Here is a 57,671-nt window from a genome sequence, read left to right on the forward strand (position 1 = left end):
TCACCCGGTCCGGCACCACCACCGAGGTACTGGAACTGCTCGGTCGGCTGCACGGCACCACCCGTACCGTCGTGGTCACGGCCGTGCCCAGCGCCGAGGTGCGGGCGGTCGCCGACGACATCGTCGAACTCGCCTTCGCCGACGAGCAGTCCGTCGTGCAGACACGGTTCGCCACCACCGCGCTCACCCTGTTCCGCGCGCATCTGGGGCTGCACACCGACGCCGTGGTGACCGACGCCGGGACCGCCCTCGCCGAACCGCTGCCCGAGGGCCTGGTCGACGCCACCCAGCTCTCCTTCCTCGGCCGCGGCTGGACGGTGGGCCTCGCCAACGAGGCCGCGCTGAAGATGAAGGAAGCCGCACTGGCCTGGACCGAGTCCTACCCGGCCATGGAGTACCGCCACGGTCCGATCAGCATCGCCACGGAGACCACGGCGACCTGGATGTTCGGCCCCGCCCCCGCCGGTCTCCCCGAGCAGCTGCGCGCCACGGGCGCGCAGTGGGTGGAGAGCGGCCTGGACCCGCTGGCCGACCTGATCCGCGTCCAGCGGCTCGCCGTCGCCCGCGCGGTCGCCGCGGGCCTCGACCCGGACCGGCCGCGTCACCTGACGCGCTCGGTGGTCCTCCAGGAAGCCTGACGCGACTCCCCTCCGCCGTGCCGGCCGTGTACCGCCGCTGCCGCCGCGCACCGCTGTGTACCGCCGCTCCCGCCGTACTCCCCGCCTCCGACGTCATGGAGACACGTACATGCCCCTCGCAGCCACCGGCGACCTGGTCGCCACCGCAGCCGCCGAGCACCGAGCCGTCGCGGCCTTCAACGTCATCACCCTGGAACACGCCGAGGCGATCATCGAGGGCGCCGAGCGGGCGGGATCGCCGGTCATCCTCCAGATCAGCGAGAACGCGGTGAAGTTCCACCACGGCCGTCCGGGACCACTGGCCCGCGCCGCGGCCGAGGCGGCCGGGCAGGCGGGGGTGGGCGTGGCGCTCCATCTCGACCACGTACACAGCACCTCGCTGCTCCACCAGGCCGCCGACTGCGGGTTCGGCTCGGTGATGTTCGACGCCTCCCGGCTGCCGTACGAGGAGAACGTGGCCGCCACCCGCTCCGCCGTGCTCTGGGCCCACCGGCACGGGCTGTGGGTGGAGGCGGAACTCGGCCGGGTGGGGGGAAAGGACGGCGAGGAGCCGCTGGGCGCCCACGCCCCGGGCGCACGGACGGACCCGGACGAGGCGCGTGCGTACGTGGCGGCCACCGGTGTCGACGCCCTCGCGGTGGCGGTCGGCAGCTCCCACGCCATGACCGCCCGCACGGCACGCCTCGACCACGGACTGCTGGGACGGCTGAGCGGGGCGCTGGACCTCCCGCTGGTGCTCCACGGCTCCTCGGGCGTACCCGACGCGGAGTTGCGGCGGGCCGTCACCGGCGGCATTTCGAAGATCAACATCGGTACGGCCCTGAACACCGCGATGACCACCGCCGTGCGGGCCCACCTCGCCGACGACCCCGGGGCCGTGGACCCGCGCGGCTATCTCGGTCGCGGGCGCACGGCGATGAGCCGCACGGTCGCGGCCTTCATCGGCGTCCTCGACGGCGCGTCCGACAGCGCCCTCGAAGGTGGTGTGGCCCCGGTCGTCGCGCAGGCCCCCGCGCGCTGATCCCGCCGCGCTGATCCCGCCGCGCTGATCCCGCCGCGCCGAGCCGGCGCGGCGGGGTGACGGCCGGCGGCGGGGTCACAGTGCGTCCGGGCCCCGTTCGCCGGTGCGGACGCGTACGACGGTCTCGACCGGGACCGCCCACACCTTGCCGTCGCCGACCTTGCCGGTCCGGGCCGCGCGCACGATCCCGTCGATGACCGCGTCCGCGTCGGCGTCCTCCACCACGACCTCGATGCGGATCTTGGGCACCAGGTCCACGCGGTACTCGGCGCCCCGGTACACCTCGGTGTGGCCGCGCTGACGTCCGTAACCGCTGGCCTCGGTGACGGTCAGGCCGCGCACACCGAGCTCCTGGAGCACGGTCTTCACCTCGTCGAGGCGGTGCGGCTTCACGACCGCGGTGATGAGCTTCATGAGGGCGGCATCCTGTCCTTGTGGTGAGGAGTGGAGAGAGCGGCCGAGTGGTGCACCTGCGGTGAGGCGGCCCCCTGGACGCCGTGATCGTAGGCGCTCTCCGCGTGCACCGTCCGGTCCAGGCCGGTGAGTTCGTCGTCGCTGGAGGCGCGCAGCCCCATCAGACGGTCGATCGCCCTGCCGATCCCGTACGTCACCAGGAAGGTGTACGCGGCCACCACCAGCGCCGCCACCGCCTGCTTCAGGAGCAGGGCCGGCCCCCCGCCGTAGAACAGACCCTGCGGGCCTCCGGTCATCGTGGACGTGGCGAAGAGCCCGATGAGCAGGGTGCCGACGATGCCCCCGACGAAGTGGACGCCCACCACGTCCAGGGAGTCGTCGAAGTCGAACCGGAACTTCCAGGCCACCGCGTACGAACACACCACGCCCGCCGCCAGGCCGATTCCCGCGCCCCCCAGCACTCCGACCGTGCCGCACGCGGGCGTGATCGCCACCAGCCCGGCTACCGCCCCCGACGCCGCGCCGAAGGTGGTCGGGTGACCGTCACGCTTCTGCTCGACGAAGACCCAGCCGAGCAGACCGGTGGACCCCGCGATCAGGGTGTTGAGGACCGAGGCCGCCGCCAGGCCGTCCGCGTGCAGGGCCGAACCGCCATTGAAGCCCAGCCACCCGAACCAGAGGAGACCGGCACCGAGCATCACCATCGGCAGGTTGTGCGGCCGCATGGCCTCCTTCTTGAAGCCGATGCGCGGCCCCAGTACCAGCGCGAGGGCCAGGCCCGAGGCCCCGCAGGCGATCTCCACCACGAGCCCACCGGCGAAGTCCAGCGCGCCGAGGGACCGCGTGATCCACCCGCCCGGCCCCCAGACCCAGTGGGCGACCGGAACGTATACGAGGAGGGCCCAGACCGGTACGAACGCCACCCACGCCGCGAACCGCATGCGGTCCGCGACCGCCCCGCTGATCAGCGACGCCGCGAGGATCGCGAAGGTGAGGTGGAAGGTGCCGAAGAGCAGGGTGGGGATGCCGCCGGTCAGGGCGCCGGGACCGATGTCCGCGAGACCCAGGTGGTCGGCGTTGCCGATGAGTCCCGCGAAGGAGTCGTCGCCGAAGACGAGCGAGTAGCCGGCGACCAGCCACACGACGGTGACCAGAGCGATCGCCACGAAGCTCATCATCAGCATGTTGAGGACGCTCTTGGCGCGGACCATGCCGCCGTAGAACAGGGCGAGCCCCGGAGTCATCAGCAGGACGAGCGCGGTGGCGGCGAGCATCCAGGCGGTGTCGCCGGTGTCGAGTCCTGCCGCGGCAAGGGGAGCGGGGGTCACAGGGGGGTCCCTCCTCGGGGCGGCGTGGGGTCCGGCGAAGGAGAGGGTCGCGGGCGCGCGTTACGTACGGAGCACGCGCGGGTTTCCGGCACATTTCATTGCCCGAGGGTGACCGAACGAACAACGCCCGGTGGCGGACTCGCGCCCGGCTCCTGCCCGACGCCCGGCTCCTGCCCGACTCCTGCCCGGACGACGACGAGGACGACGAGGGGCGGGGCCCGACCGGCTCACCCGGCCGCGCACCCCGCCCCCTCCCGTTCGACGGTCTCCGTCAGCGCTGTCCGTCAGCGCTGTCCGTCAATGCGGTTCGTCTGCGCGGTTCGTCAGCGCAGCGACTTCAGCATCTCCGCCTCGAACGGCGCGATGTCCTGCGTCCGCCCCGCCAGCGTCTTCGCCGCCCACTCGGGGTCGGCGATCAGCGCGCGGCCGACGGCCACCAGGTCGAACTCGTCGCGCTCGATCCGCTCCAGCAGCTGCTCGATACCGGTGACCGGCGAGCCCTGGCCCTGGAACGCCTGGAAGAACTCGCCGTCCAGGCCGACCGAGCCGACGGTGATCGTCGGTCGGCCGCTGATCTTCTTCACCCAGCCGGCGAGGTTCAGGTCAAAACCCTCGAACTCCGGCAGCCAGTAGCGGCGGGTGGACGCGTGGAAGACGTCGACGCCGGCCTCGGCGAGCGGCGTGATCAGGGCGTCCAGCTCCTCGGGCGACTCCGCGACCTTCGCGTCGTAGGCGCCCATCTTCCACTGCGACAGGCGGAAGAAGAGGGGGAAGGAGTCGGACACGGCCGCTCGGCAGGCCGCCACGATCTCCGCCGCGAAGCGGGTACGCGCCGCGAGGTCACCGCCGTAGGCGTCCGTCCGCCGGTTGCTGCCCGACCAGAGGAACTGGTCGATGAGGTAGCCGTGGGCCCCGTGCAGTTCGACACCGTCGAAGCCGAGCCGCTCGGCCGCCGCGGCGGCGTCGGCGAAGGCCGCGACCACGTCGTCGAGATCCTGCTGCGTCATGGCACGCCCCTTGGGCTCGCCCGTGAGCGACAGCCCGGACGGGCCGACCGGCTCCGCGTCGGCGACCGGCGGGGCGCCTTCGGCGCGGGTCACGCCCACGTGCCACAGCTGGGGAATGATCGTGCCGCCCTCGCGGTGGACGGCGTCGACGACACCGGCCCAGCCGGCGAACGCGTCCTCGCCGTGGAAGCGCGGCACCCGGTCGCTGGTCCCGGCGGAGGCATGATCGATGTAGGTGCCCTCGGTGATGAGGAGACCCACCCCGCCGGCGGCCCGCCGGGCGTAGTACTCCGCCACGTCCTGGCCGGGAACGCCGCCGGGGGAGAACTCGCGCGTCATGGGCGCCATGGCTATCCGGTTGCGGGTGGTCAGCCCGCGCACCGAGAACGGACGCGAGAGGGCCTCCGTCGCGCGCCGGGCAGCTGCGGTGGTGTTCGTGTCGGTCACATCGGCCACATCGGCCACATCGGTCGCATGGGTCACATCGGTCACGTCGGTGTCCTGTTCCTCGGCTGGTCGGATCCTCCCGTCCCCAACGCACGGCCCCCGCTGCGGCTTCCCCGGTCCGGCGCCGCTGTGGCCAAGGTCTCCTGCCCCTACCGAGCCCGCCCGCCCACGCTGTCCTGCGGGGGCGGGCGGGCGGGGTCCGGTACGGGCGGGTTCGGTACGCCTCGGTTACGGCGTGACCCGTTTGCCGCCGAACGTCACCACCAGGCTGCCGTCCGAGGCGAAGGACCAGCCCAGGGCGCCGCTGTACGCGGAGCACCGGGAGCCGTTCGTACCCGACCAGAACTGGTTCGAGGCGTCCGCGTCACCCACGGTCTTGTCGTTCGACCCGTCGCCGCTGCGGCACGAGGTGTTGCTGCGGAACACCGAGGTGCCTCCGTCGAAGGAGAAGTTGCGCTCGGCGTTGTCGATGCCGACGTTGTTGGAGAGCGCGATCGTGCCGAGATTCCTGTTGTAGGTGAAGCCGTGGTGGCCGTTGTCGTACGCGATGTCGCGCCGGACGACGTGGTTGACGGAGATGCCGTCGCCGCCGAGCTTGTACCCGTTCCGGTCGCCGTTGGAGTTCACGGTGCCGTTGCTGAGGGTGCCGTTGCCGTACGAGAGCGAGTCCTCGATGGTCACCGGACCGATGGGGCCGGTGTCGGTCTTGGTGAAGAGGTCCCAGCCGTCGTCGATGTTGTTGTGGGAGACGTCGTACCGGAAGACGTTCCCGGTGCCGACGGTCAGCTTGGCCGCGAAGCCGTCGGCGTCCTCTCCGTCGGAATCGGCGTTGTCGTGCGATTCCGCGCTCAGGATCAGGTTGTCGGACGGCCACTGGGCCTTGGGGGTGTCGGAGGCGATGCGCGACAGCTGGAGCCCCGAGTCGCGGTTGAAGCGCGTCACCGTGCGTTCGATGACGTTGTGGCTGCCGCCGACGAAGATGCCGTTGTCACCCGCGTGCTCGACCGTGATGCCGTTGACGTGCCAGTACGAGGCGTTCAGCGCGAGGCCCCGGTTGGTGGAGTCCTCGGTCTGCGCGGAGAAGTTCAGCACCGGGGACTCGCCCGGATAGGCGGCGAGCGTGGTGCGGGCGCTCGACGTGCCGTTGTTGCCCGCCGGGATGGTGATCGTCTGGGCGGACGCGTAGGTCCCGCCGCGCAGATAGATGGTCCCGCCGGGGGCCACGCGGGAGATGGCCGAGGTCAGGGTCGTGGGGGCCGACTGGGTGCCCGCCGCCCCGGCAGTACCGCCCGGTGCCACGTAGAGCGCGCCGGCCGCGAGGGTGACGGTGCCGCTCGCTCCTGCGGGGATCGGTAAGGCCGTGGGGAAGGAGGCGCCTTGTGCGGAGGTGCCGGACAGTACGACCACTGTCCCGGCGAGCACGCCGACGCTTGCGATCAGGGGCTTCCATTGCATGGTTTCGTCTCCGGACTGACCGGCCCGCCGCTCTGGGGCGCGGCAAGGGCCGTGGGGGGAGGAACTGGGAGGAACCGGTTCAGCTTGCGTGCGGGTCCCTTTCCACAGGTCCTTTCGGTCGGAGCCACCGTGTGGCAGCGTGGGTTCGAGTCCGTGAACGGACCACGCGGCCGGGAGTCGCTCCAAGCGGAGTTATCGCTTCCTTCGGACAGTAAGTGGGTGCCATGTACACGTCAATAGACGCGTACATGATTACTGTCTATGAATGTGAACAGCTGGACGGCCGTGAACGGCTCCGTCGGGATCAGCCCTCGGGCGACGTGGTGTTCCCTGTTCGGGCGGCGCGAGGCCCGGCGCTCAGGCGACGCGCGCGACCCGCTCCGCCCTCTCGCTCTTCCAGAAACCCGAGAAGGTGATCCGGTCCTTCGCGAGGCCCGCGCGGACGAGGTGGCGGCGACCTTCGGTGGCGAGGGTGGATTCGCCGACGACGAGGGCGTATCCGCCCGCGTCCACGGTGTCGTGGCGGAGGAGTTCCTCCAGCGCGGCAGCGCCGGGCACGGCCGAGGGGTCGTCACGGACGACCCAGGTGACGGAGACGCCGGCCGGTGCGTCGAGCGGTCGACGGTCCCCGGCGAGCGGGACCTCCTGGATGACCCGTCCCACGGTGTCGCGCGGGAGCGAGCGCAGGATGCCGGCGGTGGACGGCAGGCCGCTCTCGTCGGCGACCACCAGCACCTCGGTGGCGCCGTCCGGGCGGTCGAAGAGGCGCCCCTGGTCCAGCAGTGCGACCGGTTCGCCGGGGCGGGCCGCGCACGCCCAGATCGCCGCCCTGCCCTCGGGCTCGCCCTCGGGGCCGGAGTGCACCACGAAGTCGATGTCCATCTCGGCCACCCCGGGGCGGAATCCGGCGACCGTGTAGTTCGCGCAGTGCGGCCGTACGTCCTCGGGGAGGGCGAAGTACGGGTCCCACCAGCGCTTCGCGCCGGCGAGCTCCGGCATGACGAACTCCGCCTGGTGCGGCCGGCGCAGGAAGAGGCGGAACCAGTGGTCGTATCCCAGCCAGGGGAAATCCCCGAGGTTGGCACCGGTGATCGTCACCCGCCGCACCGACGGGGAGAGGTGCGCGCTGCGCACCACTTCACCGCGGAAGAGGACGGGGTGCGTCGGCATGAGCCGGGGAGTTTTCGCCACGAAGGAAGGTTAGCCTAACTTAACTCGCCGTCAACAGGGTGGGCGGCTCGTTCCGTCGTGTCGGCGCCGCCCGCGCCGACGCCCCTCCCTCGATCTGCGACCTGGGATCTGCGGCCTGCGATCTGGGGCCTGCAATGAACGACCGAGCTGCTGCAAAAAACCCATAGAGGTCCGCTTGTTTGGCGAGAACGGAGGGGAAACCTCTCGCACGAGCCTTGTGGTCGCCGGTGCGGGGTCCTTACTGTCGCCTCACCTCACGACGCCCGCTCCGCCTCGAACGTCCAGGGCGGTTCGCGCCCGACACGAGAATCGAGCTGGGGATGGCACGGTTGGCACGGAGCAGCAAGGGGAGCGGTCCGGGGACGGCGGGGCGGAGGACCCTCGCGGCCGTCGTCGCCGCAGCGGGGATCTGCATCGGGCTCGGCGGCGGTACGGCAGCCCACGCGGACACGGCCGCCGCCACCCGTACGAGCGCGGCCCAGCCGGGTACGACCCGGTCCGGCACGACCCCGGCAGGTCCCGGCGGCGCGGTGGCGCCCGTGGTGACCCGGGCCGGGCTCGACCCGGCGCTGGTCGAGGGGGCGGGTGCCGACCTCGGCTTCGTCGAGCAGGAGGCGGAGAACGCCGTCACCGACGGGACGGTCATCGGGCCCGACCGGCGCGCATACACCCTCCCGAGCGAGGCGTCCGGGCGGCGAGCGGTGACCCTGGAGCCGGGCCAGTACGTCGAGTTCACCCTGCCGAGCGCCGCCAACGCGATCACCGTGCGGTACAGCGTCCCGGACGCGCCGAACGGCGGCGGCATCACCGCGCCGCTCGACGTGACGGCGACCGCGACCGGCCGAGGGCGTCCGGCGGGTCCTCCGACGACGAGGAAGACGCTCACGCTGACGTCCCAGTACTCCTGGCTGTACAACCAGTATCCGTTCTCCAACGACCCGAACGCCGGTCTGCTGCACGACGATTGGTGGATCACCGAGTGCGGTTGCGTACCCGCCGCCACCACCCCGGCGCCGGTGATCGACAAGCCGTTCCGGCCCAGCCACTTCTACGACGAGCAGCGCCTCGCACTGGGCCGGACCTACCGGGCGGGCGACACCGTCCGGCTGTCCGTACCCGCGCGCGCCGGGGCAGTGCCGACGACCGTCGACGTCTTCGACTCGCAGCTGGTGGCGCCGCCCCGGGTCCTGGCGCTCGCGGCGAACGTGCTCGCCTTTGGAGCCGACCCGACCGGCCGGAGGGACTCGGCGGCCGCGATCGACCGCGCCATCGGCTTCGCCCGGCGCGCACACCTCACCGTCTACATCCCGCCGGGTACGTACCAGGTCAACCGGCACATCGTCGTGGACGACATCGCGATCGAGGGCGCCGGAAGCTGGTACACGACCATCAAGGGGCGCCAAGTGGCCCTGGACGCACCGGCCGACGACGGCTCCGTGCACACCGGGGTCGGCTTCTACGGCAAGGACGCGTCCGTCGGCGGCAGCCACCACGTCCGCCTCTCGGGCTTCGCCATCGAGGGCGACGTGCGCGAGCGCATCGACACCGACCAGGTCAACGGTGTCGGCGGGGCGCTCAGCGACTCCGTGATCGAAGGGCTCTACGTCCACCACACCAAGGTCGGCATGTGGTTCGACGGCCCCATGTCCCGCCTGGAGATCACCGGCAACTTCATCACCGACCAGATCGCCGACGGCCTCAACTTCCATACCGGCGTGATCGATTCGGTCGTACGGAACAACTTCGTGCGCAACTCCGGTGACGACGCCCTCGCCCTGTGGTCGGAGAAGAGCGGCGACGCCCGCAACACCGTCGACCGGAACACCGTGCAGTCCCCGGTTCTCGCCAACGGCATCGCGATCTACGGCGGTACGGACACCACCGTCTCCCACAACCTGGTCGCCGACCCCGTACGCGAGGGCAGCGCCCTGCACGTGGGCTCCCGCTTCGGCGCGGAGCCGTTCACCGGGTACCTCAGGATCACCGGCAACACCACCGTGCGCGCGGGCACGTACGAGCTGAACTGGAACATCGGGCTCGGAGCCCTCTGGTTCTACGCCCTGGAGGGGAACATCGACGCGGGCATCAGGGTCACCGGCGACAGCTATCTCGACAGCACCTACAACGCCATCATGCTGGTCGCCGACTGGCCGGTGAAGGACACGTACCGGATCAGTGACGTGCACTTCAAGGACGTACGGGTCGACGGCACCGGCACCTCCGTGGTCAGTGCCCGCGCCGCCGGTTCGGCGTCCTTCGAGAACGTGGACGCCCGCAACGTCGGCGCGGTCGGCATCAACAACTGCGGTTCCTTCAACTTCCCCGCCACCGGTTCGGAGTTCGCCCTCGACGACCTCGGCGGCAACGACGGCGGCGGCACCACCGGGCCGTGGTTCGGCGCCTGGCAACTCCCGAACACCCTCACCTGCGACGACCGCCCGCCGGTCGTCGCACCCCCGGCTCCGTCGGCCTGGTGAGCGACCTGGGGCGAGCGACGTGCGGTGAGCGACCTGGGGCGAGCGACCTGGGGCGAGCGACCTGCGGTGAGCGACGTGCGGTGAACGACGTGCGGTGACCGGCGCGGGGCGACCGGAGCGGGGTGATCCTTGACGGCCCGACACGTCCGGTCCGGCTCCGCCGGAACCGGCCCCGGGACAGCAACCCCTTGGATCTCGCCTCCCTCCGTTCCTTCCGCGGGAGTTCGGGTACGCGAAGGGGACGACAGATTCCGACAGAGGCATGGAGAGTGTCATGGCGAAGACGAAGGCATCCGGCACCACGCACCCCAAGGCGGCCTCGGCGGCGGGACGGGCCGCCAAGGGTGGCAAGTCGAAGAGCAGCAGGACGGCCGCCGCGAGCGCCCTGTCACAGACCTCCGGCAAGGCGTCGGCCGGCGCCAAGAAGACCACGTCCGGTTCCGCCTCGGCCGCCGGCAAGACCGTACGCGCAAAGAAGGCGGCGAAGTCCGAGAAGCGGGCCGCGGCCAGTGCCCTCTCCCAGACTCCCGCCGCGTCGGCCCGCAGGCCCGGCAAGAAGGTGCTCACCGCTGCCGCCAAGGTGCTGGCGGACAAGAAGTCGACCAAGGCGGCGCGTTCCGAAGCGGCGAGCACCCTCGCCCAGGCCGCGGCCCACGCCCTGAAGTAGCGGGCGGAGCACGAGGAGAACCGTCGCCCCCGAGACGAGGGGGCCGACGTCGGGAAAGGCCCAGGTCGTCGACCTGGGCCTTTCCCGTGCGCCGGTGACAGACGGGGGCCCGGCCCGTTTCCTGTCGCGGAATCCCTTCGTTTGTCGCCGGCCACCTGCAGCTTTGTCCTCGGTCGGTAACCGGCCTATCTCGTCCGGGTGTGCGCGTGACTTGATGGGCGCACGGCATCGGAGACGGCACCGGTGGACACGGCAAAAGGGGCGGGCGGACATGGCGAAGCACAAGGGAAGGGGCTGGCACGGCAAGCTTCTCGCCGCGGCACTCGGCGTCACGGCGGGAGCCCTCGCCATGTCGATGTGGACCGCCCAGGCCGACACCACCGAGGAGCGACAGCCGCAGGCCCACGCCTCGGCACCGGCCATCCACCCCGTGGCGGTGGGCATCGTGCACGCCTCGGATCAGGGCGCCCGGGGTGTCAACATCACCATCGACGACGGACCGGACCCGGTCTGGACGCCGAAGGTGCTGCAACTCCTCAAGGAGAACGGCGTGAAGGCGACGTTCTGCATGGTGGGCACGCAGGCGAAGGCGTACCCGGACCTGGTCAAGGCGGTCGTGGCGGACGGCCACCGGCTGTGCGACCACACGGTCTCGCACGACACCACCATGGACAAGAAGTCCGAGGCCTACCAGTCCCAGCAGATCCTGGACGCCGAACGCATGATCACCGAGGCGTCCGGAGGCGTCCGGCCGATGTACTACCGGGCCCCCGGTGGTGCCTTCACCCCGTACAGCCGGCAACTGGCTGCCTCCCGGGGGATGCGTCCGCTGGGCTGGAACGTCGACACCAAGGACTTCGAGCACCCCGGTGTGGACGCCATCGTCGCGACCGTCAAGAGCGAGATCAGCAGCGGGCCGACCGTCCTCTTCCACGACGCGGGCGGCGACCGCGCCCAGACCCTCGACGCCCTGCGCGAGGTGCTGCCTTGGCTGAAGGAGCAGGGGTACTCCTTCGGCTTCCCGGTGCGGTGAACGGAGGAGCGGCGGTCGCCGGGTGCTTTCCACGTTCGACCGGGGATACCGGGCCGGGGATACCGGGCCGGGATACCGAATCGGGATACCGAATCGGGATACCGAATCGGGGAAGCGGCCATTTGATCAGGGCCCGGTGGTACCTGCCCGGGATCCTGGCTCACGTCGGTCATCACCATTGATCGACCATTGATCGAAGTCGTCCTGAAGAACAAACCGGCCGGTGTCGTGTGCGGCGTGAAGTCCCCTTTTGTGAAAGTAAGTTGACTGTCTCCGTGATAGAATTCTCATGAATTCGCAGGACGGCACGATCAAAAGGGGAATGGCGTGAACACCGAGAAGGTCACTGCTCGACGTCTTACGGCCGAGGAGATCACGGCCCTGGGGCCCCAGGACGCCATCTTTGTCGCGGCAGGAGTGGAAGGCCTTTCTCTCGACAGCTACGCCCCGGCTTTCCTCACGGCGCCGGGCAAAAGCTTCGAGGGAGGTTCCTTCGTCGCGCGGACGGTATTCGGTGAGGAAGTCCACGTCCTCCCCGAGAACACCGAAGAGGCTGGGATCTGGGTCGCCGACAAGGAGGGGGAGGTCATCGAGGTCCTACAGAGCGCCGGTGTTCTCCTCAACCTCGCTCTCTTCGTTCCCCAGGGGAGCAAGGAATCCCTGGATTCGCTCTACGCCGCCGCCCGGGAGGCGTTCGGCGCGGGAGTGGTCCAGCGCTGGAGCGAGGAAACCGTAGCGGTGCCGGACGTCAAGGTCGACCTGTACGAGGAGCCGGCCCGGGCACGGAAGAACGCGAACGGCCAGAACCGCGACCGCCGCGCTCTGGACATCTACCCGACCCGCGTGCGGTTCCTGGAGCCCAGTGAGGGCTGGAAGTTCGTCGTCGAACCGCACCAGGAGATCGTCGACGACACGCCGACGATCTGACCTGAGGACCGGCCCCGGAGCCGCCTCCGGCGCCGGCTCCGGGGTGACCGCCGAGGGGGTCGTGCCCGCAAGCGCACGACTCTCTCCGGGTCCGCACCCCGCCTCGCGCTTCGCGTCCCGTCGCGGCGGGGCCAGGTGACCGCGCTTCGCAAAAGGGGACTGACAGATCCTCATGTCCCTGCCTATGATCCCCGGGATGAAGAACTTCGCCTCGTACGGATCGGGGGAATCGTTCGCGCAAGGTGATGCCTGATGGCACACCGCTTCGCGTTCGAGATTCCTTCCCACCTCTTGATGTGGCAGCGCGTGCGCGAGTACGCCGTGCCACCGTCCATGATCGAGACCGCGACCGCGCGACGCGCGGTCGGCGACTGGGCCGGGGCATGCGCCGCCGCCCGGGTCGACGTCGATCTCGATCTGCGCGCCGTGCGTGAACGCCACGGCACCGAATTCCTCACCCACCTTCGAGCAGATCTGCGCCGCCTGGCTCCGGATCTGCTCCGCTGGCACATGCCCCGGACCGCTCCCGACGGACGACTCCGCGCCGGCCTCACCCTCTCCCTCGCCCGGTACGGGCGTCCAGGAGCCTCCACACCCTTGCATCTGGTGGCGCGAACGCCGCCGGCTTGGGCGGACGCCGGGCAGAGGATCTCGCTGGCCCTGTGGGAGGAGTCCGAGAACAGCGCCACAGGGCACGGGTCTCCCCACCCGATCGTCCCTCCGCACCCGCACCCACACCCGCATCCGCATCCGGACCGGCGTTTCCGGCTCGATCTGCACCGGCATCTGTGGGACGCCGGGCGGAGCGGTGACCTGGCGTGGCGCTGCGGCGCGGCCGGGCCGTCATCGTCAGTGGTGCCGCCCCACGGGTCTTCCGTATCCACCCGGCTGGACGCGCCATACCCGCACGAGGGCACGCTTGGCAGTAACTCGACGTGGGAAGTGGCGCGTTGGGCTGCCGAGGCGCAGTTGCTGTTGCGGGCCGAGAACCGTCCGCACGGTGCTTTCACCGTGCGGCTCGGTACGCGGAATCACGCCGTGTTCGAACTCGTCGCCCCCGACGACAGCCATGTCCCCACGTTCCGGCCGCTGCGGGAGAAGCCGGCGCGACAGGAGGTCGCGGCGCTTCCGGTGCTGCCGGAAGCAGCGGCCCGGGCCCTTCCGGACCTGGAGCTGCTGCGGGCCGGGTTGATCGAGGTCGATCGCCTGCATCCGCTCGTCACGGCCGCGTTGGCGGCGTACGGCCCGGTGACGACGACCGGTTCTGCCTCCCTGTCGGGCTGTACGGCTCCGTCCGGCTCGGGGGCGAGGGGTCAGGGTCTCGCCTCCTCGCCCGGTGATCCGCACCGGGTGGAGTGCCGCGGGGAGGTCCACCGGATCGCTCTGCGGGGCGGGAGGCTGGTGGCGATCGATCACGACCCGGCCCAACTGCGGCGGGAAGAGCTGCTGGTGGCACTGGGCGGGCCGGCCCTGCCCTGTCTGCGTGCCATCGACGAGGTGCACCGTGCCCCGGACGCGCTGCCCGCGGTCCGGGAACGGTTGGGCCATGGCGATGTCGTCGGGGCCCTGGCCGTGGTCGAGGGGCTCCTCGGGCCCGGCGCGGTCCTGCGCGACGGGCCGCTCCGGGACGAACTGGAGTCGGCCGCGGCCCGCCGTGTCGATCACGGGCTCTTCCGGGCAGGACTGGTCGCCACGCACCCCGGTGCGGGTGGGGCGGCGGGGGGCCAGGCCGAGGACCCACGGCATCCGGAGGCGGGTCACCGCCCCCGGCCCGACCGCCGCACACCCTTCGCGATCAGCGTGAAGCGGAGGAGCCGGACCCGGCCCCGTACCGGCCTCTTCCCCGGTGTCCGCTGACCCGCCCGAACCCGCGCCCGCGCCGCGCACTCCCCGTCACACGTGGCACACCCGGCACACGCGCCGTACGCCACGCCCGCCACTCCGCGCCCCACCGCCCCGCCCCTGCCGCATGCCCCCTGGCCCGTGCCCATGCCCCGCGCCCCATGCCCCGCGCCATCTGCCCCAAGCCGCGTGCCATCTGCCCCATGCCCCGGGCCATCCGGTCCAGGAGCGTCCCCCGCTGCGTCGTCCTCCCCTTCACGGCCCCTTCTCCGGCCCTCCCCGCAACCCAAGGTGATGCCCATGACCTCCCGTACCCTGCTCCCCGCCCCGACCACGAACCCCGGCGCTCCCGTACCCCCGCGCGTCGGCGCCTGCTCCCCCACCGGCTCCCGGCTCGCCGTCGCCGGCGACCTGCTGACCCTGCTGCGCACGACCACCACCGAACCCCGCCCCGACGAGCAACTCGAAGCCCTCACCCTGGCCGTCGCGGCCGACCTGCCCGTACTGCTCTGGGGCGAGCCCGGCATCGGCAAGACGGCGGCACTGACGCAGCTCGCCACCTCCCTCGACCTGCCGCTGACCACCGTCATCGCCAGCGTCCACGAACCGACCGACTTCTCCGGGCTGCCGATCGTCGGCGATGACCCGGCGGTCCAGGGGGTGCCGATGGCGCCGCCGCAGTGGGCCGTGGAACTTGTACGGGCCGGGCGGGGACTGCTCTTCCTCGACGAACTCTCCACCGCCACACCGGCCGTCCAGGCCGCACTGCTCCGGGTCGTCCTCGAACGGAGGGTCGGGGCGCTGCAACTGCCGCCGGACGTAAGGATCGTGGCCGCTGCCAACCCGCGCGCGTCGGCGGCGGACGGGTGGGAGTTGAGCCCGCCCCTGGCCAACCGGTTCGTGCACCTGTACTGGGTGCACGACCGGGAAGTGGTGGTGCGCGGGCTCGGCGGGGTCTGGCCCCGGGCGGAGCTGCCCCGGCTGGAGCCCGAACGGCTCGCGGAGGCAGTCACCTTCGCCCGGCACGCGGTCTGCGGATTCCTGGATGCCCGGCCCACGCTGATCCACCGGTTGCCCAGCACGGAGACCCGGCGGGGCGGCGCCTGGCCCTCACCCCGGAGCTGGGAAGCGGCGCTGACCCTGCTCGCCTTCGGCACCGCGGCCTCGGTCTCCCGCGAGGTGCTGGCCCTGCTGGTGCGGGGTGCGGTCGGCGACGGACCGGGCCTCGAACTCCTCGCCCATCTGGACCGGATGGACCTGCCCGACCCGGAGTCGCTGCTCGCCGACCCGGCCTCCGCCGACCTGCCGGAACGCGGCGATCTGCGCCAGGCCGCCCTGGAGGGGGTGGTGGCCGCCGTCGGGGCGCGGCCCGAGCGGGCGAGGTGGGAGGCGGGCTGGGCCGTGCTGGTCCGGGCGCTGGAGACCGGCGCCCCGGACCTGCTGGTCGCCCCGGCCACGGTGCTGGCGTCGCTGCGGCGCGACGACTGGGAGGTCCCGCCGGCTGTGGAACGGCTGGCCGCGGTGATCGGCCTCTCCCAGCGGGCCGACCGGTCGGTGGAACGCGTCACGGCGGCAGCCGGCGCCCGGCGCGCGACGGGGGTACGCCGATGACGGGCCGCGCCAAGCCCCCGCCGGCAAGCCCGCGGCCACGCCCGCTGCCACGCCCCATGGCCCGCCCCGCGCCCCCGCGTCCGGTACGGGCCACCCTGCCGGTACCACCGGCCGGCGCGGGAACCCCGTACGGCGAGGCCGGCCCCGCGCTGGAGCTGGACATGGAGAAGCTGATGGCCGCACGGCTGCACGCCGTGAAGGTCCGTCCGTACCTCGCCGCGGCGCTCTTCGCGCTGCACGTGGTGGAGGACCGGTCGGTGCCGACGATGGCGGTGGACGCGTACTGGCGCTGCTACGTCTCACCCGGCTTCGTGGCACGTACCCCGCTGGAGGAGCTGGCCGGAGTCTGGGTGCACGAGGTCTCCCACCTGCTCCGGGACCACCACGGGCGGTCCGAGCGGTACGCGCGCGAACACGAGAAGTACGGCCCCGGCGAGCGGCTGCGGCGGAACATCGCCGCCGACTTCGAAATCAACGACGACATCTACGGCGACGGCCTGCCGATGCCCACCGGAGCGGTACTGCCGTCGCTGCTGCGCCTCTCCCACGGGCTGCTCATGGAGGAGTACCTGCGCCAGTCGTCGATGTCCGGCCTCGCCGCGGACCTGGCCTGGCTCGACTGCGGCAGCGGTGCGGACGGCCACGACCGGCCCTGGGAGCTCGGCGCCGACGGAGCCCGCAAGCTGAGCAACCACCAACGCGACGCGATCCGCTTCCGGGTCGCCGAAGGGATCAAGGGCCGACCGGGAAATGCCCCGGAGGGGTGGCGCCGCTGGGCCGACGACGCCTTCCACCCGCCCCAGCCCTGGCGGCGGTTGCTGGGCGCCGCAGTCCGTTCCGCCGCGGGCGCGCCGGGGCCGGGCGAGGACCACAGCTACCGGCGTCCCTCCCGGCGCTCGGCAGCCCTTCCCGGGGTGCTGCTCCCGAGCCTGCGCCGCATGCCGCCCCGGGTCTGCGTGGTGATCGACACGTCCGGGTCGGTGAGCGATGCCGAACTGGGCAGCGCCCTGCTGGAGGTGGCGGCGATCGCGCGGGCGGTGGGCGGCCGGCGCGACGCGGTCTCGGTGATCAGCTGCGACGCGGCGGCCGGGGTCGCCGTTCCGCTCTGCCGCGCCGAGAAGATCGAGCTGGTGGGCGGCGGGGGGACGGACCTGCGCTCCGGTTTCGCCCGCGCGCTCCGCTCCCGGCCCCGCCCGGACGTGATCGTCGCCCTGACGGACGGGCAGACCCCGTGGCCCTCCGCCCCGCCGCCCTGCCGCACCGTCGTCGGCCTCTTCCCGCGGTTCGCCGGCCCTGCCCGTTCCATGGACGAGGAGACCGCCGACTACGTCCCGGACCAACCGCCGCCGTGGGCCCGCGTCGTCACCATCGGCTGAGAGCCGGGGCCGGGGCCCCTCATTGGGGCGGGGCCGGGGCGATGCGGGGCAGGGCAGATGCTGGGTGGGGGAGTCAGCGCAGTCCGGCGAAGAGGTCGTTCTCCGGCAGGGCCGCGCCGGTGGTGTCCTTGACCCGCACGAAGGTCTCCACGCCCATGAAGTCGGCGAACCGCTCCTTGCCCATCTTGAGGAAGAAGATGTTCTCGCCCTGGCTGGCGTGCGCGGCCAGTGAGTCGAACTTCTGGTCGCTGAACGCCGTGGCGTCCACCCACGTGGTGATCTCGTCGTCGGGGAGACCGATGTCGGCCAGCGCGGCGGCCTCGGCGGGATCGGGCTCCGGCATGTCCTCCTGGAACTCGCGCATGGTCTCCCCGAACCGCTGCATCATCGAGCGGGGCATGGTCGTCCAGTACACCTTCGGTGTCAGCGCCGTCGGGTCCTGCGCGATCATCTCCAGCGCCGCCATGGTGATGCGGTTGGCCTGGATGTGGTCGGGGTGACCGTAGAAGCCGTTCTCGTCGTACGTGACGACCACATCGGGTCGGTACTGCCGCATGAGATCCGCAAGCCGGGCGGCGCTCTCCGACACCGGGGTCTGCCAGAAGGATCCGGGGGCGTCGTTGCTCGGCCACCCGACCATCCCGGAGTCGGCGTAGTCCAGCATCTCCAGATCGCTGATCTTGAGAACCTCGCAGCTCGCTTCGAGCTCCTGGCGGCGCATCGAGGCGACGGCCGCCGGATCGTGCCCGGGGTCGCCCGGCTTGACGCCTCCCGGTCCGTCACCGCAACCGCCGTCGGTACACGTCACGAGAACGGTGCGGATTCCCTCCGCCGCGTACCGCGCGAGGACACCTCCGGTGCTGGTGGCCTCGTCGTCGGGGTGGGCGTGCACTGCCATGAGCGTCAAGGGGCGGTCGTTCATGAGAAACAGTCCTCCTGCAGAACTACGTGGTGGTCCGAATGGGCGGCCGACGCCCCGCGATCCCGGGGGGCCGAATCCTGGCAGAGCACACGCCCCGGAGGGCCCCGGCTCCGTGAACCCAGCCCGAACGGAGTCGGCCTTCCCCCCGGTGCAACCGTGTCGGCCGGTCCACCTGTTCCCGGCCCGACTGCCCGACTGCCCGACTGCCGGTCTCGTGGGCGGCGGGCGCCGGTATGTCCGTGCGAACGACGTAGCGACGCGCCCACCGGACCGACTCCGCCCGCACGACGTGCGACGTGCGAGGTGCGGTGGGAACGGCAACGGGAGCGGCAAAGCCGACGGCGACACCCCGGCACCGAAGCTCGGAGCCCTTCCGCTCGGCGTCCGACCCGGGCGTCTCCCGACGCGGACGAAAGGGGCCGGACCGGACGGTCAGTGATGGCCTTTTGCCCCTGTTGCCCCTGTTGCCCCTGCCGGCCCCCTGGGAGACGCCGCGTCCGGTTCTGCGCCGTCTGTTGCGTCGTTTCCGTGCGACGCGTCGCCTACTTCTCGCCGCCCACCGGGGCCAGGTCGTCCAACGGCTTCAGGAAACGGCGCTCGTAGCGCTTGATGCAGCGGGTCTCACGAGCCAGCGCGAGCGTCTCCTGGCACTCCGGGTCGGAGAAGCTGTCCGTGCGGTACTGCTCGTACAGGGCCAGACTAGGGAAGGAGAACAGGGCGTAGGCGATGTCGCTGTCGCCCTCGCTCGGCAAGAAGTAGCCGTGGTGCGTCCCACCGAACCGGTTGACGAGCCGGACCCAACGACGTCCGTACTCCTCGAAACTCTCCAGCTTGTCGGCGTCGATCCAGTACTTCAGATGAATGGTGACCATGCCTGCATGATGCCGCCTCACGGAGGGGCACCGGTACGGGCCGAGCCCGGTGGCCGGGCAGGACCGTCGTCCTCCGGGTCCAGGACAGCGGTCTCCCTGCGTTCGCGCACCCGGCGTCCGCGTTCTTGGCGCGCTGCTTCCCGCCTGCCAGGCTCGTGGCCCCGGTTCGCATCGATGCCGCCGCCGTGCCGAGGGTGGGAGAGGTGCACCGCGCTGGATCAGGCACTCGCCGCGGTGACCGCTCCGGCCGCCCTCGCCCGACTCCGTCGGGTGATCCACGTCTCCGCGCGAGAAACTCCCCCCTTGTTTGTCACTTTCATGTCATACGCTGCCGGATAGCAGCCGCGCCCCGCGCGTCACCGCGCTCCGCGGTCACGACCGGGTGCTGCGCGGCGCTATCAGCTCCCGGTCGTTCACCGGTCATCTCGTGGGGGAAAACACTGTGCGTACGCGCAGCATCTCGACGGCGACAGCGCTCGCGGTCCTCTTCAGCTCGATGGTACTGAGTGTCACCGCGGCCGGTCCCGCGTCGGCGGTCACCGCGACGATCGGCTCGCCCGCGGGCATCGTCGTCGACGGTGTCGGACGACGGGTCTTCGTCGGCGACGACACCAATGACAGGATCATCGCCGCCGACTACAGCGGCAAGGTGGTCGACTCGGTGAGCGGCATCGACGGGATCTTCGACCTGGCTCTCTCCGACGACGGCACCACCCTCTACGCGGCGGCGCGGGTCAGCCACGAGATCGTGGCCCTCGACGCCGCCACCCTCGACATCAAGGCCCGGTACCCCGTGGCCACCAGCATCGGCCCGCTGTACGTCGAATTCACGGGGGGCAAAGCCTGGTTCACCTATGAAGGCCAGTTGGACGGCCACGGCAACCTGGGCTCGGTCGACCCGGCGGTGGACCCGGCCGGCGGGACGAATCCGGTGACGCTCGGACAGCTCTCCCGGGACTCCGGAGTCGGGGGCGGGCCGTTCCTCGACTCCGACCCGTCCGCACCCGGACTGCTGGCCGTCGGCGCGACCGACTTCTTCGACATGACCAAGGACCTGATGGCCGTCCTCGACGTCTCCGGCGCCACGCCCCAGGTGACCGCCTGGCACAACGGCGACTACTCGCTCAACTACGTCAGCGACATCGACCTCGTGCCCGGTACCCCGCAGGTACTGGTCGACGGCACGGACCGGCACGGATACGCGGACGGGAAGTTCACCGCAGCCGGCGCTTACCCGGCCGGACAGCACGCGGACATCGCTCCGAACGGTCTGATCGCCCAGATCAGCGACGCGAACGTGTCGGTCTACCGGCCCGGCCAGACCAAGCCGATCCGCACATACGCCGCCGACACCTCCGCCCTCGCCTGGGCCCCGGACGCCTCCCGGATCTTCGCGCTCGTGACCTCGCCCGGCGGCTACACCCTCAAGGCGCTCACCGATCCCACGCTGAACGTCCCGAGCCTGACGGTGAACGCACCGTCGACCGTCACGCGCGGCAAACAGCTCACCGTGACCGGGAAGCTGTCGGCGACGGTGCCGCTGCCGAGCGGCGTCAAACTCCAGGTCACCCGCACCGACCTGGAGAGCCCCCAGGGCAAGGCGCTGCCCGCCGTGACACCGAAGGCAGACGGTTCGTACACCTTCACGGACACGCCGCAGGCCGGCGGCACGGTCACGTACAAGGTCGCCTACGCGGGCGACGCCGCGCACATGGCGGTCAGCGCGTCCGACAAGGTCACGGTTCCGCACACGAACACGACGCTGACCCTGAACAAGAACGGCAGCGTCTACAACTACGGCGCCGATGTCTCCTTCACCGCGCACCTCGGCTCGACGTACAAGAACCGCACGGTCGAGATCTGGGCGAACCCTTACGGCGGCGACAAGCCCAACAAGCTGCTGAAGACCGGGACGGTCAACTCCAGCGGCAACATCTCCGCGACGGTGGACATGACGCGGGACACGGAAGTCACCGCGGTCTTCAAGGGGGACACCCGCATCGCGCCCAGGACGGTGAAGTCCACGGCATACGCCCGGGTCAAGGTTTCCACCGCCGTCTCCAAGCACTACAGGACGGCCAAGATCGGCTCGACGTCGTACTACTGGTTCCACAGGACCACCGCTCCGCTGCTCACGACGACCATGTCCTACTACAAGGGGCGTAAGCAACGTTTCGACCTTCAGGTCTACTCGGGCGGAAAGTGGCATTCCGCCGACTCGGAGTACTTCCCGCTCGGCACGAGTGGAAAGTCGGCCGTACGCCTGGGGGCGCCGGGGAAGTCCGGGATCAAGGCGCGAATGCGGTCGGTGTACGTCAATGGGTCGTCCGGCGACACCGTGAACTCCACGACGTACGGCTCCTGGAAGTACCTGTACTTCTCCAACTGAGCCGTTCCGTCCGGTTCACTCCACGGATCCGATGCCTTGTGAAGGGCTTCACCGCTCGCGGTGGGGCCCTTCGAGGTTCGCTGCACGGTGACGGGGGCGTGCCCGGTCGCCGAGGGGCTTCACCATGTCATCGACACCCGAGCTGGGCATGGCGGCCGGCAGTCCGGCGTACCGGGTTGCAGCGGTTGCAGCCCCTCAGCGCCTCGTAGGAGTTGCGCGCAGGCACTCCAGCGGTCGTCGGTCCCATCGTCGATGCCGGCCATCAACGGCCGGGCCGCCCTCACAGCCCCTGTTCCTGTTCGCAGTGGTCACGGAGCGGGAGAAGGCAAAACTGGAAATCGGACGGGCCCCTGCGTAGAGCTGGCCGAAACTGGTCGCCCGCCCCCTCTCCCACGTCACCCGAACCGCGAAGCGCGGAGCCTCCGGGGTGTCCCCGAACCCGACGGATGTTCTATGTTGCACAGGCGAACCATTGGGGGAGGGCGGCGGACGACACATGGCACGGGACTACGACAACCAACTGCTGGAGTCGGTGGCGGTACGCCGTCGCAGAATGCGCGACGCATTGCTTTTCGGGGCGGGGCGGGCGCGACGTACTGCGGACGAACGGCTCGGCAAAGTGTTTGCGGGGATCGCAATCGCGGCCGTCCTTTGCGCGGGGTGCGTCGGATGGTCCTTCATCCAGGCCACGCTGGCGAAACAGAAGGCCGAACAGCAACAAGAGAAGCAGCAACAGGGGCTTGTGCAGCCGTATGCGCAGCCGTAGGCGATGAAATCGCCCAAGCCGACTTATTCGTAGAAATCTTGACGCTGAAGGGTCGCGCCGGCGCAATGATAGGTTCCTGCAAGTGGTGAGTACAGCATTGACTTCCCGAGCGCAGCTGTCCCGGGTGACCCTGATCGGCGAGCGGCGCCGGGCTGACGTGGTCCTTCCCTCGGACATACCCATAGGGCAACTGCTGCCGGACATCCTGCAATTGCTCGACGACCGTGCCGCCTCCCGCCCCATGACACGCCAGTTGGTGACGTCGGGCGGCTCGGCGCTTCCGCAGGACAGCACGCTGGCCGACGTCGGCGTCCCCGACGGCGCGGTCCTGCGGCTGGTCAGGACCCACTCTGCGCCGCCCGCACCCGTTGTTCACGACGTTGTCGACCTGGTGGCCGACGATCTTGACCTTCAGGCCTGGCGCTGGCGGCCTGCCGCCCGCAGAACTACCGCAGGGGCGGCGACCGTCGCCTTCGCGGTGATCGCCGCACTGTTCGCCCGCCGCGAGTTCGCACCTGACGCTCTGGCCGGCGCCCTGCTCGTTGTCACCGTCCTCCTGCTCGCCGCCGGCGCCTTGGGCGCCCGCGTGGGGAAAGGAAACCAGGGCCTGGCTACGGCTCTCCTCTTCGCCTCGGGAGGACTCGGCATCCTCACGGCGTGGACGGCCGCCGATGCTTACCAGTGGGAGGGGATCGCACGGCTGGCCGCAGTTGCGGCCGCGCTCGTGCTGACCCTTGTCATGCTCGGCTGGTTCTCCCCTCTTGGTCGTGGCGGATTCGTGGGTGCCGCCGCCATCGCCACCATCACCGCCGTGTGGGAGGCGGTCGCCTCCCTTCAGGACGACCCGTCCCGGCTCGGTGCCGTCATGGCCGTGTTCTCCATCGTCTTGCTCGGCCTGCTGCCTCGCCTCGCGCTGATGTTTTCGGGGCTGACAGCACTCGACGACCGGCGCTCCGGCGGCATATCCGTGAGCCGGCACCAAGTGGGCAACGCGCTTGCCGCCACACACCGGGGACTCGCCCTCGCCACGATCGCGACGGCCGTCTCCGCCGCGGCGGGCGGCTGGTTGCTCACGCTGGCCGGCGAACCGAGCGCATGGACCGTGGCGCTACCGACGCTCGTCGTTATGGTTCTTCTGTCAAGGTCGCGGGCCTTTCCGCTGATCGCGGAGGTCGTGGCGTTGATCGCCGCGGCAGGGTTGCTCCTGGTACGCCTCGTGGTGGTGTGGATCGGACACGGCGGCGGGGCTGGAGCCCTCGCCGTGTTGTGCGTGGCAGCGCTGTTGCCGCTGCTCGGACTCGCGGTGCAGCCACCGGACCATGTGCGAGTACGGCTGCAGCGCACGGCCGACCTCGTCGAGTCCGTCGGCGTGGTGGGCCTGTTTCCTCTGGCCGTCGGAGTGTTCGGCATCTACGGGCAGTTGCTCGACAAATTCTGAGGTGTACGCGCAGGCGCTCCGCGCGGGGCAGTAAATCGGAAGAAGAGGGCAGCGGCACATGTCAAACGCAGACAACTGGCAGGGTGACGTCCTGCGGGACCTTGGGGGCGGCGGACAGCCCGTTTCTCGGGGCGGGCCCGGGCCGGTAGGGCAGGGCGCTACCCCACCCGTGCCATCCGGCCCGGCTCAAGATCCCGCGCTGGCTGTCGCCTCGCCCGCCCCGACTTCGCACGCCATCCCGCATTCCGCCTCCCAGGTCCAACCCGCCGCCCGGCAGCTGCAGAAACACGCCCCGGCACCCGGCCCGGCCCACGCAGGCGCGACCCGTACCCCCGATTCCCGCCCTGCGGTCGATCCGAGTCTTGCCGGAGCGAGCCGCAGGCCCCGCAATGGCGAACCCTTCACGACCCGGGCCGCCCGCGCGATCTGGCGAACCGTTTCCTCGTCCGTGGCCCGCGAGGTCGCCGAGGTCTCCCGCATTGCCGAGTCGCTGCAGCAGCCGGTGACCACCGGCCGCCAGATCGCTGTCACCTCCATCCGCGGCGGTGCGGGCAAGTCCACCGTCGCGGCCCTGCTGGGCACTACCTACGCCCACTACCGCCAGGACCCCGTCCTCTTCGTCGAGGCCGACCCCGCCCTCGGCTCGCTGCCCCTCCGCCTCGGTGCCGAGTCACTGCGCTGGACCACCGGGGACGTCGCAAACATCGTCCAACCGCAGATGTCGCTGCTCGACATCACCGGCTACCTCGTCCAGCTGCGTGACAACGCCTGGCTGCTGCCCGGCAGCCAGGGGCAGATCGGCGCCATGCTGGACTTCCGCTCCTACGAACGCGTCATGGTCGCTCTGCGCCGCTACTTCGGCGTCACAGTCGTCGACTGCGAGACGCTCCCCGCGGAAGTGGCCCGCGTCGCACTGACCGCATCCCAGGCCTGCGTGCTGACTACCCCCGCGACTCTCGACGGGATCGCCAGCACACACGCGGTGCTCCAGTGGATGCAAGGCCTGCCCCCGCACGTGATCAGTGGCACCGTCGTGGTCCTCACCGATCAGGCTCCCCACTCGGGCATCAACATCGGCGAGGCCGTGCGCACCCTCCGGTCCATCGGGACGAGCGTTCACGTCCTTCCCTATGACCGCCACCTCGCGGACGGTGGCGCGATCCGTACCGACCTGCTCGCCCAGGCGACCAAAATGGCCGTCACCCGCATCGCGGCGGACGCGTTCCAGCTTTCCCAGAAGCGCCACTGACGGACGACGACGGACGACGAAGATGAGCACCCGACTGATTCACCGCCCGGCACGGACGGTCAGCCCACCCGCCGCATCCGAGGCACGTGTCATAGAAGCACCGCCCAATCTGCCCGAGGGTAAGGCGGGCAACATAGCGATGTCACTGCTGCCCGTGGCCGGTGTCATGTCCTCCGTCGTGATGATGACAGTCGTCCGCAACAGCCAGTTCGCCTCCCTCGGCGCGCTCATCCTCGTTGTCACCGTCATCGGGTCCGTCGGACTCGTCTTCTCCCAGCGCGGTAAGGCCCAACGCACCCGCCGGACCCAGCGTGAGGCGTACCTCGCCTACCTGGAGGACCTCCGAGAGGAACTCGCCGCCGAGGAACGCGAGCGGGGCGAGCGCGCCGACGTGCTCAACCCGCCGCCCCACGCGCTCTACGACATCGTGCGTGACCCTGCCCGGCTGTGGGAGCGCCGCCGCGTCGACGCCGACTTCCTCCGAGTGCGCGTCGGGACCGGCGAGATGCCCGTACGCGACCTGCGGATCGCGGACCAGGGATCCACTGTTCTCACCCCGCCCGACCTCTTCATGCTGAACGAGGCCTCGGCCCTGACCGCCCGGTTCCGCATCGGCACCGAACTCCCTCTCACCGTGCCCCTCGACCGGGTCGGCAACGTCAGCGTCATCGGTTCCCGCGACGACTGCCTGCGCGTCGCCCGCGCCCTGATGGTGCAGACCGCCGCCGCCCACGCACCCGACGACGTCTCCATCGCGCTGGCGGTGCCCGGCGACCAGCTCGACGAGTGGGAATGGGCCAAGTGGATGCCGCACCTGCTCGATTCCGAGCAGCTCGACGGTCCTGTCGCCGCCCGCCGGATCGCTCCTTCGACGGCGCAGCTCGCCCGCCGGCTCGGCTCCGAACTGCGCCGCCGTGCTTCCTACGCCGCCGAAGTCCGTCGTGGCCTGGCCGGCAAGGACGCCCTGTCGATGACTTCCCGGCTGCTCGTCGTTGCCGACGGACACGGTGAGGACGCCGTCGAGCTGCCGCTCCCGGACGAGGCCGTCAGCCTGCGCGAGATGGGCGTCACCGTCGTGCACCTGCTCGACCAGCGGGTCCAGGAGCCCGGTCAGGTCGGCGTACGGCTCACCGTCGAGGGAGACCAGATCCTCATCGAGGACCTGCGCCAAGTGGAGCCGATCACCGCCCGGGGCACCGTGGACGAGGTCGGTATCCCCTTTGCCGAGGGCCTGGCCCGGATGCTCGCACCGCTGCGGATGTCGGCCGAATCGCGGATCGACGCCCCGCTGTCCGGGCCCGTCGACTTCGCCGACTTGCTCGGCATCGACGACGTGGCACGCCTCGACCTCGACCGGCTGTGGGCGCCGCGAGGCGAGCGCGCCTTCCTGCGCGTGCCCATCGGCGTCAGCGACTCCCGTGAGCCGATCCTGCTCGACCTCAAGGAATCCTCCGAGTTGGGCATGGGCCCACACGGGCTGTGCGTCGGCGCCACCGGCTCCGGCAAGTCTGAACTGCTGCGCACTCTCGTGCTCGCGCTGGTCGCGACGCATCCCCCGGAGGACCTCGCGCTCGTCCTCGTCGACTACAAGGGCGGCGCGACTTTCGCCCCGTTCGCCGACCTGCCGCACGTCGCCGGTGTCATCACGAACCTCGAGAACCAGGCCGGTCTCGTCGAGCGCGTCCACGCCTCCCTCGCAGGCGAGGTCAAGCGCCGCCAGCAGGTTCTCAAAGACGCGGGCAACGTCGCCGACATCGGCGATTACGCCGCACTCCGGGCCGACCTGCGGCCCGACCTGGAACCACTTCCACACCTGTTCGTCGTCATCGACGAGTTCGGCGAACTGCTAACCGCAAAGCCCGATTTCATCGACCTCTTCCTCTCCATCGGCCGGATCGGTCGTTCCATCGGGGTGCACCTGCTGCTGTCCAGCCAGCGAATCGAGGGAGGCAAGCTCAGGGGGCTGGAGACCTATCTCTCCTATCGGCTGGGCCTTCGGACCTTCTCCGCCGACGAGTCCCGCACGGTCCTGGACACCACTGACGCCTTCCACCTCCCCCCGCTGCCCGGCTTCGGCTATCTCAAGGTCGACACCAGCCACTACGAGCGGTTCAAGGCGAGCTACGTATCCGGTGCATACCGGGGCTCCGTACAGGGTGCGGAAGACGAAGACACCGGATCTCTCGCCCTGGAGTACGAGGCGTACAACTCCCTCGCCGACCTGGAGAACCAGGGGCCGCAGGAGCCCTCAGCCCGACGCCGCGAGACCGGCCCCACCGAGATGGGTGTCGTCATCGGACAACTGGAGCGCGCCGCCGCCCCCGTACGCCGAATCTGGCTGCCGCCGCTGCCCACCTCGATCACGCTGGACACGGTCGCGGGCCCACTGGACGCAGGCCCACGCGGACTGCAGTTCGCCAATCGACGCGGCCGGCTCACCGTGCCGCTCGGCCTGCTCGACGACCCTACGAAGCAGTGGCAGGGCGAGTGGTACCTCGACCTGACCGTCGCGGGCGGCCATGCGGCCGTCATCGGCGGACCCCAGTCCGGCAAGACCACCCTGCTGCGCACACTCGTCCTCTCCCTCGCACTGACCCACACCCCGCGTGAGGTCGGCGTCTACGGCATCGACCTGGTGGGCGGCGGACTCCAAGCCCTGTCCGGTCTGCCGCATGTCGGCGGCATCGCCGGCCGCACCGACCGCGAGCGCGCGGCCCGTACCGTCGAAGAGGTACGGAACATGCTCGCCATCCGCGAGAACCTCTTCCGTGACCACGGCATCGACTCCGTCGAGCAGTTGCGCTCCCTGCACGCGGCGGGCCGGTTGCCGCAGCTGGCATCCGCCGAGATCGTCCTCGTCATCGACGGCTTCGGCGCACTGCGCGACGACTTCGAGGCACTCGACGACGCCGTCGTGGACATACTCAAGCGCGGCGGGGGCTACGGCATACACGTCGTCGCGGGCATGCTCCGCTGGAACGACGTCCGCATCGCCACCCAGTCGAACTTCGGCACCCGCGTGGAGCTGCGCCTCAACGACCCCGGCGAGTCCAGTATCGAGCGCAAACTCGCCGAGACCCTCTCGCCCGACGAGCCCGGTCGCGTCCTCACCGACGGCAAGCTGTTCGCCCAGGTCGCGCTGCCCCGCACGGACGGCCTTGCCGACCAGGCGGAGCTGGGCGCCGTACTGGAGCGCACGGCCCTTCAGGTACGCGCCACTTGGAGCGGAGAGGCCGCCCAGCCCGTACGGGTGCTGCCGCACGTTCTGGAGCCACACCTGCTGCCAGGACCGGCGGCCGAACCACGCAAGGTGCCGATCGGCCTCGACCAGAAGGCACTTGCTCCGGTACTGCTGGACCTCTTCGCCCATGACCAGCACCTGTTGATCATGGGCGACAGCGAATGCGGCAAGACGAACCTGCTGAAGACCATCGCGGCCGGACTCATCGAGCGGTACGGCGAGGATGAGCTGGTCTTCGCGATAATGGACCCACGCCGCTCCCTCCGTGGAGCTGTACCCGAGGAGTTCAACGGGGGCTACGCGTACAACACCAAGATGTGCACGGGGCTGGCCACGGGCATCGCCACCGAACTGGAACGGCGGATGCCCAGCGACAGCGCCCTCCTGGACGACCTCGAACCCGGCAGTTGGGGCGGCGGGCCCCGGATCGTGGTCCTCGTGGACGACTACGACGTGCTCACCACCGCCGGGCAATCGCCGCTGGCCCCCTTCCTTCCGTACATCCCGTCGGCGGTGGACATCGGTCTGCACTTCGTGCTGACCCGCCGCGTCGCCGGCGCGTCGCGCGGAATGTACGAGCCGCTGGTGCAGGGGCTGCGGGAATCGGGGGCCTCGGCCGTGGTGATGACGGGCGACCGCAGCGAAGGCCAACTCTTCCCCGGTGTGTACGCCTCACAGCAACCCACGGGACGCGGCGTGCTCGTCCGACGGGGCCAGACCCACCGCCTGATCCAGACCGTGTACACCCCCGGGTGACGAAACCGCCGGACGACTAAGGACCGTACGACCCCATGACCAAAGACGTCATAGCCCTCACACCGCGGATGCCCGACGCCTGGAGCGTGCTCGCGGGACTGCTCTCCGGTGGACCCGACAAACTGGTGGACACCACGGGCGAGGGCGCCGTCGTACAGCTCTGCGACTCGCAGGGCCGGCCGCTGGTGGCCGTTGAGGCGCCGATACTCATACAGGTCCCCGGCGAGGCCGCGCGGCTGTTCGGGGCCGTGGAGCCCCCCGTGCCGTTCTGGTGGACCGAGGCCCGCGCCACCACCGGCGTCGCGGAGGCCGAGAGGCTGGCGGGCACCTTCGCGGCCCGGGTCGCCGCGCTGACCGGCGGCACGGTCTGGCCGCCGGAGGCCGCGCTCTCCGTGGCCGTGGTCCCTTCCGAGGGCGTAGGCGTCGCTCCTGCACCGGCCGCCGCGCAGCCCGCCGTGGATGTTCTGACCGACAAGGTCGGCGTTGTCATCATGGACCGGCCCGCAGTCGCGATGACGACCTGGCTGGCGGACGCCTTCCGCGCCGCCGCAGCCTCGGAGCGGGGCCTCCAGATCGTCAGCCCAGCGGGCAGCACCCTCACCCCGGCCGTGCGAGACGCTCTACCCGGCTGGCCCTCACGCTGGGTCGTGCAGGACGAACGGGACGGCTATTACGACGGCCGCTCGGGCGCCGTGCTGCGCTGGCAGGAGGGAATGTTCGCGCCGGTCGCGCAACCGAACGCGACCGAGGACGATCCACGCACCCCAGTCGCGGCCTCGTTCCGGGAGTTTGCGAACACCGGTGAACGCCAACTGGCCGTCTCCTTCCGGACAGTGCACCCGGCCGACGACCGGCTGGTGCTCGGCGGTGCCCTGGAGACGGTCTGGCGTGAGCTCACCGGCGAGGCTCCGGCCGGTTGGTCGACCGCAGAGCCCGCCAATCTGCCGTGGTCCCCCGCACGCTTGACCGACGTCGCCCACGGCCGGTCGCCCAAGCCGAGTTGGTTCGTGGTCATCGGCAGCCCGGAGAGGCCGGGCGTCGCCGGCATCCGGGTGACCCGTACGAAGGCAGGTGTGGAGGAGGACGTCACGCTCGCGCTCGGCTACGGCGCCCACGAGGAGCCACCGCTGGACGTGCTGCCGCGGCTCGCGGAGGCGCTCACCACCCGCCACCCCCTGCGCTCCATGCTCGTACAGCTCCGCAAAGCACGCCGTGACCTGGCGGTGCCGGCCCGGTTCGAGGGCCCCGGTGTGCCGCTGGCATTCGTCCTAGGGTCGGAGGAGGTCCGGGCGATGCCGGGCGATCGCGCACGACGCACGCCGCTTCCGATGCCTCCGGCAGCGCTGGGACCGAAGGCCCGACCAGCGCTGTATTACCCGTTTCCGGGGAATCCTTCGGACCTCTCGGGGTGGAGCGACTTTGAACGGTTGGTGCGACACCTGAAGGGTGGCGAGTGACGTGGCTGAGCGAATGTCAGGTCTTCGCCACAGCGCACTCGGCTCGGTTGCTGATACTCCCGACGATGTGAGTTGATGAGCGTGAACATACTTACGAACATTCGAGTGTGTGGGGGAGTGGAATGAAGTTCGACATGGGAACCCAGGTTCTGACGAGCCTGATGTCGGGTTCGCGGAACTCGAGTACCGACCTGGGAACGCTGATTCAGCAGTTGATCAACGCTGCGCAGCCCCTTGAGGGCAAGTTCAACGGTCAGGGCAAGGTTGCGTTCGATTCGTTCAAGCTGAGGTCGGACGGGATCACGAAGGAGCTGAACGCTTCACTTTCGGCCATTCTCGGCGGTCAGTCCGGCATGGAGCGGGCGTTCGGCACGGGTGACCAGGAGCACGGCGACAACGCGCGCACACAGATGGGCGCGGGCAACTTCGACGCGGCGCGGTTCTCCGGCCGCTGACCCTCTTCAGGGTCTCTCAACCACACGGGGAGTGTGATGTGTGATGGCCGGTGACACGGACCGTCGGTCCTACGACACGGGAGCGTCCACCGAGGCGCAGGGCAACCTCCAAGTGGTCATTGGCCAGTTGGAGCAGGTGATCGCGGCGCGTGAGGCACAGGTGAGCGCCGCGATGTCGGACTTCGCGGCGGACGGAGTGGCGGACGACTACCACGCCAAGGAACTGCGTTGGAGGAACGCCTCGCAAGAGGTGAAGAACATCATCCGGCTGCTCAAGACGACGCTGGAGAAGAACGACGCGACGGCCCAGCAGACGCTGGCGCGGGCCAAGGCCGCGGTCGACAACATCGGCTGAGTGGGGTTGCTGGAGCTTCGGGGGAGTCATGACGTCGTGGGACATCAAGCCGCAGGGTGTGCAGGGCCAACTCAAGCTCACCGGTGAGCGGGCGGCTGATCTGGAGACGGCACTGAGCAAGCTGATGTCGGACATGTCGGAGGCCGCTTACGCGGCGGGTACGGCGATTCCGGGCTCGGCGGCCAAGGTGCCCTCGGCCGCTGCGCAGGGTCCGGTGGCGGTGGGGCAGGTGCCCTTGTCGCACCGGGGCAGCACGGGACCGGTGGGTGCCGCGCTCAGTCAGTATCTGGAAAAGCGTCAGACGGACCTCAAGGCGATGGTGGACCGCATCCAGGCCGCGGTCCTGGGTGCAGCGAAGGCGACGAACGAGTACGTCCAGGGTGACCTGGAAGCGGCCAAGGAAGCTCAGGACGCGGCGAAGAACGTGCGCCTGGACCTGCTGAGGGACACCCCAGGAGGGGCCAAGTGAGCAATGCCCCGGTAGATCCCGCCAACGTGCCCGTATTCACAGGTCAGTTGTCGGTGCTGGACGAGAAGGTCAGGGCGCTTTCGGCGGACGGCGGAGCCTTGGCGAACGCCGGCTCCTCGATCCATACGACCTTCGGTGGGATGTCGGCGTATTACCAGGCACCCGAGGCGGAGCAGTTGTTCGCGGTGACGAAGCCGGTCGTGGACATCACTTCGTCGTTCAGCGGCGACATGTGCACGATAGCGGGGGCTCTGGGCACCTATGCGCAGGAGATCCGTCCTCTGGTGCAGAAGTTGGAGGAGTTGAAGGCGGAAGCGACGTCGTTCAAGTCGAGGGTCTCGCACGACCACGACTGGATCGAGGACGGGGATCTCATTGAGGAGAACCTTGATCGTCGGAACGAGATCGCTGAGGTGTGGACGCAGTTCCAGGCGGCGGAGCGGCACGCGCACGACAAGATTGTGGCTTTAGTCTGTGGCATACCGCTGAAGGTGAACGACGGCTCCAACGGCGAGGGCATGTACGGCTATGACGCCGAGGCTCTCAAGCACGCGAAGTCCCTGCCGTGGGGTGACGCGGTGGAGGAGTCGGTACCCGCGTGGCAGGTGTGGGAGCACGCCTATGACTTCGGCAAGGGCCTGATTGTCGACGGCGTGTGGGGCACGATCAAGGGTCTTGGAACGCTGGTCGGTTTCGACGGCTGGGACGCGGCGGGGCAGGCGTGGACGGGTCTGGCGAAGTTGGCGACGGGCCTCGTGATCACCGCGACGCCGGCGGCGGCAGTGTTCTGGACGGCGGACGACAAGGACCTGCCGTCGTGGCTCCGTGATTCGCGCACGGCCATGAAGGAGACCGGCAAGGCTCTTCTCGCGTGGGATCAGTGGAGTTCGAACCCTTCCCGCGCGGCGGGTGCGGTGACGTTCAACGTGTTGACGACGGTGTTCACCGGTGGTACAGGTGGCGCTGCGGCGGGTGCGGGCAAGGCGGGGCTCGCGGCCAAGGCGATTTCCTTGGCCGGCAAGGCGGGTCGTGCGATAGATCCGATGACGTACGTGTTTAAGGGTGTCGGGGCCGGTGTCTCGAAGATCGGCGATGTGATGGCCGGTCTGAAGGGCATGGGGAAGATCGAAATTCCCCGGATCGACGAGGGCGCGTTCAGCCTGCCCGAGGGCGCCTTGGAGCTGCCTGACGGAACGATTCAGCTACCCAAGGACATCCCGATACCCGAGGGGGCCATCAGGGTCTCCGACGACACGATCAAGCTGCCTGACGGCACCACCACGTTGCCGCCGGGAACAGTGAAGTGGCCCTTCGACGGACCGGCCAAGTACGCCGACGAGGCGGGCAACCTCTACAAGGAGGACGGCAGCCTCTACCAGAAGGCCGACGAGGCCAGGCCGGAGCCATCCCCGAAGCTGGACACGGACGCGAACGCCCCCCGGACGGAGGTCCCGGTCCGCCAAGAAGCGCCGGTTTTGGCAGGAGTCGGCGCCCGGGGCGGCGACGACGTCGTCCGCGTCGGCAGCGACATGTCCGAACCGGTGCGTGCTGGGGACAACGGTGCCCATGGTGGTGCCCACGGCCCCGACAACAGCCCCACGGGCCGCGTGGGCGATCACCCTCCCGGCGGCCACGCCCCGGAGGGCATGCCGCGCAACGACCTCGACAGCACCCCCAGTGGGTCCCGCCCCGGCAATCTTTCCCCGGTCGGCCGACCCGACGTACAGTCCACGGGCGGCTCACACCCGGACGGCTCCGGCTCGGGCGGTTCTCACCCCGAGGGGCCGACTACGGGCGGCGCCCACCCGGACGGCACGGGCGGCGGTCACCTGGACGGCCTCGGTGCTTCGGGGGGATCCGTCCCCCATGGCGCCCCGCCCACAGCCTCACTTGACGAGGCAACCCGTGCGGCCCACCATGCGGAGTACGAGGCCGCCCGTGAGGTCCCGGTCACGGACCGGACGCCCGCCGAAAGTGCGGCGATCACCCGTGAACACGTCCGGCTGGCCAACGAGGACCCCATTTGGCGTGCCGAGCACTACGACAAGTGGGGACCCGGTTACCGGAACAGCGCGGAGGGAATGGTCGATGGCCAACTCCTGCCGAGACTGGTCGAGAAGCCGGGTGGCGGTTGGATGGCTGCGTCCTCGATTCCGTACGCGCACCCCGGCGGGTACCACCTCAACACCTTGGACCGTGGCCCGTCCACCGTCGTGCCCGACAACGAACTCAAGCACCTGGACGCGGTCGCGGCCAAGCGTATGGCCGGCATGGAGCTGACCAAGTGGGAGAAGGTCTTCGAGCGGAATCCGAGCTTCGAGAACGCCTACGAGTTGGCCCGTGCGCAAGAGAACTTCAACGTGATCGGCGAGGGTGCCGCGAACAACAGCAAGCTCGGAGAGGCCCTCGGCGAGGAGGCCGCCCGCCGGCACATGCTCCGGCAAGTTGAGTTCGAAGGAGCTTACGAACTGACCGACCTGCCGGAGACGGCGAACGGTTCGAGGAGGTTCGACCAGCTGTGGCGTGACAAGGACGGCAGCCTCATCATCGTGGAGGCCAAGAGCCCCAACGGGACCTTGGACTGGCGCCAAAGCAATGGTCATCCCAGCGGTGGCACGTTCATGGTGAAGCAGGGAAGCCTCGATTACGTTCGAACCGTTGTGGCCGATATGAAGGATCGCATCCTCGAATCACCGGGTGAAGCCAAGTACATAAAGGAGATAGAGGACGCCATCAAAGACAAGACACTGCGCTACGTGCTCGTCCAGGCCTCCGAAAACACTGGTCAGTATGCTGGAGCCGTACTCAAATACTTCAAGCTCTTCTAAGGAGAAACGCCTTGGTCTCCGTCATCCCTCGCCATCCCTTCCCCACGGAGAACGCAGAAGTGGCGCTCGCAGTGCTCAAGGAGAGCGCGGAGGGGTGGATCGGCGGCCTGGAGTCGGACTCCACCGGGCTGGGTGAAGCCTTGGAGAGCGCACTCATGGTGGCCAAGGTGCGCTGTCTGACGGATCCGCGGGGATCGAGTTTTCCCACGTGGGACGCCTGGGTGGACGCCATGCAGGTCGGTTCGGCCATGTTCGCCGCCGCGACCGCGACCGAGGGTCAAGTGCAGTGCCGGATCGCGCACAAGGACCGTACGCTGCGGGCCACCGGCCCCCAGCATTACGTGACGCCGGGTAGCTGGCTGACCGCCTTCTACCTGGCCGTGGTGTGCCGGGAGCGGGACAGGATCACAGCTCTGTGCCGGGTGCCGTTGTCGCTTCTCCACGACAACGATGCGCAGTTCGACGCGTTCGAGTACGCCTGGGTCGACGCGCTGCAGACCTACTGGCTCGGTAGCGAGGGCCTCGGCGCAAAGCTGGTGGCCGCGATCGATGGCACGGACCCTGCAGCAGCTACGCATCCGGAAGCGGCGGGCAAACTGATGTATCCGCCGATGGAGATGTTCCACCGCGTCGTTCGTGGGGACCACGCCGGCTTCAGCCGTGCCCTAGCCGCAGCCCTGGAGTGGCACAAGGAGTACTGGACCGACGAGGGCAGGGGGGCCAGGGTCTCGGGTCTCGTCGCCCTCGCCCCGCTCGCTGTTGCCTGCTTCGCCCAGAACGAGGGCATTGCTATCGAGATCGAGTCCGAGTATCTGCCCGCCACCCTCCTCGGCGGGAACTGGTGCGGCGAATTCCCCACGTGAGAGCACCGCGCAGCCGGCGGCAACTCAGACGGCTTCAGGGCACCGTCTGTGTAAAGTCGAGTGGTGCCCGAACCGAAGCGGCTGCACGTTGGCCATGACCCGGCGGTTTTGGTGTTCGTGTTGCGAACCGCTTGCTTGACGATGTCGACCTCGCACTCTTCGTGGCTGACAGGATCGGTGACGATCAGGCGTGCTGAGAGCGGGTCTGCTTCCAGAGCGCTGACCTGCCACCCGTGTGGTTCCAGGCCGGCGCGCACGGCAGCAGCGATGTCCTCCATGCGATCGGGGTTCTCGGTCGCGACGTCGAGGTCTTGGCTGAGCCGGTCGACCAGGCCGTGCGCCTACACCGCGTAACCGCCGGTAAGTGCCAGAGGGTATGCGACGCCTACGGCGAGCACGTCCGTAAGTAGGCGACAGTGCAGGTCGGTGAGGTTCACGCAGCAGCTGGAGTGACCCCCGAAGTTCCGACACCTGGGCGCTGGATGATTCGTCATCCAGGGGAAGCGATCCAAGGTGGCAAAGCGGAAGAACTACCCCGAAGAGTTCGAGCGGGACGCGGTCGACCTCGTGCGTTCCTCACCGGACCGTTCCCTGACCGACATCGCCCACAGCCTGGGGATCCATCTGGAGACCCTGCGCAAGTGGGTCCGAGACGACCGGACCCGCACCCGGACGGCGGGCGGCGGGGGTGGTGTCGGCGTGATTCCTGAAGCGGCTCGTCGTACTGCCGGCCTTTCTGCGGAACGCCCTTCGGCGGTATCTCAACTGGTACGCGGGGAAGGGTCCGGACGGACTGCTGTTCGTGGGGGAGACGGGGAAGCCGTTCCGGCGCTCGACCTTCGGGCGAGATTGGCGCAAGGCGCGGGCCAAGGTCGGCCAGCCGGAGAACTTCCCTCTCTAGACCTCCGACACACCGGGCACACGCTCACGACCTGTTCCGGGGCCACGCTCAAGGACACGATGGTCCGTGCGGGGCGGTCGACCGAACGGGCCGCGCTGATCTACCAGCACTCCGACACCGACAGGCAGCGCGAGGTGGCAGTCGGCCTCGGCCAAGCTCATACGGGCTCGGCGTGCGGCGACGGACTCGCAGGCATCTGCACGGATGTAGCACGCGACGCGTAGACAGGTCCAGACAACAAACAAGGCCCGGGTCGATGAACTGGGCCTTAGTCGTGGAGCGGGTGACGAGAATCGAACTCGCGCTCTGAGCTTGGGAATCAGCGGTGCTTGGGCAGTGAAAGTGGTTCTGACCTGCATGTTCGGCCGGGCGTGCGAGGCCGATGTGGTCTATGGATACCGCACGTGACCGCTGTTGTCCGCTCTGAAGGGCACGGATGGGGCACGGTCGCTGGGGGGTGAGTAGCCAGACGTGCATCTTGCTGAGCCTGTCCGGTCTCCATGCGGCCCTCAGTCTTCGTACGGAGTCTCCAGCTCCTGGAGTCGTTCGCCGATGTCGGTGGCCCATGCCTGTGCCCACTGGCGCAGCCCCATGATTGCTTGTTCATCGAGTCCGTAGGCGGCGAATTCCGTGTCGTCGATCCAGTCGGCTCCACCCAGTCGCGCTTGAAGCTCGCTCAGGTCGAAGGAGTCGCGGGCGTGACGCCGTCCGAGCTCTTCGAGTTCGACGTGGCTCCAGCGGTTCGTGGCGGCCTGTACGTCGATCAGGTCCCTGGCGAGTCCGCGGTCGGCCAGTGCGCGGACCTTGGTGCCGACGACGTCTTCGAGGGAGAGCACCAAGCCGTGCTCTGTGTGTACGGGTGGCCGCCAGAGTGCTTCCTTGAGGATGTCGACCTCGCACTCTTCACGGCTGACAGGGTCGGTGACGATCAGGCGCGCGGACAGCGGGTCTGTTTCCAGAGCACTGACCTGCCACCCGCGCTGCTCCAAGCCGATGCGTACGGCGGTCGCGATGTCCTCCATGCGCTGGGGATTTTCGGTCGCGACGTCGAGGTCCTGGCTGAGCCGGTCGACCAGGCCGTGCGCCTGGACCGCGTAGCCGCCGGTAAGCGCCAGAGGGTATGCACCGCCTACGGCGAGCACGTCTGCAAGCAGGCGACGGTGCAGGACGGTGAGGTTCACGCAGCGGCCTGGGTGCTGTGAGCCAGCTCGTCGAAGGAGCGTTCCCAGACTTCACGGACGTCACGGCTGATCAGCGTGCGCAGGGTGGGCCACAGCCTGATGAGGAGGCTGCGATTGAGGTACCGGACCAAGTCGTCGTGCTGGCCCTCGGCCAGGACGATGCGGTAATAGCTCATCCGTAGACGGGGCTGGTCGAGGTCGAACGTGGTCAGTCCCGACCACGCAAGGTGAAGCGGCAGGCTCACCGTGCCGTGCTCGGGGCCGGCGAGCTCGGGCAGCGCTGCGGGCATGCGCCGGGCGAACTTGGCACGGCGGAGATCGGAAAGGCTGGGCTGTGATGCCATACGTCGATTATCCAGGGAGAGGCCACAGAAGCCGACCGGACGGTGACAAGGTGCCGCATACAAAGAAGTCCCGGGCCGTCGGCCTGGGACCTCCAGATGGAACGTGTGGAGCGGGTGACGAGAATCGAACTCGCGCTCTGAGCTTGGGAATCAGTGGCTCTCGAACGACCATATTGGCTCTGACCTGCATGTTTGGTCGAGATGTGCTCGGTTTTAGTGGCTTCCGGGCGCCGCACATGACCGCTGTTGTCCGCTCCGCTGGGCACGGATGGGGCACGGGTGGCGACAGCGCAACAGTCTCGTGCTTGCGTAGGTACACCAGAGGCCGGAGAGCGTGCCTATGCGGGGGAACCTTGTAGCGCCGGTCGCTCTTTGCGGGCGACGGAGCACGGTGACCCTCTTGACCAGCACATAAGGCAGGTCGAATGCGGCAGGACATGGAGCCAGAGAGGCGCCTGCTCAGATGAGTGAGGCTTCGAACCTCTCTCTCAGCCTCACGGGTGGCTCGCGCGGTGCGGCCTTGCCGCAGCTTCCCGCGCGGTGGCCACTCTTAAGAAGCTCGTTGCTCCTGACGTGCGGGGACCAGAGTTAGTGGGGTTGCCGACCGTACGGCGCTGAGGGCATCGACTGATCGGGACCATGAGAGTCCGATAGCTGGGTTGTGGGTAGCACGGGAACTGGAGAACCTCCGGCACCGATCCCGCAAGGGGTGTGGCGACTGGTGGTAAAAGCCCAGCCGCCCAAGTGCGACCAGATGGTGTCAGGTCGGACTTGTCGGGGCAGCCAGCTCAGTACAGACCGCCAAAGCACGCCCATGTACACCGATTCGCCCCAAGGTACGGGGGAGATGCTGTAAAACTGGGATCATCCGATCAGAGTCTGGCTCCTCCGAGGCATGCGGAGAGTGGGTTGCCAGGCAGGTAAATAGCAGGGGGATTTTGCGTTGCAGATTATTGCTCAGCGTTTCGCCCTTCCAGCCACGTTCGCAGCTGAAGGCGGCCACGCAAAGCTCTATAAGTCGGTTGATCTGGAAAGCAACAATTCCGCAGTGGCCGTCAAATTATTCAATCCCTCGAGGAACCTGGATGATCGAGTCCTGAAGGCTGCTTGGGCAAACGAGTTGGGCGCCTATCAGGCTCTCGGGGACCATCCGAATCTGGCACGCATGATCGACTGGGGTCGGAGTGAGGACGGATCCCCCTATCTTGTTATTTGAATGGCTAGAAAAGGATCTCCTAAAGGGTCTTGACGATCTCGGAATTGAGGGATGGGATGATTTTTGGCCCATCGCGCGAGATATTCTTTCGGGTCTCCAAGCCATCCACTCCGCAGGTTATGTACATCGAGACATTAAACCGGAAAATGTCTTGATTGCAGAAAACGGTCGCTTCAAGATTGCGGACTTTGGCACTGCCAGAATTGCCGAAACGGTGAGCATTGGATTGACTCTTGCCCCCTTGGGGACGATTCCCTATGCTCCCGAAGAAAGAGGAACGCGAACCCCGACGGCCGCATACGATGTCTACTCTTTCGCAGTTTTGGCGACTGTCTGCCTGACCGGCAGAATTCCCGCTGATGCCGCAGAGGTCCAGTCAGCATTTGCTGACCTTGACCTCCCCCCTGATATTCTCGAGGCGCTGCTGCCCTGCCTGTCTGCAATAGCGGAGGAGCGTCCACAAAGTGCTGGCGTACTCCTTGCGGCACTCGCCGCTATTCAGGAGGCGCGAGAAACCAGGCGTAGTCCCGAGACTGAAGTCTTCTTGGATTTTCCGCCGATGGTCTTGGAGACATTCAAACGGCAATATGGAATTAGCCTAACCAGGGAGAGGGTGCTTGAAGACATTCACGCAGTTTGTGCTCTTTCCTATGACACTCGTGCGAGTAAGCAACCAGATCTTCAGATTTCCGGGCAGACTCTGCTCCTGCGGGTCCAGCCTCACCATACTCGGGATGGCGTTCTGCGAGTGGCGCGGATTCAGCGGCCGCAAGCGCAGTTGCTCGAAGCGGCTAGGGCTAACTGGTACCGCCCAAAGCTAAAGTTCAGAATGAGTGCACCGACCGATCCAGGTCGCGCAGCACGTGATCTCGCCGATCAAATGCAGATTATTGGCGAGATGGACGCAAAAAGAGCCGAGGTTGAGGTCAGCTCGACGGAGGCGGCCGCGTTTTCAGGATGGAGGTCAGTACTAGAAGCGAAGTTCGCTCTCGAAAATGGGAGAGGAATTAAAGCTACTTATGACAGCTTTCGTCGAGATGGTAGCAGAATTCGATTCTCGGTCTCGGACGCAACCGGTCTTGAGGTCGGCGAAGGTCGATTGGTACGTGACGGGAACCGAAGGGTTCTGTACGGTGAAGTTGAGGGAATCGAGAATAGCGAGGTAATTCTCTATGTCAATAGAGGGCGTGCAGATGACCTTCCTCGCCGAGGAGTTTTGGAGTTTGATTCCGAAGCGTCAAAGTCCAAGCTAAAACGTGAAAGGGAGGCGCTCGACAGAATTGCGAACAGGAAGTCGACTCGCTCTGATCTGCGTGAACTTCTTCTAAATCCGCAGCAGAGTTCAGGCCCGCACGCTGTCGCAGTTACTGAGTTTTTGCAGAAGGGCCTTGATAGCGCAAAGCAAGAGGCAGTCTCTGCGTCTCTCGGAGCACGAGATTTTCTGCTTGTACAGGGTCCTCCCGGCACTGGGAAGACTACTTTTATCGCAGAGCTTGTATCGCAACATCTCCGCAAAAATCCCCAGGGGCGTATCGTTCTTACGTCTCAGACTCATATCGCATTGGACAATGCGCTAATGCGCATTCGTGAAATCGACCCGGAAGTCAGTCTTCTTCGATTGGGGCGTGCCGACAAGCTTGCGCAGGATGTTGAGCCATTTTCAGTTTCTGCACAAATGGAACAATGGCGCGAATCAGTACTTAATCAGAGTCGCGACTTCGTGAGAGAGTTTGCGGCTCGCATAGGAATTGATATCGATGCTGCAGGCCTGAAGAACTCGGCGCTAGATCTGCAGCGTAGACATCGGCGGGTTATTGACCTGCAACGACAGATTGATTCAGAACAAACCGATCGTCGCAGTCTCGTCGCAGAGGTCGACCGTCTTAACGCCCTTGCTGCCCCGATCCTCAACATTGCCTCAGAAATTGAGAATGCAGCGAAGAATGGTAGCGGCACAGACCTAGCGGCGGTAGCAGAAAGATTTATCGAGACCGGTCTGAGTCTTGCAGCGAAACTTGAGTCCGCAGGACCACTGGGCGCAGGGCTTGTTGAGATGGAAGCTAAGTTGTCACACTGGCGCCTTGACCTGAAGGAACAAGTGTTGCAGGAGGGAATAGCTAGAAAAAATGTTGCCGAGGCACTGGGTGCATCTCCGAAAGAGACAACCGAAGTTCTTATTTCTTCCGCTCTTTCACGCACAAATATCGATGACCCTAGACTAGCTAGATTGCAGGAGATTTCATCCGATTGGGAGGACCGATTTGGCCGGGGCAGCGAGTTCACAGCAGTACTCGTGGCCCGCGCACAGGTTGTAGCTGCCACCTGTGTCGGCCTCGCGGGTGTGCCTGGTGCCGACTCGATGAACTTCGACTTGTGCATTATCGATGAGGCTTCGAAGGCTACAGCCACCGAGTCGCTCGTACCGTTGTCGCGGAGCCGCCGCTGGGTACTGGTTGGCGATGACAAGCAGCTTCCCCCCTTCGTTGAGCAGGCACTAGAAGACGCTGCAGTGCTCGATCGCTTTAAACTCACCCGCCAGCAGTTGCGGGAGACCCTGTTCTCTGTACTGTCCGAACGTCTCCCGGATTCGTGCAAGTTTTCGTTGACGCACCAACATCGAATGCATCCCACGATCGGCAGGCTGGTGAGTCATTGCTTTTACCACGACCAACTCACTTCTGAACCTCGGGATATGTCTGCGGTCGTCAATCGTTCCCTCGGGGCGGCAGCGGTATGGATTGATACAAGTGGTCGTAAGGATCGAGGTGAGAGTAGATCGAAGAAGAGCCTTCGAAACAAAGGCGAAGCCAGAGTTATCGCAAAACTTCTGGACAGGATTCAGTGGGTAGCTGAGCAGCACGGAGCGCAAAGCCTCGGAGTGGCTGTGCTAACTGGTTACGAAGCGCAGAGGCGAGAGATCATTGAGACCCTTGCTGTGGGTGAACTAAGCCGGGGCCTTCTGAACGTCCGGGTGGCAACAGTTGATTCGTATCAGGGTCAAGAGGCTGATATTTCGATTTTCAGCATCACCAGGTCGAATGAGAACGCGGACCTAGGATTCTTGCGTAGCGAAGAGCGTGTGAATGTTGCAGTTTCGCGTGCCAGAGACGGTCTTGTAATTGTCGGCGACGCGGCATTCATAGACTCCAACGTCGCGTCAAACAATCCGCTTAAGGACGTTCTTACGCACATGCGTAGCGCTGCTGACTGCCGAATCGAGAAGGCTGACAACTCGTGACAGATATCCCCATCGAAGAGACTGTACAACGCCTATCGCGGCGTCCCGGGTATCGCCTTGTCACCTATAGAGAGGTTGGACTCCCGTTCTGGGATGTACCGATTCAATGTCGGCTCCAGAAGCGGAAGCCTCTCGGAGTTCTAGATGAGTTCACGCTTCGATGCGTTGAAGCCGGCTTGAACGTCAGCGATGATGTGGCGCGCTTCCTTCACCTCCCCTCGGAGGTAACAGACGCAGTCATGGGTCGTCTCGTGGTCAAAGGGCACATCATCGCAGTACCAGTAAAGGATCGCCTTGCGGGAACTGTGAATGAGGATACGCTCAGATTCCATTATGTGATCTCCGAATCAGGGAAAATTGCATGCGCTGAACTCGCCGAAATCACTCCTGAGGGAAAAACGCTGCGCCTGGCCTTCGATGGGCTAACGCGCAAGTATGCTCGCATCGAAGAGTCCCTTTGGTGGCGACCTAGAGATCTTCGAGAGCACGATATTCTGGAAGTGCCGGCCTATCCCGTTGACCCGCCTTCGGTCGGGCCAGATGACACTTCTGAGGTGTCTATCGTTCTGAGGGATGCCACAGAAACTGCTAAACATGATTTGATCACCGTGATGGCTCTAGATGGTAGAAGGAGAAAGTTCTTCGTACGCGCGATCGCACTCATTTTTGAGTCTGCAGACCGCCCAGACGAAATTCAGGTTCAATTTGCAGTAGATGGCAGGCTGAGTGAAAGTCATACGCTTGCCTTTGCGAAATCTGAAGGCATCAGGAAGATTGGCATCAACGGATCTTTGCGGGATGTCGAGTCAACGATTGATTCCCTGCTGGGCCCGGAGCTTCTGAAATTGCGCGCAGACGAGGCTGAGGTAGCAGCCATCAGGCGAACGGCAGAGGGCTATAAGAACCAGTTGGCAGGGTTTGAGGACCGTGTTTCTACCGCTACTGACGAACAGAAAGAGCCCCTCGTTGACCTGACGAATCAAATGGCAGAGCGTCTGGACGAAGCGGAGACCGCTCTTAAGGGAATTCCAGTACGAGTTCTTGAGGTTCACGAACACAGGCCACTGTTGATGGAGGCTCTGGCTTCCGCCAGGGAGAGGCTAATGATCATATCGCCCTGGATTCGCGCTGCGGTAGTAAATGCCCGATTCATTTCAGACCTAGATCGCTTGATCTTTTCCGGGGTTAGTGTTGTTATTGGTTATGGAATTGGCAACGATGGGCCAACTGGGGAGGCGGATAGATCGGCCGAGCGAAAGATGAGTGACTTGGCGAAGAAGTATGATAACTTCAAATTTGTCCGCCTAGGTGATACGCATGCGAAGATTCTCGTCATGGATCATTCCTATGCTGTGGTGACAAGCTTCAATTGGCTTTCATTTAGGGGAGACCCCAATAGGCCATTCAGGGATGAGCGGGGAACGATGATCACCATTAGGTCTGAAGTGGATAGGCTTCACGCCGACTATATGACGCGCGTGGAAGCCATCAATGGATGAGTCGACCTGCTGGCGAGTGATAAGGCGCCAGGCCATGTCGGCTCGAGGTTTCCCAGCGGATGTCGAGGCATTCGAAACCGTGAGCATTGGGGAGTAGTCACCGGTCAGGTGGCGGCGGTGAGGCCGCAGCGCACGAGGCATCCATGCCGATGAGGGAGACTCTCGAAGTCTCAACTCAGCGGCGAAGGAGCATTGTTGCCTCCCTGTCCTGCCGGACTTGATCTGCCTCATGCGCTGGTCGAGTGGGTGACGATGCTCATTGTCACTCGCGAGGGTGAACGCCACTGCAGACTCCCGCCGCACCAACGCGCTCGTCGCTCTGGGGGACCTGCGCAGGCACGACACCCTGGCCCAGATCGCTGCGGCCTTCGGCATATCGGGTGGCACCGCTCACGCCTGCATCACCGCGGTCATCGACCTCCTGGCCGACTGATCACCGGGCTTGCTGAAAGTCCTGCGTGAGACCGACCCGCAGTACGTTCGCCAAATGCGCTGTGTTGGCGACGGCCAGGCCAACTACTCGCACATGCGCCGCTGCCACGGCGTGAACGTGCAGCTCGTGACCGACCCAGTCGGCCAGATCCTGTGGATCTCAGCGGCCCTGCCCGGCCGGTGACACGAGCTGACTGCGGCACGTACCCACCGGATCATCCGGATCTGCGAACGCTAGGGCACCCCCATCTGGCCGACCGCGCCTACAAGGGCGCTGGCCCCTGGGTCACCACCGGACGCAGACGCCCACCCGACGGCCAGCTGACTCCGACGGAACGGATGGTCAACCGAGCACTGGCCACGTCCAGAGCACTCGTCGAACGTTGTATGGCACTACCCAAGTCCTGGCAGATCCGCCGAAGGTCGCAATGCGGGGCGAACCGCATGACGTCAATTGCCAAAGCCATCCTCACCTGGAGAGACAAAACGCCGAGAACGCTCCTTGGACCTGGCGCCGAAGGTGCTCTCAACGACCCAGCGGCTCCCTGGGTACCCAGCCTGTCAAATATGGAGGTACGCCGAGGAAAAGATCAGCTCGCGGAACGCGCTGCGAACATTTCCCAAAGGCTGTCGGTCGCGTGCGTAGTACAGCTTGTTGGTGAGGAGGACGGCCCAGCGGTTGACGGCGGGGGAGATCCACATGCCGGTGCCGGTGAATCCGTAGTGGACCCATACGTTGTCGGCCTGGCTCGTAGCGGGCGCCGGGTACCAGAACAGACCGCGGGCCGATTCGAGGCCGCCGGTTAGGATGGTGAGCGACTGGGTGGTCCAGTCCGCGCCGAGGCCGGCTGCGGAGCTGGCAGCCGTCGCAGGGGCCAGCATGTGGCGCAGGAAGGCCGCCAGGTCGTCAACGACGGTGAAGGCGCCGGCGATGCCGCAGACCCCGCCCAACAGCCGGGCCGAGAAGTCGTGGGCGACGCCCTTGAGGTGGGTGTCGGTGTCTTGGTCCAGTTCGGTGGGGGCGCTGCGGGCGGCGAGTTCGGCGGGGAGCGGGCCGAAGCGGGTGGTGTTCATGCCGAGGGGGCGCCAGGTCCGTTCGGTGGCGAGTTGGTCCAGCGGCATGCCTGAGAGGTGTTCGGCGAGGAAGCCGAGGATCAGGGCGGCGCGGTCGGTGTACTCGACGGCTTCGCCCGGTGGCCGGTGCAGTGGCTCGCGCAGGACGCCTCTGCGGATGGCGGCGTGGTCCGTGCCGTACTGGTTCTTCAGCTGGGCCCGGAGGGGTACGCCGGCGGTGTGGGTCAGCAACTGCCGTGCGGTGACCTGCCCGAGATCGTACTCCGTGACGTCGGGCCAGTACGAGCCCAGCCGCGCGTCGAGGTCGAGCCGGCCGTCCTCCCAGAGAGCCCCGATCGAGGACCAGACGGCGAGGATCTTGGTGAGGCTGGCGGCGTCGAAGACGGTGTCCAGGCGCATCCGGTGTTCTGGTTCGTCCGGGTCGAGGACGCCCGTGGCCCCGCTGGCGAGGATGCCGGTGGAGTCGCCCACGGCCCAGACCGCACCGGGGTAGACCTTGTTGCGGACGCCTTCGTCCAGCAGGGCTTGAATGCGGTCGATCATGGTCTCCCTTTTCGGTGGCCGTGGGGTCTCCGTTGCACAGGGTATGGACGCCGCCGCAGCAGCCGACGGTTCGACGCGGCTCCCTAGCTGAGCACTTGGCGGCCGAGCGCGTGGAGAGCGGTTTGGGTGGCGGAGAGCGGGTACCGGCGGGCGTTGGCGAGACCGGCCGCCCGCAGTGCGGGCAACACGCCGCTGGAAGTGCGCATGCGCTGGAGGTCTCGGGCTACGGCTCCGGGGCGGCCGAAGTCGGTGGGTGCCGCGGAGGCGCCGAGCGCCTCGTTCAGCCCGGGCACGGGTTGGTAGAGGGCGGGGAGTCCGCATGCCTGGGCTTCGAGGGCGACCAGGCCCATGGCCTCCAGGGTGGTGGATGGCATGACGAGGAGGTCGTGGTCCGCGAAGGTTTTCCACAGCTGTGGTCGGCGGAGCCAGCCGAGGTAGCGGGCTCGAATGCCGGCTCGCCGGAACAGGGGTGCCAGCGCCTGGTACTCGCTCTGCGGCGCGGCGATGCTCAGCTCGATCCCCTGCGCGGGGGCCAGGCTCTTGATGAGGGCTTCGCCGCCCTTTTCGGGCGTGAGCCGACCGGCGTACAGCAGACGCAGGTGGCTCGTCGGGGTGCTCGTCGTTCGTGCGGGCGGGTTGGTGATGAGGTGGTCGGGGATCCCCCAGGGGATGTGGACGATCTTCCGGCGGTCGGTCTTCGGGGCCAGCTTGAGGAGACGGTCGGCCATCGCGTGGGTGGGGACCACGATCGCGTCGGATGCCCGCGCCGTCTCGCGCAGGACACGGAGCTGGTCACGGTGGCCTTCGGCGAAGAGCAGGTCGGTGCCGTGGACCAGGGCGATCCTCGCGTGCGTCGGCAGGGCCCGCATCAGGGCCGGGGTCGCTCCGAAGGCGAGGTGTTGCAGGTGCAGGATGTCGATCCTGGACGGGTCGATCGCCTGCCGGAGAGCCGTACGGAGTTCGGCCACGTATCTGCCGAAGGCGGGGCCGTCCAGGCACTTTCCTCGTACGGACAGCAGCTCCAGGCCGGGCCGGCGGTGCGGAGTGGTGCCTTCGGGGGCGAGCATGAACGCTTGGGCCGGGATGCTGGGTTGGTTGCCGGTGTAGAGGTCCAGGAAGAGTTCGACGCTTCCTCCGGGGCTGCCGGCGGGCAGGTCGAGGGCTGTGGCGACCATGGGGTCCATGAATGGCCTCCCTGCATCTCCTCGTAGAGGCGGGAGGTCTCGATCCCCGCGCTGGAGCGGTACTTGAGGCCGAGCTGCTGGTAGCTCGCCGCGGTGCCGAAGGTGTGGTGGAAGGTGACTTTCCCGAAGACCATGAGCGGGTAGATCCGTACGGGACGGGCCGCGCGAATCTCCAGGGTCCACCGGATGGCGTGACCCTGGTGCCCGAGCGGGGCGGAGACGTGGACCCATATCCCGAGGGCGCCGATGCTCCGGCTGCCGTTGAGGAACTGCGCGTACGTCTCCGATCCGGTCCTCTCGTGGGTGACGCCGAGGTACAGGACGCCGGGGACAAGGACGTAGCCCTCCGGCGGGAGGGTGATCTCGCGGCTGAGGGTGCGGGAGGCCGCGTCGAGGTCGCCGTCGCAGATGCGCAGGGTGTCGCCGAGACGCCAGTCGTAGGCGTTCGGCGAGAGGTGCGCGGGATCGTAGGGTTCGATGGTGAGGGCGCCGTCGGCCCGTGCGGCGGCGATGGCCGGGCCGGTGAGGATCACGACTCCGCGGATCTGGCCGGCGGGAGGTCGCGCCAGTACGCGGAGGGCTGTGGGCCCGTGGCCGCCTGGTACTTGCCGGTGTAGAGGTCGACGGGGCCGGCCGCGACGAAGAACATGATCTGCCCGATCTTCATGCCCGGGTACACGCGCAAGGGACGTACCGCGGAGAGCATCAGCGTCCACTGCCCGTGGAATCCGATGTCGCCGATCGGCGCGGTGATCTCGACGAACAGTCCCAGTCGGCCCACCGAGGAGCGGCCGAACAGTAGCGGCACGAAGGAGTCGGAGCCGACTTCTTCGAGGGTGTGGCCGAGGTAGAGCTCGCCAGGCTGGACGACGTAGCCGCCCTCGTCGATCAGTACTTCCACCGTGGGGTTGGCGCGGTGGCTGTCGATGACCGGGGTCGTGTACGTCAGGAGGGTCGGGCCGAGCCGGACGTTGTAGCTGTTGGGGTTGACCTGGTTCTGGTCGAACGGGGCGATGCGTAAGCGCCCGTCGACCGTGGCCGTGGTGATCTCGGGACCGGTCAGGATCACGGTCTTCCTCCTTCGGTCAGGACGTGCTGGACGGCTCGGCCGAGGGGCACGGCGGCCTGTGTGGGGTGTCCGCCGAAGTACGCGTCGGCGAGGTAGCCGGTGGTCAGGAGAGACCGGGTACCGGGCGGGAGCAATGCCGGTGCGGTCGCCAGGGGGCCGGCCTGCGTGGACAGGCGTTCCAGCAGGGCGTCGACTTGGTGCTGATCGTCGGGCAGCGTGACGTGGACGAGCTGGTTGTCGAACGGTTCGGTGGCGAGCAGGTCGCCCCTGGTGAGCGTGGTGCCGAGGGGGACGGGGCGGAGCGCTGTCTCGTTGAGGACGACCGCTTCCGCTCCCAGGCCCGTATGGAGTCGTTCGACGATCTCCGCGACCAGCTCGGCCCGGTCGGGGACGCGGTGCCGGTGGGCACGAGCGACCGGACCGATGGGGGCAGCCAAGCGCTGACGCAGGCCTTCGATCTCGTCGAGAATCGGCTTCAAGCCAGGTGGGGAGGCTGCGGCTGCGGGCGCCAGGAGAACGGACCGGCCGCTCCAGCCGCCGCCTTCTACGCCCACGTCCGCGAGCGCGAAGCCGACCGCCAGTTCATGGCCCTTGAGGACCAGGGTGTCGCCTACGCGGACGGGTCCGTACTGGTCGCTGTGGCAGTGTCCCGCGAGGATCACGTCCAGGAACGGGCAGGCTTCGGCGATCTTCAGGTCTTCGGCGAATCCGGAGTGGCTGAGCAGGACCCAGGAGTCCACCTCGTGGTGGTGGGCGAGCATCAACTCCCTGAGCGCCCGCACCGGGTCGGTGACGCGGTGGCCGGCCCGGTCGGCGAACGGGACGGCGTTGAACGCCTGGAGGCCCATCACTCCGGTCACCGCGACCCGCCGGCCACCGATCGTGGCCAGGTGGATGCGCCGGAACAAGGCGTTCCCGTCGGCGTCGTCCACCACGTTCGCGCAGACGGTGAGCCGGTGGAGGCTCGGTTCGAAGTAGTGCGGCCAGCCGTGGTTCCCGGGGGCGATCACGTCGTACAGGGTGGTGAGGATCTCGCGCTCGACCTGTCCGCCGCCCAGCCGGTAGTACCCGCTGCCCTCGAAGAAGTCGCCGCTGTCGACGACGAGCGCCTCGGACCGGGCCGCGTGCAGGTGGGCCAGCAGAGGCGCGACGCTGTCGAAGGCGGAGTGGACATCGGTCGTGGCCACGATGCGCCGCAAGGTCCGGGTCACGGTGTGACCTCGCAGATGTCGGCGCCGAGGGCGCGGAGCTTGGCGGGGAGGTCGGCGTGTCCCCGGCGGAGCTGCTGGAGCCCTCCGAGGGTGGTGACGCCGCGTGCGGTGAGGCCGGCGATGAGGAGGGCCGAGCCGGTCCGGATGTCGGTGGACTCCACCCCCGCGCCGGTCAGGCGCTGCGGGCCGGTGAGGCGGCACTGGGTGGCGGAGATCTGGTCGATGTCGGCGCCCAGCGCTGCGAGTTGGGGGACCAGGTTGCCGTGGCGGCCGGGGTTGATCGTGTCCGCGAAGAGCTGCGTGCCGGGCAGGCCCAGGGCCAGCGCCATGAGCGAGGGCTCGAAGTCCGCGTCCAGGCCGCCGGGGGAGAGGGAAGCGATGGCGCGCAGGGAGTGGCCGGTCGGCTGCATGTTCCGGGCGTGAACCGTGAGGGCGTTCTCCTGCACGGCCACCGGCACGCCGAGCCAACGCAGAGCGGCCACGACGGGCGCGACGTCCTCGCCGCGTACGCCTTCGATGCGGCCGTGGCCGCCCGTGGCCGCGAGCGTGCCTGCCTCGATCTTGTCGCCGGGAACTGCCCAGGTGATGGAACCCTCTGCGGAGGCCGCAGTCGGCGGGGTGTGAGCGATCATGCGCTCGGTGACCTGTGCTCCCCATCCTGCTGACTTCACCGCGCGCAGAACGCTGGTGACCTCCGGGGACAGGTTCGGAAGGCCCAGCCGTAACGGCCGGCCCGCGACCACCGCTCGCAGGATCGCGGCGACGGTCGCGCCTCGCGAGCGGAAGGGCAACGTCACCGAGACGGAGTCCGTACGGGCGCTCCCGGCCACCACGCTGTAACCGCGGGCGTCCACTGCGTACCGGTCGCCGAACGCCTCGTACATCCGGAAGTGCTGCTCCATCCCGCGATCCCCGATCCGGCACCCGCCCGGCCACGGCAGAACGGCCCTTCCGTGGGTGGCGAGCAGGGCGGGCACCAGGTAGTACGAGGCGCGGATGCGACCCGCGGTCTCGAACAACTCCGGGGCGATGGTCCCGATGCCGCCGCCCATGAACAGGACCGTGCTCGGGTCGCCGACCGTACGAGCCAGCCGGTGCCCGGACTGCTGCACCAGCGTGAGCATGGCCTGCACGTCGGCGCTGGTGGGGACGTTGCTGAGCTGTACCGGCTGGCGCAGGACCGCAGCCGCTGAGGGGAGCGGCAGAGCGGCGTTCTTGGAACCGTCGACGGTCACAGCCCCGGCGAGCGGCGGGCCGGGACGGATCGCGATCACCTCGGCCGCGGTGGCAGAGATCTGGGTGAGGGACATGGTCATCTCCTTGGAAGCAGGGCGTGTACGGCCGCGTCGGGACATGCGGGCGGCGCCGGCACCGTGATCTCGGCCCAGCACCGCTTCCCGGAAGCGCTCGCCTCGACGTCGTGACGAGCGGCCAGCGCCGCCACGATGGGCAGACCGCGCCCGGTCTCGTCATCAGCACCGGGAAGGCCGGGCTTCGGAAGTACGGGACTGGAGTCGCAGACCTCGATCCGCACCCGGCCGTCGTTCAGCTCTGCGGCCACCGAGATGGGGCCGTGTCCGGCGTGACGTACGGCGTTGGTCAGCAGCTCGCTGGTCACCAGCGCCACGTCGTCCAGCACTCCGTCAGCGCCATCGAGCTGCCAGTCACGAACTCCCGCGACGATCCGGTGTCTGGAGTCCGTGACGGCGTACGGCGTGCCGGTAATGGAAAAGCTGAAGCGAAGCGGTTCCACAGGAGTGCCTCCCGGTCGAGTGCGGCCTCACCAGAGAACCGTCCGGGGCGGTGCGTGGACTTGCCCGGCTGCGCGCTGCGCATGGCTTATGCAGAAGCTGCATGACCGCCAAGTACGCCGTGACTTAAGCTCGGTTGAGCAGGCAGGATCGGGCGCGGCGAAAGGGGCCGTGGCACAGATGACCGATGCGCACGACGAGGCAAGACGGCTCGGCGAGGTGCTCCGCCGAGCCCGCGTACTTGCCAAGCGGTCCCAGACGGACGTTGCTGCCGCGCTCGGCTATCACCAGTCGAAGGTCAGCCGACTCGAACAGGGGAAGGGCACCGAGGACTCCCAGGTGCTGCGTTCCATCGCACGGGAGTTGGGTATCCCCTTATCCTCCGTCGGCCTGGCCGACCTCCCCGATGCCAGCGACTCCCACGCCGAGACAGATGACATGCGTCGCCGCACCTTCCTCGCAACCAGCTTGGCCACGCTCGCAACGCCGCCTCCCTCGTCCCACGGCTACGGCGCGCTTGTGCACGCACTCCTCCCCGGGCCGTTCCCTCCGCTTGGGGACGAGCAGCAAGACCTCTCCCAACTTGGCAAGCGCGTCTCGGACGTGCGTCGGTTTCTCTACTCCTGCGACTACAGCGATCTGGAGCGGACCCTCCCCGCTCTGATCGCGGACCTTCGTTACGCCGCGACAGGTTCGGACGAGGCGACGGCTCTGCTGGCCACCGCCTACCAGACCTCCGCCAGCCTGCTTCTCAAGCTCGGGGACCAAGGCAACGCTTGGCTGGCGGTGGGCCGCGCCATGGCCGAGGCGGAACGCAGCGGTGACCCGGTCGTCCTGGCCTCCAGCGTCCGCGTCCACGCACACCTGCTCGCCCGCGAGAAGCACACGTCCCAGGCGATCACGCTGGTTCGGCATACCGCCGACCAGCTCACCGGCGCCTACGACCAGCGCTCCCCGCGCTACCTGGCCGCGCTCGGCCTGCTCCTGTTGCGCGGCGTCACCGCCGCGAGCAGTGCGGGCGACCGCTCGGCAACTCGTGACTTCCTCACGGAGGCCAAGGAGGTCTCTCGTTTCGTCACGCTCGACCACTCCGACGCCTGGGCCAACTTCAGCCCGACGAACGTCAGCCTCCACGGCGTCAGCGCCGCGGTGGCCTTCGGGGATGCCGGGCTCGCTCTGGAGGCCGCGCGCCCCCTCATGCGACGGCACATTCCTGCCCCCGAGCGAAGGGCTGCTCTCTGGGTCGAGACGGCCCGCGCTTATAGCCAGCAGGGCCGGCTCGACCAGGGGTACCAGGCGCTCCGCATCGCCGAGAGCTGCGCGGCGCAGGACGTTCGCCGCCCGGCCATCCGAGAGCTGGTCGCGGACATGGCCGCCCGCGACCGTCGCCGTACGCTGCCGGAACTGCACCTGTTCAGCCGTCAACTGGGAGTCCCCGCGTGAATGAGCAGCCCGACCAGCAGGCCAAGAAGCCCTTTCTTTACGTCGTCGTGGGCGGGGCGGGCATCGCCGGTGATGTTGGCCGGCTGATCGGTGCGGCCCAAGCAGCCGGTTGGGGCGTGGGCGTCGTCGCTACCCCGCAGGGCCTGAGCTTCATCGACGCGGAAGCGGTCGAGGCGCAGACCGGGTACCCGATTCGCTCGGCATGGCGCTCCCCCAGCGCTCCCCAGCCACTCCCGGCCCCGGACGCGATCGCCGTCGTCCCGGCCACCTTCAACACGATCAACAAGTGGGCGGCCGGAATCTCCGACACCCTCGCGCTCGGAATTCTCTGCGAGTCGTACGGCCTCGGCATCCCGACCGCCGCCCTGCCCTACGTGAACTCGGCCCAAGCCGCCCACCCCGCGTATGCCGAGAGCCTGCGGAAGCTGCGGGCAATGGGCATCCTCATCGGATCGTACGATCCCCATCGCCCAAAGGCGGGTGGCGGAGCGGAGCGCTTTCACTGGGAGGAAGCACTCGACCTGCTCACGCCCAGGGTGGCTGCCAAACAATAATTCCCATTAGCCGAACAGCAAAAAGCCCCGGGCGTTGATGGCCCGGGGCTTTCCAGTGGAGCGGGTGACGAGAATCGAACTCGCGCTCTGAGCTTGGGAAGCTCATGTTCTACCATTAAACTACACCCGCAGCGCGCGCCGATGATCGGCTATGCATGCTCGCACACTGTACCTCATGGCAGGGCCCCGGCGGATGCGCCGTGGGTCCTGTCGTCGTTTCGGGGGTTGGTCTCGGTGTGTCGTGGGGTGGTGGGCCGCGCGGGGTGACGAGGGTGCGGAGGGCGGGAGTTGGGGGCGTAGGTTGGGGCGGAGCGGCGTGTGGAGTGGGTCCTGTTCATCCCCTATTGTGTGGCTTTCTCGTTGAAGGCTGGCTGGGGAAGGGACTTGATGAAGCCGATGAAGTCGGTGGAAGCGATCGAGCGCACCGTCGTCCGTTGCGCGGAGGGGCACGTGTTCGCCACCTCGACGTTTCCGATGCAGCAGCTCGGGTCGGACCGGATCGGGCCCGGGCGGCTGATCCGGTGCCCGCGGTGCGCGCGGTTGAGGAGCTCCGTTCCGGTGGTGCCCGCGAAGCGGTAGTCGGCGGTAGCCAGGAGGAAGCCGGGGCAGCCCGAAGGAGCCGCGGCGGCCGAAAGCAGCCGGGCCGCCCAGGAGGAAGCCGAGGCAGCACGAAGCAGCCGCGCAGCCCGAAGCAGCCGCGCAGCCCGGAGGAGCCGGGCCGGCCAGGAGGAAGCCGGAAGCGAGCCGGGGCGGCTGGCGGTAGCCGGGACTGGCAGGGCGGTAGCCAGGGATAGCAGGGCGGCCGCCCGGGGCGGCGTGGGCCGTTGTCCGGCGTGGGGGCAGGGGTGCGGGTGCGGTCCGATTGGGGCGGGCTCGCGCCCCTGCGTATCCTCGGATCGTGCTTCTCTCTGACAAAGACCTCCGGAACGAGATCGACAACGGCCGGGTCCGTATCGACCCGTTCGATCCGTCGATGGTTCAGCCCTCGAGCATCGATGTGCGGCTGGACCGCTACTTCCGGGTGTTCGAGAACCACCGCTACCCCCACATCGACCCCGCCGTCGAGCAGCCCGACCTGACCCGGACGGTCGAGCCGGAGGGGGACGAGCCGTTCATCCTGCACCCCGGCGAGTTCGTGCTGGCGTCGACGTACGAGACCATCACGCTGCCGGACGACCTGGCCTCGCGCCTTGAGGGCAAGAGCTCGCTCGGGCGGCTCGGGCTGGTGACGCACTCCACCGCCGGGTTCATCGACCCCGGGTTCTCGGGTCACGTGACGCTGGAGCTGTCGAATCTGGCGACGCTGCCGATAAAGCTGTGGCCGGGGATGAAGATCGGCCAGCTGTGCATGTTCCGGCTGACCTCGCCCGCCGAGTTCCCCTACGGTTCGGAGCGGTACGGCTCCCGCTACCAGGGGCAGCGCGGTCCGACGGCCTCGCGTTCGTACATGAATTTCCACCGGACCCAGGTCTGACACGGGCCGTGCGGCGCGGGTCAGGGCACCGAACACGAGGGACGTGGAGGCTACAGGCATGGGCATGGCTGCCGAGGACCGGGAGAACCTGACCTACGAGGGGTTCGGGCTCGCCGTGCGCGAACTGGCCCAGGCGGTGGCCGACGACGGGTTCGAGCCCGACGTGGTGCTGAGCATCGCGCGGGGCGGGGTGTTCGTGGCCGGCGGTCTGGCGTACGCGCTGGACTGCAAGAACATCCACCTGGTGAACGTCGAGTTCTACACCGGTGTGGGCACCACCCTGGAGATGCCGGTCATGCTGGCGCCGGTCCCGAACGTCGTGGACTTCACGCGCAAGAAGGTCCTGATCGCCGACGACGTCGCCGACACCGGCAAGACGCTGAAGCTGGTCCGGGACTTCTGCCTGGACCACGTCGCCGAGGTGCGCAGCGCGGTGATCTACGAGAAGCCGCAGTCGCTCGTGAAGTGCGAGTACGTGTGGAAGAAGACCGACCGGTGGATCAACTTCCCGTGGAGCGTCGAGAAGCCCGTGGTGCGCCGTACGGGACAGGTTCTCGACTCCTGAGAGGCCGCCCGGCCCTCGGCCTTCACGGCGAAGCCCCGAAGCCCGGAAGGTCGGAAGCCCCGAAGGCCCGAAGCCCGGAAGGCCCGAAGCCCCGAAGCCCGGAAGCCCCGAAGGCCCGGACCGCTCCTCCCGTTCGATCGAGGAGGAAGGTCCGGGCCTTCGCGGTGAGGCATGAAGCTCGTACGCGGCGCGGGTCGTACGCGGCGGCTGCCGCTCAGATCGTGCCGAGCTTGAGGATGGAGAGCAGGCCGATCAGCTGGATCGCCGAGGCGCCCAGGGCCTTGGGCCAGGGCAGGTCGTGGGACTTGCTGACCATGGAGGTGAAGAGCGCTCCGGCGGCCAGCAGGGTGATCCATCCGATGATCTGGACGAAGGCGTTCTCGCCGCCCAGGAAGAGGGCGAAGAGCAGTCGGGGGGCGTCCGTGATCGACATGATCAGCATGGAGAGGCCCACGGTGGGCTGCCAGGCTCCGTCGCCGCCGAGCTGGCGGGCCAGGGTGTGGGTCACCACGCCGAGGACCAGGCCGCCGACGACGAAGCCGAGGCCGGTGAAGAGGACGTACGGGACGGCCGTCGAGATGGTGGCGTTGATCGCCTCCTCGCGGGCCTGGTCGAAGCCGAAGAGCGCCAGCAGCCCGTAGACGAAGGTGACGATCAGGGCGGGGCCCCAGACGGGGTAGTCCCGCATCTGCCAGAACGTCGCACCCGGCCGCAGCACGATCCCCGACAGCAGGTCCTTCCAGGCCAGGCGCGGGCCGGCCGGCTGGGCCGGGGTGGCTCCCGCCTGGTAGGTGCCGCCGTCGCTGTAGGGGTCCTCGCCGACGCTGAACGCCTGCGTGTGCCCGGGGTTGTTCGCGTACGGGTCCTGGCGCGGTGCCTCCTGGTACGGGTCGCCGAAGTACTCCGGCTCACCGTGCCCGCCCGGCTGCTGCTGCCCGCGCCCGTCGCTGCCGCGGGGCGCACCGGTGTAGCCGCCGCCGCTGCCGTACGGAGCCGCACGAGGCGCGCCGTACTGCGGCGGGGCGGGGGTGCCGCCTGCCTGCGGCCACTGCTGGGCGCCGTACGGGGGCTGTGGTGCCTGCCCTCCGTACGACTGCCGCTGCTGCGGATGCCGCGCTTGCTGCGGTTGTTGCGGGGTGCGGTTGTCCCGGCCGCGTCCGATCCTGAATCCAGCCACGAGATCGAACGTACCTGGTCCCCGGGGTGCCCAGTGGGGGGACGGGGGGAGCGGGGCGGCTTTGCGGCTGAGCTGTGACATCCCGTACGGGTTTCCGGGTGCGTCCCCGTACGGGTGAGGCCGTGCCCCGGTACGCGAGAAGCGGCCGGTCCTGCCCCCGAGGCAGGTCCGACCGCTTCTCACTGTGCGGGTGGTGCGGGTGGGGCAGGTGGTGCAGGTGGTGCGTTACGCGGCCGGTTCCGGCTCGGGCTCCGGCTGGGGCTCGGGTTCCGGCTCGGCGGGCTTCTTCACGGACTCCAGCAGGAGCTGCGAGACGTCGACGACCTGGATCGACTCCTTGGCCTTGCCGTCGTTCTTCTTGCCGTTGACCGAGTCGGTCAGCATGACGAGGCAGAACGGGCAGGCCGTCGAGACGATGTCCGGGTTGAGGGAGAGGGCCTCGTCGACGCGCTCGTTGTTGATGCGCTTGCCGATCCGCTCCTCCATCCACATCCGCGCGCCGCCGGCGCCGCAGCAGAAGCCACGCTCCTTGTGACGGTGCATCTCCTCGTTCCGCAGACCCGGAACGCTCTTGATGATCTCGCGCGGCGGTGTGTAGACCTTGTTGTGACGGCCCAGGTAGCAGGGGTCGTGATAGGTGATCAGGCCCTCGACCGGGGTCACCGGCACGAGCTTGCCCTCGTCCACCAGGTGCTGGAGCAGCTGGGTGTGGTGGATGACCTCGTACTCGCCGCCGAGCTGCGGGTACTCGTTGGCGATCGTGTTGAAGCAGTGCGGGCAGGTGGCGACGATCTTCTTCGTCGCCTTCGCCTTCTTGGTCGAGTCGTCCTCGTCATCTTCGCCGAACGCCATGTTCAGCATCGCGACGTTCTCCTGGCCGAGCTGCTGGAACAGCGGCTCGTTGCCGAGGCGGCGGGCGGAGTCACCGGTGCACTTCTCGTCGCCGCCCATGATCGCGAACTTCACGCCCGCGATGTGGAGCAGCTCGGCGAATGCCTTGGTGGTCTTCTTCGCCCGGTCCTCCAGGGCGCCGGCGCAGCCGACCCAGTAGAGGTAGTCGACCTCGGTGAGGTCCTCGACGTCCTTGCCGACGATCGGGACCTCGAAGTCGACCTCCTTGGTCCACTCGACGCGCTGCTTCTTGGCGAGCCCCCAGGGGTTGCCCTTCTTCTCCAGGTTCTTGAGCATCGTGCCCGCCTCGGACGGGAACGCGGACTCGATCATCACCTGGTAGCGGCGCATGTCGACGATGTGGTCGATGTGCTCGATGTCGACCGGGCACTGCTCGACGCAGGCGCCGCAGGTCGTGCAGGACCAGAGG

The 57,671-nt window shown here is 68.1% G+C and carries 43 protein-coding genes, 1 tRNA gene and 5 pseudogenes (2 of these 49 cut by a window edge); 29 read left to right on the top strand and 20 right to left on the bottom strand.

Translation table 11 applies throughout. From position 1 onward, the window contains the following. Together ACFYPN_RS17440 and ACFYPN_RS17445 are read left to right on the top strand one after the other, a co-directional pair. Positions 1-638 carry the 3' portion of a sugar isomerase gene (locus tag ACFYPN_RS17440; RefSeq protein ID WP_358761397.1) on the top strand. Its footprint begins 247 nt before the window's first position, so only the last 638 of its 885 coding nucleotides appear in the window; the start codon falls outside the window, past its left edge; its stop codon occupies positions 636-638. Positions 639-747: 109 nt separating this feature from the next. Then, positions 748-1,659 (top strand): class II fructose-bisphosphate aldolase, encoded by a 912-nt coding sequence (locus tag ACFYPN_RS17445; protein ID WP_358761396.1) that lies wholly within the window; start codon positions 748-750, stop codon positions 1,657-1,659. Positions 1,660-1,734: 75 nt separating this feature from the next. Here ACFYPN_RS17445 and ACFYPN_RS17450 read toward each other — a convergent pair whose 3' ends face one another. The 5 genes from ACFYPN_RS17450 to ACFYPN_RS17470 all read right to left on the bottom strand — a co-directional run bounded on the left by ACFYPN_RS17450 (position 1,735) and on the right by ACFYPN_RS17470 (position 7,501). Further along, positions 1,735-2,073: a P-II family nitrogen regulator gene (locus ACFYPN_RS17450; protein WP_358761395.1), complete on the bottom strand. Its 339-nt coding sequence runs from the start codon at positions 2,071-2,073 to the stop codon at positions 1,735-1,737. After that, the gene (locus ACFYPN_RS17455) at positions 2,070-3,401 is read right to left on the bottom strand and encodes an ammonium transporter (RefSeq protein WP_389299091.1); all 1,332 of its coding nucleotides are present in this window, start codon (positions 3,399-3,401) and stop codon (positions 2,070-2,072) included. Before ACFYPN_RS17455 ends, ACFYPN_RS17450 begins: the two co-directional genes overlap by 4 nt. A gap of 323 nt (positions 3,402-3,724) precedes the next feature. Continuing rightward, positions 3,725-4,855, bottom strand: a complete 1,131-nt coding sequence (locus ACFYPN_RS17460) for an NADH:flavin oxidoreductase (RefSeq protein WP_358761445.1) — start codon at positions 4,853-4,855, stop codon at positions 3,725-3,727. Positions 4,856-5,083: 228 nt separating this feature from the next. After that, positions 5,084-6,310 carry a right-handed parallel beta-helix repeat-containing protein gene (locus ACFYPN_RS17465; RefSeq protein WP_389299094.1) on the bottom strand — a complete coding sequence of 409 codons (1,227 nt, stop codon included), beginning with the start codon at positions 6,308-6,310 and terminating at the stop codon, positions 5,084-5,086. Between the two features lie 357 nt (positions 6,311-6,667). Further along, the gene (locus ACFYPN_RS17470) at positions 6,668-7,501 is read right to left on the bottom strand and encodes a siderophore-interacting protein (RefSeq protein ID WP_389299096.1); all 834 of its coding nucleotides are present in this window, start codon (positions 7,499-7,501) and stop codon (positions 6,668-6,670) included. Positions 7,502-7,821: 320 nt separating this feature from the next. On the opposite strand from ACFYPN_RS17470, the gene ACFYPN_RS17475 reads away from it, so the two are divergent. The 7 genes from ACFYPN_RS17475 (at position 7,822) to ACFYPN_RS17505 (ending at position 17,434) form a co-directional block, all read left to right on the top strand. Continuing rightward, entirely contained in the window at positions 7,822-9,978 is a 2,157-nt protein-coding gene (locus tag ACFYPN_RS17475) for a glycosyl hydrolase family 28-related protein (protein WP_389299099.1), read from the top strand. A 274-nt stretch (positions 9,979-10,252) separates the two neighbouring features. Next, positions 10,253-10,645, top strand: a complete 393-nt coding sequence (locus ACFYPN_RS17480) for a hypothetical protein (protein WP_358761390.1) — start codon at positions 10,253-10,255, stop codon at positions 10,643-10,645. Positions 10,646-10,916: 271 nt separating this feature from the next. After that, positions 10,917-11,678, top strand: coding sequence for a polysaccharide deacetylase family protein (locus tag ACFYPN_RS17485; protein WP_389299102.1), 762 nt, complete (start codon positions 10,917-10,919; stop codon positions 11,676-11,678). A 327-nt stretch (positions 11,679-12,005) separates the two neighbouring features. After that, positions 12,006-12,605 carry a hypothetical protein gene (locus ACFYPN_RS17490; RefSeq protein ID WP_389299105.1) on the top strand — a complete coding sequence of 200 codons (600 nt, stop codon included), beginning with the start codon at positions 12,006-12,008 and terminating at the stop codon, positions 12,603-12,605. A 252-nt stretch (positions 12,606-12,857) separates the two neighbouring features. Then, entirely contained in the window at positions 12,858-14,462 is a 1,605-nt protein-coding gene (locus ACFYPN_RS17495) for a hypothetical protein (RefSeq protein ID WP_389299108.1), read from the top strand. A gap of 285 nt (positions 14,463-14,747) precedes the next feature. Further along, positions 14,748-16,058 (top strand): AAA family ATPase, encoded by a 1,311-nt coding sequence (locus tag ACFYPN_RS17500; protein ID WP_389299111.1) that lies wholly within the window; start codon positions 14,748-14,750, stop codon positions 16,056-16,058. Between the two features lie 161 nt (positions 16,059-16,219). Beyond that, entirely contained in the window at positions 16,220-17,434 is a 1,215-nt protein-coding gene (locus ACFYPN_RS17505; RefSeq protein ID WP_389299427.1) for a VWA-like domain-containing protein, read from the top strand. Between the two features lie 73 nt (positions 17,435-17,507). On the opposite strand, the gene ACFYPN_RS17510 is transcribed toward ACFYPN_RS17505, so the two are convergent. After that, a complete protein-coding gene (locus tag ACFYPN_RS17510) occupies positions 17,508-18,356 on the bottom strand; it encodes a PIG-L family deacetylase (protein ID WP_389299114.1) in 849 nt (282 codons plus the stop codon). 542 nt (positions 18,357-18,898) lie between these two features. Beyond that, entirely contained in the window at positions 18,899-19,228 is a 330-nt protein-coding gene (locus ACFYPN_RS17515; RefSeq protein WP_358761384.1) for an NIPSNAP family protein, read from the bottom strand. A 442-nt stretch (positions 19,229-19,670) separates the two neighbouring features. Between ACFYPN_RS17515 and ACFYPN_RS17520 the strand changes: the two genes are divergently transcribed. The 11 genes from ACFYPN_RS17520 (at position 19,671) to ACFYPN_RS17570 (ending at position 35,494) form a co-directional block, all read left to right on the top strand. Further along, positions 19,671-21,617, top strand: a complete 1,947-nt coding sequence (locus ACFYPN_RS17520; protein WP_358761383.1) for an Ig-like domain repeat protein — start codon at positions 19,671-19,673, stop codon at positions 21,615-21,617. Positions 21,618-22,113: 496 nt separating this feature from the next. Continuing rightward, on the top strand, positions 22,114-22,383 hold the full coding sequence (locus ACFYPN_RS17525) for a hypothetical protein (protein WP_389299117.1): 270 nt from the start codon (positions 22,114-22,116) through the stop codon (positions 22,381-22,383). A 97-nt stretch (positions 22,384-22,480) separates the two neighbouring features. Next, positions 22,481-23,821 (top strand): type VII secretion integral membrane protein EccD, encoded by a 1,341-nt coding sequence (eccD, locus tag ACFYPN_RS17530; protein WP_389299429.1) that lies wholly within the window; start codon positions 22,481-22,483, stop codon positions 23,819-23,821. A gap of 58 nt (positions 23,822-23,879) precedes the next feature. Then, entirely contained in the window at positions 23,880-25,070 is a 1,191-nt protein-coding gene (locus tag ACFYPN_RS17535) for a CpaE family protein (RefSeq protein ID WP_389299119.1), read from the top strand. Between the two features lie 22 nt (positions 25,071-25,092). Further along, positions 25,093-29,067, top strand: a complete 3,975-nt coding sequence (gene eccCa, locus ACFYPN_RS17540; protein WP_389299122.1) for a type VII secretion protein EccCa — start codon at positions 25,093-25,095, stop codon at positions 29,065-29,067. Positions 29,068-29,102: 35 nt separating this feature from the next. Further along, on the top strand, positions 29,103-30,524 hold the full coding sequence (locus ACFYPN_RS17545) for a DUF6177 family protein (protein WP_389299125.1): 1,422 nt from the start codon (positions 29,103-29,105) through the stop codon (positions 30,522-30,524). 122 nt (positions 30,525-30,646) lie between these two features. Then, positions 30,647-30,979 (top strand): hypothetical protein, encoded by a 333-nt coding sequence (locus ACFYPN_RS17550; RefSeq protein ID WP_389299128.1) that lies wholly within the window; start codon positions 30,647-30,649, stop codon positions 30,977-30,979. A 43-nt stretch (positions 30,980-31,022) separates the two neighbouring features. Then, complete coding sequence (locus ACFYPN_RS17555) at positions 31,023-31,334, top strand: pore-forming ESAT-6 family protein (RefSeq protein WP_389299130.1); 312 nt, start codon at positions 31,023-31,025, stop codon at positions 31,332-31,334. 28 nt (positions 31,335-31,362) lie between these two features. Next, complete coding sequence (locus ACFYPN_RS17560) at positions 31,363-31,803, top strand: DUF6507 family protein (RefSeq protein ID WP_389299132.1); 441 nt, start codon at positions 31,363-31,365, stop codon at positions 31,801-31,803. Beyond that, positions 31,800-34,631, top strand: a complete 2,832-nt coding sequence (locus ACFYPN_RS17565) for a hypothetical protein (protein ID WP_389299133.1) — start codon at positions 31,800-31,802, stop codon at positions 34,629-34,631. The genes ACFYPN_RS17560 and ACFYPN_RS17565 overlap by 4 nt, the downstream gene beginning before the upstream one ends. An 11-nt stretch (positions 34,632-34,642) precedes the next feature. Continuing rightward, the gene (locus ACFYPN_RS17570) at positions 34,643-35,494 is read left to right on the top strand and encodes an immunity 49 family protein (RefSeq protein WP_389299135.1); all 852 of its coding nucleotides are present in this window, start codon (positions 34,643-34,645) and stop codon (positions 35,492-35,494) included. A gap of 128 nt (positions 35,495-35,622) precedes the next feature. On the opposite strand, the pseudogene ACFYPN_RS17575 reads toward ACFYPN_RS17570, so the two are convergent. Further along, positions 35,623-35,931 (bottom strand): annotated as a pseudogene (locus ACFYPN_RS17575) (nucleotidyl transferase AbiEii/AbiGii toxin family protein); the annotation flags it as partial. A gap of 76 nt (positions 35,932-36,007) precedes the next feature. On the opposite strand from ACFYPN_RS17575, the pseudogene ACFYPN_RS17580 reads away from it, so the two are divergent. After that, positions 36,008-36,142 (top strand): annotated as a pseudogene (locus tag ACFYPN_RS17580) (transposase); the annotation flags it as partial. Positions 36,143-36,203: 61 nt separating this feature from the next. Continuing rightward, positions 36,204-36,619 (top strand): annotated as a pseudogene (locus tag ACFYPN_RS17585) (site-specific integrase); the annotation flags it as partial. A 285-nt stretch (positions 36,620-36,904) separates the two neighbouring features. Here ACFYPN_RS17585 and ACFYPN_RS17590 read toward each other — a convergent pair. Together ACFYPN_RS17590 and ACFYPN_RS17595 are read right to left on the bottom strand one after the other, a co-directional pair. Continuing rightward, positions 36,905-37,576, bottom strand: coding sequence for a nucleotidyl transferase AbiEii/AbiGii toxin family protein (locus tag ACFYPN_RS17590; RefSeq protein WP_358761381.1), 672 nt, complete (start codon positions 37,574-37,576; stop codon positions 36,905-36,907). Next, the gene (locus ACFYPN_RS17595) at positions 37,573-37,920 is read right to left on the bottom strand and encodes a transcriptional regulator (protein ID WP_389299138.1); all 348 of its coding nucleotides are present in this window, start codon (positions 37,918-37,920) and stop codon (positions 37,573-37,575) included. The genes ACFYPN_RS17590 and ACFYPN_RS17595 overlap by 4 nt, the downstream gene beginning before the upstream one ends. A 1,205-nt stretch (positions 37,921-39,125) precedes the next feature. Here ACFYPN_RS17595 and ACFYPN_RS17600 point away from each other — a divergent pair. From ACFYPN_RS17600 to ACFYPN_RS17610, 3 genes and pseudogenes are all read left to right on the top strand, one after another. Further along, complete coding sequence (locus ACFYPN_RS17600) at positions 39,126-42,374, top strand: AAA domain-containing protein (RefSeq protein ID WP_389299141.1); 3,249 nt, start codon at positions 39,126-39,128, stop codon at positions 42,372-42,374. After that, positions 42,371-43,873, top strand: coding sequence for a hypothetical protein (locus ACFYPN_RS17605; protein WP_389299143.1), 1,503 nt, complete (start codon positions 42,371-42,373; stop codon positions 43,871-43,873). Before ACFYPN_RS17600 ends, ACFYPN_RS17605 begins: the two co-directional genes overlap by 4 nt. A 195-nt stretch (positions 43,874-44,068) precedes the next feature. Then, positions 44,069-44,793, top strand: a pseudogene (locus tag ACFYPN_RS17610) (transposase family protein); the annotation flags it as partial. A gap of 73 nt (positions 44,794-44,866) precedes the next feature. Here ACFYPN_RS17610 and ACFYPN_RS17615 read toward each other — a convergent pair. The 7 genes and pseudogenes from ACFYPN_RS17615 to ACFYPN_RS17645 form a co-directional block, all read right to left on the bottom strand. Then, positions 44,867-45,922: a serine hydrolase domain-containing protein gene (locus ACFYPN_RS17615; RefSeq protein ID WP_389299146.1), complete on the bottom strand. Its 1,056-nt coding sequence runs from the start codon at positions 45,920-45,922 to the stop codon at positions 44,867-44,869. An 83-nt stretch (positions 45,923-46,005) separates the two neighbouring features. Then, positions 46,006-47,106 (bottom strand): glycosyltransferase family 4 protein, encoded by a 1,101-nt coding sequence (locus ACFYPN_RS17620; RefSeq protein WP_389299149.1) that lies wholly within the window; start codon positions 47,104-47,106, stop codon positions 46,006-46,008. A 5-nt stretch (positions 47,107-47,111) separates the two neighbouring features. Then, positions 47,112-47,639 (bottom strand): annotated as a pseudogene (locus ACFYPN_RS17625) (deoxycytidine triphosphate deaminase); the annotation flags it as partial. After that, complete coding sequence (gene dcd / locus ACFYPN_RS17630) at positions 47,636-48,175, bottom strand: dCTP deaminase (protein WP_389299152.1); 540 nt, start codon at positions 48,173-48,175, stop codon at positions 47,636-47,638. The gene dcd (ACFYPN_RS17630) and the pseudogene ACFYPN_RS17625, both read right to left, overlap by 4 nt. Then, on the bottom strand, positions 48,172-49,386 hold the full coding sequence (locus ACFYPN_RS17635; RefSeq protein WP_389299154.1) for a metallophosphoesterase: 1,215 nt from the start codon (positions 49,384-49,386) through the stop codon (positions 48,172-48,174). The genes dcd (ACFYPN_RS17630) and ACFYPN_RS17635 overlap by 4 nt, the downstream gene beginning before the upstream one ends. After that, positions 49,383-50,696 carry a UDP-N-acetylglucosamine 1-carboxyvinyltransferase gene (locus ACFYPN_RS17640; RefSeq protein ID WP_389299157.1) on the bottom strand — a complete coding sequence of 438 codons (1,314 nt, stop codon included), beginning with the start codon at positions 50,694-50,696 and terminating at the stop codon, positions 49,383-49,385. Before ACFYPN_RS17640 ends, ACFYPN_RS17635 begins: the two co-directional genes overlap by 4 nt. Before the next feature lie 2 nt (positions 50,697-50,698). Continuing rightward, positions 50,699-51,139, bottom strand: coding sequence for an ATP-binding protein (locus ACFYPN_RS17645; RefSeq protein WP_389299160.1), 441 nt, complete (start codon positions 51,137-51,139; stop codon positions 50,699-50,701). A 178-nt stretch (positions 51,140-51,317) separates the two neighbouring features. On the opposite strand from ACFYPN_RS17645, the gene ACFYPN_RS17650 reads away from it, so the two are divergent. Then, positions 51,318-52,580: a helix-turn-helix domain-containing protein gene (locus tag ACFYPN_RS17650; protein ID WP_389299162.1), complete on the top strand. Its 1,263-nt coding sequence runs from the start codon at positions 51,318-51,320 to the stop codon at positions 52,578-52,580. Beyond that, positions 52,577-53,134 carry a flavoprotein gene (locus tag ACFYPN_RS17655; protein WP_389299165.1) on the top strand — a complete coding sequence of 186 codons (558 nt, stop codon included), beginning with the start codon at positions 52,577-52,579 and terminating at the stop codon, positions 53,132-53,134. Before ACFYPN_RS17650 ends, ACFYPN_RS17655 begins: the two co-directional genes overlap by 4 nt. Positions 53,135-53,190: 56 nt before the next feature. On the opposite strand, the gene ACFYPN_RS17660 is transcribed toward ACFYPN_RS17655, so the two are convergent. Further along, positions 53,191-53,264, bottom strand: a tRNA-Gly gene (locus ACFYPN_RS17660). Between the two features lie 768 nt (positions 53,265-54,032). Here ACFYPN_RS17660 and dcd (ACFYPN_RS17665) point away from each other — a divergent pair. Beyond that, the gene (gene dcd / locus ACFYPN_RS17665) at positions 54,033-54,608 is read left to right on the top strand and encodes a dCTP deaminase (protein ID WP_358764775.1); all 576 of its coding nucleotides are present in this window, start codon (positions 54,033-54,035) and stop codon (positions 54,606-54,608) included. 64 nt (positions 54,609-54,672) lie between these two features. After that, positions 54,673-55,173, top strand: a complete 501-nt coding sequence (locus ACFYPN_RS17670) for a phosphoribosyltransferase (protein WP_358764801.1) — start codon at positions 54,673-54,675, stop codon at positions 55,171-55,173. Positions 55,174-55,387: 214 nt separating this feature from the next. On the opposite strand, the gene ACFYPN_RS17675 is transcribed toward ACFYPN_RS17670, so the two are convergent. Further along, the gene (locus ACFYPN_RS17675) at positions 55,388-56,350 is read right to left on the bottom strand and encodes a YIP1 family protein (RefSeq protein ID WP_358764773.1); all 963 of its coding nucleotides are present in this window, start codon (positions 56,348-56,350) and stop codon (positions 55,388-55,390) included. 225 nt (positions 56,351-56,575) lie between these two features. After that, a protein-coding gene (locus tag ACFYPN_RS17680) for a (Fe-S)-binding protein (RefSeq protein ID WP_358764771.1) crosses the window boundary here: on the bottom strand, positions 56,576-57,671 show its 3' end. The gene runs 1,166 nt beyond the window's last position; only the last 1,096 of its 2,262 coding nucleotides appear in the window; its start codon lies off the right edge, out of view; it ends in the stop codon at positions 56,576-56,578.

Source organism: Streptomyces sp. NPDC005576 (assembly GCF_042871745.1).
GTDB lineage: Bacteria > Actinomycetota > Actinomycetes > Streptomycetales > Streptomycetaceae > Streptomyces.

Coding starts and splice junctions, on each gene's coding strand:
- ACFYPN_RS17560 (WP_389299132.1), top strand. CDS start 31,363: ATGACGTCGTGGGACATCAAGCCGCAGGGTGTGCAGGGCCAACTCAAG.
- ACFYPN_RS17640 (WP_389299157.1), bottom strand. CDS start 50,696: ATGTCCCTCACCCAGATCTCTGCCACCGCGGCCGAGGTGATCGCGATC.
- ACFYPN_RS17450 (WP_358761395.1), bottom strand. CDS start 2,073: ATGAAGCTCATCACCGCGGTCGTGAAGCCGCACCGCCTCGACGAGGTG.
- ACFYPN_RS17525 (WP_389299117.1), top strand. CDS start 22,114: ATGGCACGGGACTACGACAACCAACTGCTGGAGTCGGTGGCGGTACGC.
- ACFYPN_RS17495 (WP_389299108.1), top strand. CDS start 12,858: ATGGCACACCGCTTCGCGTTCGAGATTCCTTCCCACCTCTTGATGTGG.
- ACFYPN_RS17550 (WP_389299128.1), top strand. CDS start 30,647: ATGAAGTTCGACATGGGAACCCAGGTTCTGACGAGCCTGATGTCGGGT.
- ACFYPN_RS17535 (WP_389299119.1), top strand. CDS start 23,880: ATGTCAAACGCAGACAACTGGCAGGGTGACGTCCTGCGGGACCTTGGG.
- ACFYPN_RS17475 (WP_389299099.1), top strand. CDS start 7,822: ATGGCACGGTTGGCACGGAGCAGCAAGGGGAGCGGTCCGGGGACGGCG.
- ACFYPN_RS17545 (WP_389299125.1), top strand. CDS start 29,103: ATGACCAAAGACGTCATAGCCCTCACACCGCGGATGCCCGACGCCTGG.
- eccCa (WP_389299122.1), top strand. CDS start 25,093: ATGAGCACCCGACTGATTCACCGCCCGGCACGGACGGTCAGCCCACCC.
- ACFYPN_RS17485 (WP_389299102.1), top strand. CDS start 10,917: ATGGCGAAGCACAAGGGAAGGGGCTGGCACGGCAAGCTTCTCGCCGCG.
- ACFYPN_RS17555 (WP_389299130.1), top strand. CDS start 31,023: ATGGCCGGTGACACGGACCGTCGGTCCTACGACACGGGAGCGTCCACC.
- ACFYPN_RS17615 (WP_389299146.1), bottom strand. CDS start 45,922: ATGATCGACCGCATTCAAGCCCTGCTGGACGAAGGCGTCCGCAACAAG.
- ACFYPN_RS17515 (WP_358761384.1), bottom strand. CDS start 19,228: ATGGTCACCATTCATCTGAAGTACTGGATCGACGCCGACAAGCTGGAG.
- ACFYPN_RS17670 (WP_358764801.1), top strand. CDS start 54,673: ATGGCTGCCGAGGACCGGGAGAACCTGACCTACGAGGGGTTCGGGCTC.
- ACFYPN_RS17465 (WP_389299094.1), bottom strand. CDS start 6,310: ATGCAATGGAAGCCCCTGATCGCAAGCGTCGGCGTGCTCGCCGGGACA.
- ACFYPN_RS17620 (WP_389299149.1), bottom strand. CDS start 47,106: ATGGACCCCATGGTCGCCACAGCCCTCGACCTGCCCGCCGGCAGCCCC.
- ACFYPN_RS17500 (WP_389299111.1), top strand. CDS start 14,748: ATGACCTCCCGTACCCTGCTCCCCGCCCCGACCACGAACCCCGGCGCT.
- ACFYPN_RS17510 (WP_389299114.1), bottom strand. CDS start 18,356: ATGAACGACCGCCCCTTGACGCTCATGGCAGTGCACGCCCACCCCGAC.
- ACFYPN_RS17445 (WP_358761396.1), top strand. CDS start 748: ATGCCCCTCGCAGCCACCGGCGACCTGGTCGCCACCGCAGCCGCCGAG.
- ACFYPN_RS17505 (WP_389299427.1), top strand. CDS start 16,220: ATGGAGAAGCTGATGGCCGCACGGCTGCACGCCGTGAAGGTCCGTCCG.
- ACFYPN_RS17480 (WP_358761390.1), top strand. CDS start 10,253: ATGGCGAAGACGAAGGCATCCGGCACCACGCACCCCAAGGCGGCCTCG.
- ACFYPN_RS17650 (WP_389299162.1), top strand. CDS start 51,318: ATGACCGATGCGCACGACGAGGCAAGACGGCTCGGCGAGGTGCTCCGC.
- ACFYPN_RS17595 (WP_389299138.1), bottom strand. CDS start 37,920: ATGGCATCACAGCCCAGCCTTTCCGATCTCCGCCGTGCCAAGTTCGCC.